This is a genomic window from Nonomuraea sp. CA-143628 (assembly GCF_050942315.1).
In the GTDB taxonomy this organism is placed as follows: Bacteria; Actinomycetota; Actinomycetes; order Streptosporangiales; family Streptosporangiaceae; genus Nonomuraea.
The window spans coordinates 11,209,801-11,267,471 of record NZ_CP192072.1; the positions used below are offsets into that span (position 1 = coordinate 11,209,801).

Sequence of the window (57,671 nt, forward strand, 5' to 3'; positions counted from 1 at the left end):
GTAAAGCCGGTCCGGGCGAAGATGATCTCAGTGCCGTTCCACTCGGTCTCCACCACCGACTCGAACGGCAGCGAGGCCAGCTCGCCGTCGATCAGCCGCCCGACCACGCCCCAGGCGTACGGCCCCTCCAGGGCCAGGACCGTGAGGTCGGCCGACCGGTCGGTGATCACCACGCCCTCGTCGTTGTGCTCCTCCAGGTGCTCCAGCAGGCGCGTGCCGGCGCCGCAGGAGCTCTCCAGCAGGATGCCGTTCTCCCGGCCGAAGGCCAGCACCTGGTCGACGACCTGCCCGGACTCGTCCAGGACCAGGCTCATCATGCAGCGCTCCGAGGTGAGGTACTCCACGTCGCGGGCGAGCAGCCGCTGCGCGAAGTCCACGGCCGCGGGCCCGGTGATCTCGATGAGGCGGTTCCCGCCCAGGTCGAGGACGGCGGCGCGCTCCCTGAGCACCCGGTACTCGTCGGCCGACTCGGAGAAGCGCAGCGGGACCGAGCTGTCACCCACCTCGCCGTAGACGGTGCCCTCCGGATGCAGGTTCGCGAGGACGGTAGCCATGCTTCACACCTTTCGTACGGAACGTTGACCCGCCGGATCGGCGATCGTGAGGTTTCCTTCGGCGGCGACCTGGCCGTCCACCCGCGCCGACACCCGGTACTCGGCGAACCCGGCGCCGCCCCCGGTCCGCTCGGCCGACAGGGTCAGCTGGTCGCCGGGGACGACGGGACGGCGGAACCGCATCGACCTGACCCCGGCCAGGTAGCTGATCTCGCTCGCGCCCGCCAGGGCGAAGACCACCCCGGCGAGCTGGGCCAGCGCTTCGATGATCACGATGCCGGGCAGCACGGCGGCGGTCGGGAAGTGGCCCTGGAACCAGAGTTCGGTCCCGGCGACGTTCTTGGTCGCGGTGCCCTTGACGCCCGGCTCCACCCTGCTGACCCGGTCGAGCAGCAGCATCGGCCAGCGGTGCGGGAGCACCTGCCTGATCTGGTCGTGGTTCAGCCCGGTCGCCGAGGCGAGCTGGGTGGCGCCGATCGTCATGGCGTCGCCCGCAGAGCGGGGTTGACCTCGTCCGCCAGCCGCGACACCGAGCCGAAGACGGCCATCTCGCTGTCGTACAGCGCCACGCCGAACTCGGCCTCGATGGCGACGTACAACTCCAGGACGTCGAGGCTGTCGAGTTCGAGGCCGCGCCCGAAGAGCGGCTGGTCGTCGGTGATCCAGTCCGGCTCGATCTCCAGGTCGAGCCGGGACACGATCATCTTCTTGATCTGGGTGCACGTCTGCCGGCGCTCGGCGGCCTTCGCGCGGAGCTGGTCGAGGGTCATCCATCCTCCATGTGCCTCGTGACAGGGGCTTGCGGTCGGGGACTGGTTCACGGTTCGTGCCGGGATCGGCTCACAGCGGGTGGGCTCAGCGTTGGGGGCTCAGCGTTGGGGGCTCAGCGAGTGGGGCCGGGTCAGCCGAGGCCGCCGCCGTGGGCGACCACCACCGCGCCGGACATGTACGACGCCTTGTCAGAGGCGAGGAAGCTCACGATCGTCGCGATCTCCTCCGGCCGGCCCATGCGGCCCAGCCGGATGCGCGTCTCGTAGTCCTTCCTGATCTTGGCGGGCACCTTCCGCGTCATATCGGTGGTCACGAAGCCGGGCGCCACCACGTTGGCCCGGATCCCGTGCGGGGCCGCCTCGTTCGACAGCGCCTGGGTGAAGGCGATGATCGCGCCCTTGGAGGCCACGTAGTTCGTCTGGCCGGGGAAGCCGCCGTCCAGCCCGCTGGTCGAGGACACGGTCACGATCGCGCCCCGCCGCTGGTGCTGCATGATGCGCAGCGCCTCCCGGCAGGTCAGGAAGGTGCCGGTGACGTTGGTGTCGATGGGCCCGCGGAACTGCTCCAGGCTCATGGCGACGAGATAGCGGTCCAGCGTGATGCCGGCGCTCGTCACCAGCACGTCCAGGCGGCCATGATCGGCTCGTACGCCCTGGAACATCCGCCGTACCTCGGCCTCGTCCGTGACGTCGGCGCGCACGGCCGTCGCGCTGCCGCCCTCTTTCCCGATCAGGGCGACGACCTCCTCGGCGTCCGCCTCCGAACGGGCGTAGTTGACCACGACGTGGGCACCCTCCCGGGCCAGGTCGAGCGCGACCGCCCGGCCGATGCCGCGCGACCCGCCCGTAACCAGGGCCACGGAGCCTTCGGCAAAGAGCATCATCGTCTCCAGGGGTTTGACAATGCGCATACCAAACAATTGGTACCTGCACCGATAAAGCTACTAAAGGCGGATATCACGCCTGTATCATCCGGTTATCCCTGCATTGACGGCGATAAGCAGATATACGACGCTAACAACATGCACGAGGTCGATGTTGAGGTTCTTATCGTCGGTGGCGGGCCGGTCGGCCTGTCGGCATCCATCGAGCTCTCCCGGCACGGAATATCCTCCCTTCTCGTGGAGAGGCACCCGGGGACCGCGATTTTCCCGAAAGCGCGCCTCATTTCCACCAGAACCATGGAAATCTTCCGGTCCTGGGGAATCGCCGAGGAGGTGGAGGGCGCGGGAATGCCCCGCGAGGACGTGCTGGCGGTCGGCGTCGGCACCTCGCTGGCCTCCGATGACTTCGTCCGGGCCGCGGCGGCGATCGACCGGGACGCGCCGCAGAGCCCTACGTACACCTACCTCTGCTCGCAGGACATCCTCGAAGTGATCCTCCGCAGGGTCGCCGAGTCCCACCCGCGGTCCGACGTCCGCTTCGCGACCGCCATGACGGACCTCCGCGTCACCGCCGACGGCGTGGAGGCGACCATCGAGCCCACGGCCGCGTCGGACAGCGGCCCTGTGCTCGTGCGGGCGCGTTATCTCGTGGCGGCCGACGGGAGCCGCAGCGGGATCCGGGAGCGGCTCGGGATCGAGGTCGTGGGGCCGCCGCCGCTGGGGCACATGGTCAGCGTCATGTTCGACGCCGACCTCGGCGAACTGCCCGCCGACCGCCGGGTGGCGCTGTCGTTCCTGCGCAGCGACCCGCCGTGCGCGGTGGAGGCGGTCGACAACAAGCGGCGCTGGATGATCCAGACCGGCTACGACCCGAGCACCGGCGGCAGCGCGGCCGACTTCACCGAGGAGGCGTGCGTCGCGGCGGTACGCTCGGCCGTCGGCCTGCCCGACCTGCCCGTCACCGTCGTCGGGGTCATGCCGTGGCTGCAGCAGGCGGTGGTGGCGACCGGGTTCGGCGGCGGGCCGGTCTTCCTGGCCGGCGACGCCGCGCACGCGACCACGCCGCAGGGTGGGTTCGGGATGAACTGCGGCATCCAGGACGCGCACAATCTCGCCTGGAAGCTGGCCGCCGTCCTCAACGGGTCGGCCGGTGCGGAGTTGCTGGCCACGTACGACGCCGAGCGCCGCCCCATAGCCGTCAGGACGGTGGACGAGAGCCTGACCAATGCCCTGATCACGCTGCGCATGATGCGGGGACAGCTGTCGATGGGCCAGGCGATCGAGCAGCAGGCCGAGCGCCGCAGCTCCGAGGGCCTGATCCTGGGCTTCTCCTATGAGTCGGCCGCGGTGGTGCCCGACGGCACGCCGGACCCGGCACCGGCGGATCCCTACCGGACCTACGTCCCGACGGCGCGTCCCGGCCACCGCGCCCCCCACGTCTGGCTGACCTCCCGGGAGGGCAGGGTGTCGACGCTCGACCTGCTGGGCCCGGCCTTCACCCTCATGACCCCGGCCGGCAGCGGGTGGGTCCAGCCCGCCAAGGAGGCGGCGCACCGGCTCGGCGTCACGCTGTCCGTCGTCGAGATCTCCCGCGTGAGCGAGCCCGACGCGCCGCTCACCTCCCCGACCTGGGCGGAGGAGTACGGCGTCGGCGACACCGGGGCCGTGCTGGTCCGCCCTGACGGTCATGTCGGCTGGCGTTCGCCCGGCGGGGCGGCGTCGCAGGACGCGCTGGCCGGCGCGTTGGGCGCCATCCTGGCCAGGTCGTGATGGTGACGGGCCCGCGTACGCATCTGCGCGGCCCCGAGGCGTACGGACAGGGGGTTGCCTGACGACGTGGCGACCAGGTCGGTGACGGCCTGGGCCACGGTCGGCGTGTAGGGCGCGCCGACGAGCATGTCGGCGAGCTCCCGCGCCGCCTCGGCCGGGAGCGGGCGGACGAACTCGCGGTGCGCGCCCTGCCTGGCCACGAGGTCATCGAGCGGGTCGACGCTGGTGACGATGACCCGGCAGTTCGCGCCGCCGGGGAGCAGCGGCAGCACCTGGGCGCTGTCCTTGACGTCGTCGAGCACCACGAGCAGTCGCCTGCGCGCCGTACAGCTGCGGTAGAGCGCCAGCTTCTCGGCGGGGTCGAGGGGGATGTCCTGGGCGGGCACGCCGAGCGCCCGCAGGAACCGGTCGACCACCGCGCCGGCGGACACTCCGCGCATGTCGGCGTACAGCTGCCCGTCCGGGAACCAGTCGATCCTGGCGTGCGCCCAGCGCAGGGCCAGCGCCGACTTGCCCACCCCGCGCGGCCCGCTCAGGACCATCGTCCCCGGCACCGCCACGTCGGGCTCGGGCCGCAGCGCCGCGTCGAGCGCGGCGAGCTCGCCCGCGCGGCCGACGTACGGCAGCACCTGCGGGGGCAGTTGCGACGGTACGACCGGCCCCGCGCCGGACGGCCGGTGGGCGGCGGGCCGCATGAGCCCGGACTCGTCGCGGAGCACCTGGTCGTGCAGCCGCCGCAGCGCCGGTCCCGGTTCGAGGCCGATCTGCTCCAGCAGGTAGCGGCGCGTCTCCTGGTAGGTGCGCAGCGCCTCGGCCCGCCGGCCGGCCCGGTACTGCGCCAGCATGAGCTGGGCCCGGACCCGCTCCCGGAACGGGCATTCCGCCACGAGGGCCAGCAGCTCGGGGATCACCCGGTGGTGGTGCCCCAGGTCGATCTCCAGCTCAAGGCACGCTTCCAGGGCCTCAAGGCGGGACTCCTCCATCCGCGCCACGTCGTACCGCAGGCCGCGGATGTCCTCGAACGGGTTGCCCCGCCACAGGGCGAGCGCCTCGCGCAGCAGCAGGACGGCGTCCTCGCGGGCCCCGCCGGCCGCCTGGCCGCGCGCCCGCGCCACCAGCGCCCCGAACCGGAGCCAGTCGATGTCCTCGGCCGAGACCCGCAGCAGGTAGCCGGGGCTGGAGGTCTCGATCGCCGCGGCCCCGAGGGTCCTGCGCAGCCGCGACACGCAGATGGCGATCTGCCGCCCAGCGCTCTGCGGCGCCGAGCCGGCCCAGACGGTCTCGATCAGCCGGTCGACGCTGACGACCCGGTTGGCGTTCAGTACCAGGCTGGCCAGGATCGCCAGCTCCCTGTTCGCGCAGATCTGCAGCTCTTCGCCGTCGTCGAACACCCGGAGCGGGCCGAGAACGTGGAATTCGAGTGCCATCAGCGTTCCGTCCCGGCCGGATAAAGATATTGTCGCGCCATGTGGGAATCTCTCCCGCCGATAACTCGGGATATGCACTACTCACAAAGCTAGTAACGGCTCCCTGGCCAAGTCACCCCTAAGCGGCCCCTGACGGAAGGCCGAACCCACTCGATAGGGGTGCCGCCGAATCCGCACCCCATGGCCGTCTCCAGGGGTCACCTAGGGGTCGGAAACCCATTCCGGCGGTCCTAGGATTCAACTCAGACGGATTGACCGGCACTTTGTCCGCTCGGGAGGCGATGCACAGTTCTCCGCCGTTGCACCCCCGGAACGCGAAAGGCCATCACACCATTCGGTGTGATGGCCTTCCGTATTCCGAGAGGAGGTTCACCGGGCCTGGCCGCTGCTCTGGACGGCCGGCCGCTGGGCCAGGACGGCGATGGCCGTCACGATCAGGCCGTTGCCGGTCATCCACCGGCCGGTGAAGCCGCCCAGCCGTTGCCCCTGCCAGCGGGGGCCGAGAACCAGGAGGCGTGCGGTGAACGTACGCCGCACCGGGTCCACCGTGATGGCCGCGTCCTGGAAGTCGAGCCACCGCTTCGCCAGCGGAAACCACGCCTTGTACACCGACTCCTTGGCGCAGAACAGCAGCCGGTCCCAGCAGACGGCCGGATGCTCGGCGGCCAGGGCGCGGAGCATCTCGCGCTCCTGCGGCAGCGAGATGGCCTCCACGACGCCTGCGGCCAGCGGCTTGTCGGGCTCGGCGTCGATGCCGATCGTCCCCGCCGCCTGGGCGAGCGCGGCGGCCCGGTAGCCGGCGCAGTGGGTGATGCTCCCGATGACGCCCAGCGGCCACAGCGGCTCACCGCGCAGCCCCGACAGCACGGGCACCGGCGCCACGCCGAGCCGCTCCATCGCCTTGCGCGCGCACAGCCGCGCCGTCGTGAACTCCTTGCGCCGCTTGTCCACGGCCCGCTGGATCAGCCGTTCCTCCTCCGGGAAGAGCATCGTCCCTGGCGGGTCGTCGAAGGTGTCGTACGCCTTGACCGTCGCGGGCAGGATGTGCTCGATCATCTTCACTCCGGAGCTGGAAGTACGGTCCTGAGCGGGCCGCCGGTGCGCCCGCGCGGGACCCACTCGCGCGGATAGCCCAGAGAGACCTCTTCGAAGCGCACCCCGTCGTGGAACGTCGTGCGAGGGATGTGCAGATGCCCATAGACGACCGCGACCGCGTCATAGTGCAGGGGCCAGGTGGCGGTCCGCTCGGTCCCGCACCACAGGGCGAACTCCGGGTGCCGCAGGATCCGGGTCGGCTCGCGGACGAGCGGATAGTGGTTGACCAGGACGGTGGGCATGCGCGGATCCCGCTCGCCGAGACGGCGCCGGGTCTCCGCGAGCCGCGCCCGGCACCAGGCGTCGCGGGTCGGATAGGGGTCCGGATGCAGCAGATACTCGTCGGTGCAGACGACGCCCGCCTCGTGCGCGCGTTCCAGTGCCAGGCGCTTGCCCGCGCCGTTCGCGCCGAAGGTGTAGTCGTAGAGCAGGAACAGCGGGGCGACGGTCACCGGACCGCCGAGTCCCGTCCAGACCGGATAGGGATCCTCCGGCGTCAGCACGCCGAGGCCCCGGCACATCTCCACCAGGGCGAGGTAGCGGTGCTCGCCCCGTAACTGGATCGGATCGTCGCGCGGCGTCCACAACTCGTGGTTTCCGGGCGTCCAGACGACCGTGGAGAAACGGCTCTTGAGAAGGGTCAGCGCCCATTCGATGTCGGCGAACCGCTCGGCGACATCTCCGGCGATCAGCAGCCAGTCGTCGTCCGAATACGGAAAGACGTTCTCGACGACGGTCCTGTTCTCCGAGAAGGCCACATGGAGGTCGCTGACCGCCAGCAACCTCCCGCCACCCGACCCTCCAACGACCACCTGCACAGCTTATACAGCAGCATATCCCTGCGAAAGCACACTTAACTACTTTATGGGGCGCCATCCTCGGAAGTAGGGGGGACCTCTAGGGGTTGTCGCAGGTCAGAGCCGTCCATGAAGGAGTTCCCAGGTCAGCGGGTACGGGCAGAAGTCGTGTCATCCAGGGGGCCCCGCAATACGTATATATAAGAGGATAAATACCTGGCTTCCACCGCAGCGCAAAGCCGATCCGTAACGCTGGATCCGACTTTGACCGGTCTTTGACCGCGCTTTGAGTGATGCTAGGTATCAATAGAAATGCAGCAGTCTGCGATTGGCACACTAAGGCGGTCCAATTGCGTTACACGAGGCTGGGACGAGATGGGCCGGACATCTCGAAAATCGGACTCGGCTCGCTGGCCCTCAGCGGCGCCTATGGCCCCATCGACCGCGATGAGGCGCTCGGGCTGATTCGCCGGGCCTTGGACGGCGGCGTGACGCTCCTGGACACCGCCGACTTCTACGCCGCCGGAGAGGTGGAACGTCTCGTGGGCCGCGCCATCGCCGGGCGGCGCGACGAGGTGGTGGTCTCGACGCGCGGCGGCGTGCGCCGCGGCGGCCCCGGCGAGCCGATCGAGTTCGACGCGAGCCCCGACCATCTGACGCGGGCCTGCGAGGCGTCGCTGCGACGCCTCGGCGTCGACCGCGTCGACCTGTACTACCTGCACTGCCGCGACCGCACCCCGGTGGAGGAGGCCGTGTCCCGGCTGTCGGAGCTCGCGCGGGCGGGCAAGATCCGCCATCTCGGGCTGACCAACGCCACGGTCGACCAGGTACGACGGGCGCATGCCGTACACCCCGTCACCGCGCTCGCCCTGGAGTACTCGCTCTGGGGCCCGCACGCCCCGCCGGAGCTCCTCGACGAGGCGCGGCGGCTCGGCCTCGGCGTGGTCGCCGCCCGCCCGCTCGGCCGCGGCTTCCTCACCGGCCGGATCAGGTCGCCGCTCCAGCTCGGCGCCGGCGACTGGCGGCACGAGGACCCCCGCTTCCAGCAGGAGCACCTGCGGTTGAGCACGCGTCCGCTGCGGCAGATCGAGGCCGCGGCGGCACAGCTCGACCTGGGCGCCGGCCGGCTGGCGCTGGCCTGGCTGATCTCCCACGGCGACCACGTCGTGCCCGTGCCGAGCACCCGCGACCCGGTTCACCTGGAGATGAACCTGGCCGCCTCCGGTGTACGCCTGACGCCGGAAACCCGCGACCGGCTGACCGGCATCCTCCCGGCCGGCGGCGCGAACCAGTCGGGCTCACTCCTGCTCTGACCCCGCACCCAGCCGAGCCCAGGGCCCGACTGGGCTCAGGACATGGGGAGTCAAGGCGGCTCAGTCGGGATCAGTCCGGCTTTGGGGCGAGATCAGGGACGCGGCGAGCGCCTTGTTGACGGCGTCGATCCTGGAGACGGCGTTGAGCTTGACGAAGATGTTGCGCATGTGCCGCTTCACGGTCGCCTCGGCGAGCCCGAGCCGGCGGGCGATCTGCCCGTTGCTGAGCGCCTGCGCGGCCAGCTGGAGCACCTCCTGCTCCTTCTGCGACAGCACGCCGGGCGCCGGCCCCTCCACGTGCGCGAGGCTGTGGCGCGACACCGCGAGCACCACCCGCGCCGGGTCCTCGTACACGCTCCTGATCGCCGCGATCAGCTCGTGCCGGTGGACGCTCTTGAGCAGGTAGCCGCGGATGCCCGCGGCCAGCAGCCTGGTGAGGAGCTGCGGCCCGTCGTACATGCTCAGGATGATGATCTGCGTCTCCGGGGACAGGCACCGGATCCGGGTGACCGTCTCGGTCACCTCGTCACCGGGGATCTCCACATCGAGCAGGACCACGTCGGGCCGGGTCTCGATGACGACGGCCAGCGCGGTCGCGGAGTCGCCGGCCTCGCCGACGATGCTCATGTCGCCGGAAGCCTCGAGGATCTCGCGCAGGCCCTCCCGGAAGAGCGCATGGTCGTCCACGATGGCGACGCTGATCTTGGTGTTACGGTCGGTCCGGTTCATGGGGCTGTCTCTTGAGAGGGATGAAGAGCTCGACGAGACAGCCGTTGCCCGGGGCACTGGAGATGGCCACATTGCCACCGAGTAACTCGGCGCGCTCCCGCATGGACGTCAGGCCCACGCCGCCGCGCTCGCGGGCGCACGACGGGTCGAAGCCCTGCCCGTTGTCCTGGACGGTCGCGCTGAGCTCGTGCGGCGCGATGTCCACCCGCATGAGGATCACCGAGGGCCCGGCGTGGCTGAGCGCGTTGCGGGCGGCCTCCCGGATGATGAGGAACGCCTCGTCGAGGACCCTCGGCTCCGCCCATGACTCGTCACCGTTCACATCGAGGCCGACGGACACGACATCGTCCTCGACCGCCTCCAGGAAACCGAGCAGCGCCTTCTCCAGACTCCTCACGGGGACCTGGGGATGCAGCTCGGAGGTTATCTGCCGCAGGTTCTCCATCGTCTCCTGGATGGCCTGCTGGGCGACCCCGACCTTGACCTCCGCCCTGGCCGGGTCGCTGGCCCGGTGCACCTCCGACAGCGCGAGCTGCTGGTGCGCGACGCTGATCCCATGGCCGATGCGATCGTGCAGCTCACGGGCGATGCGGCGGCGCTCCTCCCCCTGGGCCTCCTGCACCTGGTTGAGCAGGAAGCGGTGATAGCTCTCGGCGGACTCGCGGATTCGCCGGGAGAGGCTCTCCTCCATTCCGGTGGCCACGAGCGTGAATGCTTCGGCCGGCGAGTCGGCCTCGGCGGCTATTCGCCGCGCGAGGTGACTCAGAGCTACCCGGAAAAAAAGTGAGCCCGCCTCAAGTGAGGCTTTTGGATGAACTCCGGTCGAGGCGCGAGTAGTGCCGACTTCCCATGCGTGGAACTTATAGAGCTCGTTGACCTGCACTTTTCCGGCACGGAGCGTGGCCGCCACATCGTCGAGGACGAACTCGGCGGTCATTACGGCTTGGTGTGTGGCGCGCGGATCTGTGGAGAGCGCGTTGCCGGTGGCCTGGAGCTGCGACTCGAATTCCCTGAGGATTTCTTCTCGACAAGCATCAACGAATCTCGCAGGGTCGTTCTCAGCATCGTATGCCGCATCCAAGGAGCCCCCTTGGCCATGGGACGCGCGTGCCCCCAACTATCTCGCAGGTGCCTCACCAAAGCAACATATAAGGTCAGATATTAGAGATCAGCGCGGTAATGTGAACTAGATGCTGCGTCGCCATGAACGCCCTGTAAGGCCGGCGTTGTTGATCATTTCCGCCCTTGGCGGCTGACTGGCCCGCGGCGATCACCGCGATCGTGCCCGCCGCCATGGCGAGGCAGACACCGGCGAGCGGCACGCGGAAGAACACGACGGCCACGCCGAGCGCGGCGGCCAGCGTGAGCGCGGCGACGTACATGCAATGACGTGACTTCCGCTCTCCGCAGGTCACCGCGATGGTCCGCCGGCCCGCCGCGGCGTCTCCCTCGATGTCGGACAGATCCTTGGCGGGTACGCCCACGAAGGCCATCCAGCAGGTCGCGGCGACCGCGAACACGATCAGGCCCTTCGGCGTGGACAGGCTCTCGCCGCCGGTGACGGCGGTCAGCCCGCCCCAGTACGACAGCAGCCCCGACGTGCACAGCACCACGACCGTGCCGGTCGAGCCGCTCTTGAGGTGGAACGGCGGCGCCGAGTAGAGGTAGCCGAGCACCAGGTTGAGCCCGACGATCCAGGTCAGTGCCGGGGGCATCCCGGCGGTCGCGGCGATCGAGAGAACGGCCGCGACGGCGGCGACCACGGCCGCGGTTCGCGGAGCGAGGTCACCGCGGGCGATCGGCCGGCCGGATCCGTTGACCCGGTCCTCCGTGACGTCGGTGACGCCGTTGAGCAGGTAGATGGCGAAGATCGACAGAACCCAGGCCGCGGCCCCCTGCAGCACTTTCGCCGGTTCCGGCACCGGCGAGACCGGGAGGGCGAGCACGGCTCCGGTCATGAATCGAAGGGTGGACACGGCGAGTACGGCAGGACGGGCCTCGACGAAGCACAGCCGGAGCACCCGCGCACTGGATCGCAGGGCGGTGACACCTGGCGCTTGATTCGACATCGATAAGCTGACCATGACCGGATTGTGGCCCTTGGTAAGGGATCCGGTAAGGGCGGTATCCGAAAGTTGTAGTCGGCATTGGTACTTTAGATACCCCCCGTACAACTCTCGGCGCGCCACCCCGAACTCCTGGGGATCCGCCTTGTCCGGTCACCGCCACCCCTATAGCTTGAGGTCGTCGGCGGAGGCGCGGAATCCAATTCCCGCCTCACCGGACTGAGAATCCTCACGTTAGGGAATCTGATGCCGGATTTCAAGTTACTGGGACCGATGGAGTTGGTCGACGATCGCGGCCAGTCCCATATCCCGGTCGGGCCGAAGGTCCGGCAGGTTCTCGCGTTACTCGCGCTCAACGCGGAAAAGGTCGTCGACGTCGATCTCCTTATCCATGAATTGTGGAGCGAGAACGAGCCGAAAGACGCCGTCAAGACCCTTCAGACGCACATTTATCACCTCCGCCGAATTCTGCTGAGAATGGGCCCGGCCGTGGCCCAGCTGGTCGTCACCCGAGCGCCCGGCTACCTGCTGCGCGCCGACCCGGGACGGGTGGACGCGCTCGTCTTCCCCCGGCTGGTCGAGCGGGCCGCCGGGCACCACCGCGCGGGCGACCACGAGGCCGCCGACCTGGCCCTTCGGAAAGCGCTGTCCATGTGGTCCGGCCCCCCGCTGGCCGACGTGCCGAGGGGCGCGGTGCTCGGCCCGCGCGCCACCGCGCTCGACGAGCAGCGGTTGCGGGCGGTGGAGATGCACCTGGAGACCAGGATCCGGCTGGGCCTGCACGGCGAACTCATCGACGAACTCCGCGTGCTCGTGGCCGCCTATCCCTTGAACGAGAACTTCCATACCCAGCTCATCACCGCACTCGGCCGCGCGGGCCGGCGCGCCGACGCCTGGCGCGCCTATGAAGGGCTGCGCGCGCTGCTGGAAGCCGAGCTGGGTGTGGAGCCCGCCTTCGACATCCAAAACCTCCATTTGACCGCTCCAGCAGGAAGTCATTCAGGAAAGGACGTCTGACGATGAAAGGCTTTGAGCGTTACGCCGGATTCACGCCCGTAGACCTGACCGACCGCACTTGGCCGAGCAATCGGATAGTGGCGGCGCCCCGCTGGTTATCGACCGATCTACGTGACGGCAACCAGTCGCTGGCCAACCCGATGACGCCTGAGCGGAAGCTCAAGATGTTCGACCTCCTGGTGGAAATCGGCTACAAGGAGATCGAGGTCGGCTTTCCCGTCGCCAGCCAGAACGACTACGACTTCGTCCGCCTGTTGATCGAGCGGGACCGGATCCCCGACGACGTGCGGATCACCGTGCTCACGCAGGCCCGCGACGAGCTGATCGAGCGGACCGTGGAGTGCCTCGAAGGGGCGCCCCGCGCCATGATCCACGTGTACAACGCCACGTCGCCGCTCTTCAGGCGGGTGGTCTTCGACATGAGCCGCGCCGAGTGCAAGGACCTGGCCGTCCAGGGCACGCGCCTGATGATGAAGTACGCCGAGCGGACGCTGCGCGACTGCGACCTTGGCTACCAGTACTCCCCCGAGCTCTTCAACGAGACCGAGCTCGACTTCTCTCTTGAGGTGTGCGAGGCCGTCATGGACGTCTGGCAGCCGGAGCAGGGGCGCGGCATCATCCTCAACTTCCCGACGACGGTCGAGCGGTCGCTGCCCAACGTGTTCGCCGACCAGATCGAATGGCTCGACCGCAACCTGTCGCGCCGCGAGCACGTCTGCCTGTCCATCCACCCGCACAACGACCGCGGCACCGGGGTGGCCGCCGCCGAGCTGGCCCTGCTGGCCGGCGCCGAGCGGATCGAGGGCTGCCTGTTCGGCAACGGCGAGCGCGCCGGCAACGTCTGCCTGGTGACGCTGGGCATGAACATGTACGCCCACGGGATCGACCCGGGCATCGACTTCTCCGACATCAACGCGATCCGGCGCACGGTCGAGCTCTGCAACGAGCTGCCGGTGCACCCCCGGCATCCCTACGGCGGCGACCTCGTCTACACCGCCTTCTCCGGCTCGCACCAGGACGCCATCAAGAAGGGCTTCGACGACCTGGAGCGGACGGCCGACGAGAGCGGCGCCGACGTCGCCGACCTGCCGTGGCGCATGCCGTACCTGCCCGTCGACCCCAAGGACGTGGGCCGTACGTACGAGGCGGTCGTGCGGGTCAACAGCCAGTCCGGCAAGGGCGGCGTCGCCTACGTGATGAGCGCCTGGCACGGGCTCAACCTGCCGCGCGGGATGCAGGCCGACCTGTCGGCCAAGGTCCAGGCGCAGGCCGACGCGGTGGGCGGCGAGCTGTCGCCGAGCCGGATCGGGGCCATCTTCCGCGCCGAGTACCTCTTCCACGGCGACCCGTCGGAGCCCCTGCCCCTGGGGCGGGAGCCGGTGACGGCGGCGCTGTACATCGACGGGCGATTCGACGTCGGCGGCGACCGGGCGGACGCCTGCCGCGCGCTCGGCTCGGTGCTGGCGCCCTGGGGCATCCAGGTCCGCGTCGTGCACCGTACCGGCCGCCCGCTCGACCACGAGCCGCCGAGCGGGGCCGGCGACCGCTCGGGCGACGAGACGGTGATCTACGCCGAGTGCCGGATGGGCGGCGCCGTCACCTGGGGCGCCGGCATCGACGCCGACATCGCCACAGCCGCCTACTCGGCCGTCCGCGCCGCCCGCGCCCGGCTCACCCCCGACGCACGACCCACCGAGGAGAAGGAGACCCGTGATGCTGAAGAGAATCCACCGGCAGCGCCCGCGCGGCCCCCGTACCCGAGGCCGTCTGGATCTGCGCACCCCGTCCGGCCGCAGGCTGCCCTTCTGACACCCAGCCGACTCTGACATCCGACGAACGAAAAAGGGGAGGCCGATCATGGCCATCGACGAACGACGGGAGGGCCTGACCTCCCTGGAGGAGCTGCTGCGCGAGACGGTGGCCGGCAAGGGCCGGATCGCCATGGTGACCGGCGCCATCGCGACCGGTAAGAGCGAGCTGCTGTACGCGTTCGCGGAACAGGCCTTCGAGCACGGCGCGTTACCGCTCACCGCCACGGGTTCCCTGGCGGAGAGCGGCCTGCCGCTCGGCGTGCTGGCCCAGCTGCTGCACAACGCGCCCCTGACGGAGGAGCAGCGGGCCGCGAGCATGGACCTGCTGCACGAGGGCATGAGCTCGCAGCTGTCGAGCGACCCGCAGGCCGAGGCCATCGACCACGTGGACGTGCAGATCGTCGACGCGCTCTGCGCGGCCCTGCTCGAACTGTCCGAGCGCTGCCCGCTGGTGATCGCCGTGGACGACGTCCACCAGGCCGACCGGGCCTCGCAGCTCTGCCTGGCCTATCTGGCGCGGCGGGTCAAGTTCGCCCAGGTCATGCTGGTCTTCAGCGCGCCGGACCACAGCGCGCACGTCCAGACGCTCTTCCACACCGAGGTGCTGCGGCAGCCGCACTGCCGGCCCATCCGGCTCACCCACCTGTCCGCCGAGGAGGTGGCGCGCTGGGTGACCGTCCGGGCGGGCGCCGAGGCCGCCGACGGGTTCGCGGCCGACTGCTACGCGCTGAGCGGCGGCAACCGGCTGCTGGTCACCGCCCTCGTGGAGGACTTCCAGGCCACCGGCGCCCCCGGCGCGAGGTACGGCGAGGGCACGGTGGCCTGCCTGCGCCGCGCCGACCGCCGGATGACGGTCGTCGCCAGGGCGCTGGCCGTACTGGGCGAACCCGCCTCGATCGGCCCGCTGCTCGGCGGCGGCGAGAGCGCCGTCATCAAGCTGCTGAGCAGCGGCGACCTGCCGGGCGGCCGACAGACGGGCGGCGAGACGGCGACCGGCCGGCTGCTGGACGAGGGCGAGGCGGCGGTCGCCAAGGCGATCCAGGCGCTGACCGGCGCGGGCGTGCTGGAGCACGGCCACTTCCGCCACCCGGCGGCCAGGGCGGCGGTGCTCGCCGACCTCGACGCCGCCGAGCGCATCGACCTGCACCGCCGAGCCGCGGAGCTGACGTACGAGAGCGGCGCCCCGGCGGCCGTCGTCGCCGAGCATCTGCTGCAGGCCAGCCACGCCGGCGACCCCTGGGCCATCTCGGTCCTGGAGGAGGCGGCGCGGCAGGCGCTGCGCGACGACGGCGTGGAGTCGGCCATCGAGTACCTCAAGCTCGCCTGGCGGGCCTGCGTGGACGAGCGGCGGCGGGCCAGGATCACCACCACGCTCGTACGCGCGGAGTGGCGGATCAACCCGAGCGCCCCCGCCACGCACCTGGCCGAGCTGACCGACGCCCTGCACAAGGGCTACCTGGGCGGCGGCGACACGGTGGTGCTGGCCAAGGCCCTGCTGTGGCACGGGCACGTGGAGGACGCCAAGGACGTCCTGGCCCACCTCAACGAGCTGGCCGAGCTGGACCAGGAGACCGTGGCCGAGCTGGCCGCGGCCCGGCCCTGGTTCCGCAGCCTGTATCCCTCGTTCCTGCAGCATCTGCCGGAGATCAGCGGTGAGCAGGCGAGCAGCGCCGCCTCGTCCGTCGTCGTCGGCCGCCGGATGGAGTCGGCCGGCGTGCTGGCCGACGTCCTGACCCAGGGTCCCCGTGAGGAGACCGTGGCGACGGCCGAGCGCATCCTGCGCGGCTCGCGGCTGGACGAGATGACGATGGACACGGTGGAGACCGCGCTGCTGGCCCTGACGTACACGGACCGGCCGGGCAAGGCGGCGCCCTGGTGCGACGCGTTCATCGACGAGGCGGCCTCGCGGCGCGCCCCGAGCAGGCAGGCCCGGCTGTCCGCCATCCGGGCGGAGATCGGCCTGCGCAGGGGCGATCTGGCGGCGGCGGCCTACGACGCGCAGCGGGCCCTGGAGATCATCCCGGCCACCAGCTGGGGTGTGGCCGTCGGCGGGCCGCTGGGCAGCCTGCTGCAGGCGGGCGCGGCGATGGGCCGGCTGGACGAGCATGTGCGGCAGTTCAACCAGCCGGTGCCCGAGGCGATGCTGGAGACCCGGTTCGGTCTGCAGTATCTGCACGGCAAGGGCCGCTTCAACCTCATGGCGGGCCAGCCGCACCAGGCGCTGCGCGACTTCCAGCTGTGCGGCGAGCTCATGCGCAGGTGGGAGCTGGACGTGCCGGGGTTCATCGCCTGGCGTACGGACGCGGCCGAGGCGCTGATCCGCCTGGGCGACCACGAGGAGGCGCGCCGCCTGATCGACGAGCAGCTCGCCCGGTGCGGGCAGCAGTCCAGGCGCGTCCAGGGCATCGCGATGCGCCTGCTGGCGGCGGTGAGCGAGACGCGGCACCGCCCGATGCTGCTGCGCAAGTCGGCGGACCTGCTCCAGTCGGGCGGCGACCGGTACGAGCTGGCCAGGGCGCTGTTCGACCTGACGGCGGCCTACCACGCCAACGGCGAGTACCGGCGGGCGGGCATGTTCGGCAGGCGCGCCCGGCTGCTCGCGGCGGAATGCCAGGCCGAGCCGCTGACCCTGGCGCTCAACCGGGGCGGCAAGGGCGACCGGGCCGCCGCGAACTCCGCCGGTGTGACGGGGATCCTCAGCGACGCCGAGCGGCGGGTGGCGGCCCTGGCGGCCGAGGGCTACACCAACAGGGAGATCTCCGCCAAGTTGTTCATCACGGTGAGCACGGTGGAGCAGCACCTGACGCGGATCTACCGCAAGCTCAACGTCACCCGGCGCACCGAGCTGCCGACCAGCCTCACGGGCGAGGAGTCCATGCGGGCGCAGGCGTTCAGCTGATGCGAAAGCCCCCGCAAGGCGCCTCGCGCGCCTTGCGGGGACCTCAAAGGGGCTTTTACAGGGGGATGTTGGAATGCCGTCCTCTCGTGTGCGGTGCGCGGGCAAGGGCTTCGGCGAGCCGGAAGCGCGTGGTCGCGGGCGCGATGACCTCGTCGACCACGCCGAGCGACATCGCCCGTTCGACCCCGCCGGAGATCCGCTGGTGCTCCTCGACCAGCCGGGCCAGCAGCTCGGGCCGCTCGGCCTCGGAGGCCACGGCGAGTGCCTTCCTGTGCAGGACGCCGACCGCCGCCTCGGCGCCCATCACCGCCACCTCGGCGTCGGGCCAGGCGAAGACCGTCGTGGCGCCGAGGGAGCGGGAGTTCATGGCGATGTACGCGCCGCCGTACGACTTGCGGGTGATCAGCGTGACCCTGGGCACGACCGACTCGGCGAAGGCGTGCAGGAGCTTGGCACCGCGCCGGACGACCCCGCCCCATTCCTGCCCGACTCCCGGCAGGTAGCCGGGCACGTCCACCAACACGACGAGCGGGACGCCCAGCGCGTCGCACATGCGGACGAAGCGCGAGCTCTTCTCGGCCGACAGCGAGTCGAGGCAACCGCCCTTGCGCAGGGGATTGTTCGCGAGCAGGCCGACGGTACGCCCGCCGAGACGGCCGAGGCCGACCAGCATGTTCGGCGCCCAGCGGGGCTGCAGCTCCTCGAACACCGGCCCGCGCTCGTCACGGTCCATGACGCCGCGCACCAGGGGCCGCACGTCGTAGGCGCGGCGCGGCGATTCGGGCAGCAGGGCGCCCAGGTCCTCCCAGTCGTCCTGCAGCAGGTCGAGGTCGAAGCCGCCGGGACGGGCGAAGAATCCGGCGAGGCGGCGGGCCCGCTCATATGCCTCGTCCTCGTTTCCGACGACGATGTGGGCGACCCCGGATTTACCGCCGTGCGCTTCAGGACCGCCGAGTCCGGCCATGTCGATTTTCTCGCCGGTGACGCTCCGCACGATATCGGGACCGGTCACGAAGACGCGCCCCGCGTCGGCCATGATGACGATATCGGTGAGCGCCGGGCCATAAGCCGCGGCGCCCGCGGCGGGCCCGAGAATAACGGAGATCTGCGGAACGACACCGGACGCCTTCGTCATGGCGGCGAACATCCGGCCCACGCCGTCCATGGATTCAACGCCGTCCGCGAGCCGGGCCCCGCCCGAATGCCACAACCCGATCACCGGGCAGTCGAGCCGCACGGCGGTTTCGATGGCGGCCACGATGTGGCGGGCGCCCGGCGCGCCCAGGGCACCGCCCATCCGCGTGGCGTCGGTGCAGTAGGCGACGATGGGCGAGCCGCCGACCAGGCCGGACACGGCCTGGACACCGCTGTCGTCGGCGGCGTGGAGCGGCCTGAGAGAGCCGGGATCCGCCAGCCGCGCCAGGCGGACGGACGGCGATCGGATGTCTGCGGATTGCTCGACCAGAACAGTGGACATAGGCCATTTCCCTGCTGCCGTGAATCGATCAGAAGTCGTGAATCGACCAGGAGTAACGCCGAATTTGTCAAGGGCGCCGTTATCAGCCAACCCCTAGCAACTCCGCCGGCGGCCGTCGGGCCGGTGGCAACTTGTGGCCGGAACTTCTGCGCGTTGACGCGCGCGGGCGATTCACGCTGCCATGAAATGATCTCAACCCTGGAGGACGACCTTGTCTCTGTGGTCTTTACCGATGGTCGCCGCCCTTGTGGCCGCGACGGCGATCCCGGCAGGCGCGGTCACCGCCGCTCCGGGGACCGCCCCAGAACCGTATCCGGTCGCGTTGGTCAACACTTTCCTCGGCACTCAGGAGGCGGGTCCCGACTTCGGTCACGGCGGTGGCGCCGGGATGAACTTCCCCGGCGCCGTCCTGCCGTTCGGGATGATGCAGTGGAGCCCCGACACGGTGGCGAACGCCGGAGGTGGCTACAAGTGGGAGGACAACCGCTTACGCGGCTTCTCCATGACCCACATCAACGGCCCTGGCTGCACCGGGGCGCAGGACTTCCCTGTCATGCCGATCTCCGGAAAGATCGATAAGTCGCCTGCCACGCATGGCATGGACTACGTCCAGACGTACAAGCATGACAACGAGAAGTCCACGCCGGGCTCCTACACCACCACCCTCGACACCGGGGTGAAGGCGGAACTGGCCGCGACCCAGCGGGCCGGCGTCGGGCGGTTCACCTTCCCCGCCGGCAAGCCGGGCACGCTGCTGCTCAACACCAGCGGCTCGATCAACGGCGTGGACGACGGCGAGACCAAGATCAGTGGCAACACCGTCCAGGGCTGGGTGCAGACCGGCGGCTTCTGCGGCACGCCGATGCGCTACAAGGTCTACTTCCACGCCACCTTCGACCAGCCGATCACGTCGTACGGCACTTGGAAGGACGACCTCGTCCAGCCGAGCGCCCTGACCGTCAAGAACGCCTCGGCCGCCAAGGTCGCCGAGGCCGAGGCCGTGACGGCGGGCGACGTCGTCGTGAACGGACCCGGCTCGGGCGCCTACCTGGAGTTCGACGGCACCAAGCCGGTGCAGATGCGGGTCGGCCTGTCGTACGTGAGCGTGGACGGCGCGAAGAAGAACCTCGACACGGAGGTCGGCACCACCGGCTACGACTCGGTCGCCCTGAACGGGGCTTCCATCTGGAACGACCGGCTCAGCCAGGTGCTGGTCTCCGGCGGCACCACCGACCAGCGGCGCACCTTCTACAGCAACCTCTACCACGCGCTGCTGCAGCCGCACGTCGCCGAGGACGCCGACGGCACCTACACCGGCTCCGACGGCAAGCTCCACACGGTCGCCGCCGGTCGCCACCACTACGCGACGTTCTCCGGCTGGGACGTCTACCGCAGCGAGGTGCAGCTCCTGGCCCTGCTCGACCCGGCCGTGGGCAGCGACATCGCCCAGACCATGTACGAGAACGCGCACCTGCTCGGCGACGTCTGGGACCGCTGGTCGCTGCAGAACGAGATCACCGGCGTCATGGTCGGCGACCCGTACCACTCGATCGTCTCCAGCCTGTACGCCTTCGGCGCCCGGAACTTCCCGGCCGCAGACGCGATGAAGTCGATGGTCACGGCCGCTCAGCGGGTCGGCGGGATGGACATCGGCCACCCGCAGATCAAGTACGACGAGCGGCCGGGCAACGCCGCCTTCATGAACAAGGGCTACGTCGTCTCGGACCCGTCCATGACGCTGGAGTACGGCATCGCCGACTTCGGCATCGCCCAGCTGGCCTCGCGGCTCGGCTACCGCGATGTGTCCGCCACCTTCATGAAGCGCTCGCAGTCCTGGCAGAACACCTACAACCCGGCCAACTCCTGGATCCAGCCCAAGATGGCGGACGGGTCGTTCACCTCGCCCTTCGACCCCGCGAGCCCCGACAACTACATCGAGGGCAACGGCGCCCAGTACCACTGGATGGTCCAGCACAACCCGCGCGGGCTGTTCGACGCGATGGGCGGCAACGCCAAGGCCATCCCCCGGCTGGACACCTACTTCAAGGCGCTCAACGCCGGGCCGAACGAGCCCTACGCCTACCTCGGCAACGAGCCCGCGCTGCCGTCGCCGTGGCTGTACGCGTGGGCCGGGCAGCCGTACAAGACCCAGGACCTGGTGCGGCGGGTGCAGCAGGAGCTGTTCAAGCCGGGGCCTGACGGGCTGGTCGGCAACGACGACCTCGGCGCGATGGCGTCCTGGTACGTCTGGTCGGCGATGGGCCTGTTCCCGGCGATCCCCGGCCGGGCCGAGCTGCTGGTCAACACCCCGCTGTTCGACAAGATCAGCATCAAGCGGCCCCAGGGCAACATCGACATCTACTCCCCCGGCTCCACCAACCGCTACATCCAGTCGCTCAAGGTCAACGGGACGGCGTCCGGCAAGGCGTGGCTGCCCGAGTCGTTCGCCCTCCAGGGCGGCCGGCTCGACTTCACGCTCGGCGCCTCGCCGAACACCACGTTCGGCACCGGCACGACGAACGCGCCGCCGAGCTTCAACGAGGGCGCCAAGACGTACCTCACCGGGTTGAACCCCGGCAGCGGACCCGTCGAGCCGGGCGGGACCTTCGCGAGCACGCTCGCGGTGCAGTCCGCAGGCGCCGCGGGCACCGTCAAGTGGCAGGCCAACCCACCGGCCGGAATCACCGTGACCCCGGCGAGCGGCACACTGACGGTCCCGGCGCTGGGCAAGGCCACCCAGGCGGTCCAGGTCTCGGTGGCCTCGGGCGCCGCGCTCGGCTTCATCACCGTGCCGATCTCCGTTACCGTGCCGGCCTACTCCAGCGGTGCCACAACCGCCGGCGACCTCACGGCCAGCGTGCGGCTGAACGTGGCCACCCGTGGCACGCCCGAGTGGTCGCACAACCTCGCGGGCATCGGGGACGACGCCGAGTCGGGCCTGGCCAACCTCGACGCGGCGGCCTTCAGCTACTCGGGACAGGCCCTGGCCGCGGCCGGGCTCAAGCCGGGCGGCACGGTCGCCTGGAACGGCTTCCAGTTCACCTGGCCGAACCGCAAGCCCGGCGAATGGGACAACGTCAAGGTGGGGACCCAGCCGATCGAGGTGGCCGCGCCCGCCGGGGCCACGAAGATCGCCTTCCTGGGCTCGACCACCAACGGCTGGTCGGAGGTGACCGCGACGATCACCTACACCGACGGCTCCACCGGCACCGGCAAGCTCGGGCTCAGTGACTGGATGCTGGACTTCGGCGGCGGCCAGCCCCGATACGGCAATCAGGTCGTGGCCTCGACTCCGTATCAGCTCTACAACGGTTCGTGGATGCTGCGGCCGCTCGGCTCGTACGTCTTCGCCGCGCAGCCGATCGCGCTCGACCCGGCCAAGAGGGTGAAGAGCATCACCTTCTCGCCGGCCCAGGAAGGCGCGATGCACGTCTTCACCTGGGCTTTTGCCTGATTTTCAACCGCGGCTCCCCCTGCCTGGCACGGGGGAGCCGCTCTTTTGTGCGACACCGCGCTTGCATTATGTAGGCTCCACCTGCCCTAATTTAGGTAAGCCTTTCCTACAGCGTGCGGGAGTGTCCGGTGTTCGCCAGCTACCTCATAGGACTGCGTGAAGGACTGGAGGCGACCCTCGTCGTCTCGGTCCTGGTCGCCTTCCTGGTCAAAAGTGATCGCAAGGACAAGCTTCCTCAAGTCTGGACCGGCGTCGTGGCCGCCCTCGCGCTGGCCGTCGGCTTCGGCGCGCTGCTGACCTTCACGGCGGCCAACCTCGGCCACACGGGGCAGGAGCTCTTCGACGCGATCACCTCGCTGCTGGCCGTGGTGTTCGTCACCTGGATGATCTTCTGGATGCGCCGCATGGCCCGCGCGCTGTCCAAGGAGCTGCGCGGCAAGCTCACGGAGGCGCTCGAGATGGGCTCGCTCGCCGTGGTCGTGATGGCCTTCCTGGCCGTGGCCCGTGAAGGGCTGGAGACGGCGCTGCTGTTCTTCGCCTCCGTCCAGAGCTTTACCGCCTCCGCCGGGGGCGTCAGCAACCCCGCGGATCCGCTCATCGGCATCAGCCTGGGCCTGCTCACCTCGGTGGCGATCGGCTGGGGCATCTACCGCAGCGCCCTGAAGATCAACCTCACCAAGTTCTTCACCTGGACGGGCCTGCTGCTGATCCTGGTGGCCGCCGGCATCTTCAAGTACGGCGTGCACGACCTGCAGGAGGCCAACATCCTGCCGGGCCTGACCACCTACGCCTTCGACATCAGTGCGATTTTGCCCGCCGACTCCTGGTACGGCGCCCTGCTCTCCGGGATGCTCAACATCACGCCCCAACCGAGCGTGCTGGAGGCCCTGGCCTGGGTCCTCTATCTCGTCCCGACCCTCATCCTCTTCCTGCGCCGCCCCCAGTCGACCTCAGCCCCGGCGAAGTCCACCGCCGCGCCCGAACAGGAGCGTCATGCTTAACTCCACCGCCCGCGGCCTCGTCCTGATGTTCGGGGCGTTCACCCTGGCCGCCTGCGGCTCCGGGACGCCGGCCACGCCCGGCTCCGCCGCGCCCGCCAAGCCGGGGAAGATCAGCGTCGCCGCCTCCGACACCGAGTGCAAGGTCGCCACCGCCGAGGTGCCCGCGGGCACCAGCACGTTCACGATCACCAACGGCGGCACCAAGGTCACCGAGTTCTACGTGTACGCGCCGGGCGACCGCGTCATGGCCGAGGTGGAGAACATCGTGCCGGGCCTGACCCGCGACGTCATCGCCGAGCTGCCCGCCGGGTCGTACGAGACGGCCTGCAAGCCCGGCATGGTGGGCAAGGGCCTGCGCAACGCGCTCAAGGTGACCGGTGAGCACAAGCCGCTCACCGACAACGCCAAGCTGGCCGAGGCCACCGCCAGCTACAAGCGCTACATCAAGACGCAGAGCGACACGCTGCTGGTCAAGACGCAGGAGTTCGTCGACGCGGTCAAGGCGGGCGACATCGCCAAGGGCAAGGAGCTGTTCCCGGTCGCGCGTACGTACTGGGAGCGGATCGAGCCGGTCGCGGAGATCTTCGGCGACCTGGACCCGGCGATCGACGCTCGCGAGGCCGACCTGGCGGCCGGCGAGAAGTGGACCGGCTTCCACAAGATCGAGAAGGATCTCTGGATCACCAAGGACATCAGCAAGGACGGCCCGGTGGCCGACAAGCTGATCGCCGACGTCAAGACCATCGTGGCCAAGTCCAACTCCGCCGAGCTGACCCCGCTCAACCTGGCCAACGGCGCCAAGGAGCTGCTCGACGAGGTCGCCACCGGCAAGATCACCGGCGAGGAGGACACCTGGTCGCACACCGACCTGTGGGACTTCGACGCCAACGTGCAGGGCTCCAAGGCCGCCGTGCAGGCGCTCCGCCCCGTACTGGACGAGCGCGCGCCCGACCTGGTCAAGACGCTGGACGAGAAGTTCGCGGCGGCCGAGGCCGCCTTGGGCAAGCACCAGAAGGGCGATGGCTGGCAGCTGCACAACGAGCTGTCCAAGGCCGAGCTGAAGGCGCTGTCGGACGCGATCAACGCGCTGGCCGAGCCGATCAGCAAGATCGCCCCGATCGTGACGAAGTAGGAGAGGCAGGACCATGAGCGAGCGCATGAGCCGCAGGAAGCTGTTCGGCATGGGCGCGGCGGGAGCGGCGGCCGTCGGCGTCGGTGCCGTGGCCACGCGCTCGCTGCTCGAAGAGCCGCCGGTCGCGCACGCGGCCTCGATCTCCGACCCCGTCTCCTTCTACGGCGAGCACCAGGCGGGCATCGTCACGCCCGCCCAGGACCGGCTGCACTTCGTCTCTTTCGACGTCACCACCGACAAGGCGGCCGACCTGGTCGAGCTGCTGCAGGAGTGGACCGCCGCGGCCGCCAGAATGGTGCAGGGCAAGGAGGCGGGCACGTTCGGCACGCTCGGCGGGGTCCCCGAGGCGGCGCCCGACGACACGGGCGAGGCGCTCGGCCTGCCCGCCTCCGGGTTGACGCTGACGATCGGCTTCGGGCCGTCGCTCTTCGACAAGCGGTTCGGCCTGGCGGGCAAGCGCCCCGCCGCCCTCGCCGATCTCCCGAAATTTCCTGGTGAGGCGCTCATTCCGGAAATATCCGGTGGCGACATCTGCGTGCAGGCGTGCGCGCACGACCCCCAGGTCGCCGTGCACGCCATCCGCAACCTGGCCAGGATCGGCTTCGGCAAGGTGTCGGTCCGCTGGTCCCAGCTCGGCTTCGGCCGTACCTCCTCCACCTCCCGCGCCCAGGCGACGCCGCGCAACCTGATGGGCTTCAAGGACGGCACGAACAACCTCAAACTGGAGGACGCCGAGCTGCTGCGCCGGCAGCTGTGGGTGGACGCCCAGGACGGCCCCACCTGGATGACCGGCGGCAGCTACATGGTCACCCGGAAGATCCGCATGATGGTCGAGACCTGGGACCGTACCTCGCTTGGCGAGCAGGAGGCCATCTTCGGCCGCGACAAGGGCGCCGGCGCCCCGCTGGGCAAGAAGGCGGAGTTCGACCCGCTGGACTTCGCGGCCAAGGGCGCCGACGGCGCGGCGCTCATCAAGGACGACGCCCACGTCCGGCTGGCCCATCCCAGCACCAACGGCGATGCCCACCTGCTGCGCAGGGGCTACAACTTCGTGGACGGCTCCGACGGGCTCGGCCGCCTCGACGCCGGGCTGTTCTTCATCGCCTACCAGCGGGATCCGCGCAAGCAGTTCGTGCCGGTGCAGCTGCGGCTGGCCAAGAGCGACGCACTCAACGAGTACATCAAGCACATCTCCAGCGGGCTGTGGGCCTGCCCGCCGGGGATGCGGGACGCGGGCGACTACTGGGGACGCGCGCTCTTCGCGTGACAGGAGGTACGCACTCTTTGCCTGACCGGGGCACGCGCGCCTGGTGTACAGCGGCTTGCAAGGCTGACCTGTTCACATGGAGCATGCGCAGTGACACGTCAGGGAGGCCGTTGTGATCATTGCTGTTGGCGCCTTCGCCTTACTCCTTCTGCTGATCGCCGTCCTCATCGTCGTGATCTACAACGGGCTGGTCCGCAAGCGCAACGCCGTCGAGAACGCCTGGGCTCAGGTCGACGTGCAGCTCAAACGCCGCCACGATCTGGTCCCCAACCTGGTGGAGGTCGTACGCGGCTACGCGAGCCACGAGCGGCAGACGCTCACCGCCGTCACGGCCGCCCGCGCGCAGGCCCTCGGCGCGCACAGCCTCGCCGAGCAGGCCGACGCCGAGAACGCGCTGACCAGCGCGCTGAAGACCCTCTTCGCGGTCGCCGAGTCCTACCCCGACCTCAAGGCCAGCCAGAACTTCGCCGAACTCCAGGAGGAGCTGGCCACCACCGAGAACCGCATCGCCTACTCCCGCCAGTACTACAACGACGCCGTCCTCACCTACAGCAACGCGATCCAGACCGTCCCGGCCAACATCGTCGCGGGCATGGGCGGGTTCACCGCCCGCGAATACTTCCAGGCGCCCGGCGAGGAGCGCGGGCCCGTACAGGTGCGATTCTGATGACCGTCTGGCTCGCCGCGGCGGCCGTCGCCACCGCCTTGTGGGCGCTGCTCCTGCTGGCCCTGGCGATGGCGACCCGCACCCCGGACATCACCCCCGGCCCGCCCAGCGGGGCGCTCGCGGACGAATCACCCGCCGTGGTCGATCTCATCACCGGTGGCTGGCGCCTGTGCGACGAGGCCGCCTCTGCCACCCTGCTCGACCTCGCCGCGCGGGGCGCCGTCCAGATCGAGGAGGTCGGACCAGAGCTTTCCCTGGTACGGCTGCGCAAGGCCGAGGAGCTGAACCCGTACGAGCAACTCGTCTACGAGCACGTACGCTCACTCGCGCGCGATGGCGTCGTGGCGACCGGCGCGCTGGCCGAGGGCTCGCGCAACCTGGGCCGCTGGTGGAAGAGCTTCCGCAAGAAGGTCATCGCCGACGCCCGGCGGCGGGGACTGTCGCAGGCGCGCTGGAGCCGGGCGCACGCGACGCTGCTGTTCGCGGCGGCGCTGGTGCCCGCCGCGCTGGTGGCCGTCGCGGTCACCGTGGCCGACACCGGCTCCGACCGCGACGGCGGCATCGGCGCGGGCGTCCTCGCCTACGCCGCGCTGGTCTACCTGGCCGGTCGGCTGAACGGCGAACGCGGCACCGACCTGGGCGTTCAGGCGGCAGGGCACTGGCTGGCCGTACGCGAGAGCCTGTCGAACTCCCGCTTCGCCGACAAGCCCGCGGCGAGTGTGACCATCTGGGGCCGCCCCCTGGCGTACGCGGCCGCCCTCGGGCTCGCGCCGCGCGCGGTGCGCAGCCTGCCGGTGAGCGTGCCCGCCGACGACCGCCGCGCCTGGTCCGACTACGGCGGCATGTGGCACGCGGTGGACGTACGCTACCCGTCGCGGCTCATCTGGGGCAGGCCGCCGCTGCACGCCATCGGCCGCGGTCTGGCGGCGGGGTTCTTCGCGGGCTTCTGGACGTGGATCGTGCTGATCGCCCTGTCCGCGTTCGAGCTGTGGCCGCAGGCCCTGGCCCAGCCTGGCGGCTTCGCCGTCGGCCTCGCGATCGCCGCCGTGCCCGCCGGCCGCGCCCTCCTGGACCTCACCGGCCAGACCTGGCTCGAAGGCCAGATCGTCCGCCTGCGCAGACGCCGTTCGGGAGGCAACGAGAACCGGCCGAAGTACGTCTACTGGTGCGCCGTCGACGAGGGCCGGGGCCGCGAGCTCAAGGCGTACGGCGTGGCCGAGGACCAGTGGAGCCGCCTGTCGGAGGGCGACGTGGTCCGCGCCAGGGCCGGGCGGCGGGTCGGCTGGATCAGCGAGATCGAGGTGCTCCGGAACACCGCACACCGGGGCCACTACGCCGACACCCAGGACCACCTGATCGACGCCCCACGCAACCTCGGCGAGGTCCGCCCCGGCTGGGGAGGGCAGGACGGCGGCATGCGTTCCTGACTGTGCCCTCCCAACACGCCGCCGGGGAAGGCCGGTCAGGTGTGGTGGCGGGCGCGGGAGGCGGCGGCGTGGGCGCGGTTGGCGCACCGGGTCGAGCAGAACTGCCGCCGCCCCGGCCGGCTCCGGTCGATGAAGGCGTCCTGGCACGGCGAGGCCGCGCACAGCCGCAGCCGTGCCCAATCCCCTGCGGCAGCCACGTCGAGCAGTTCGCGCACCGCGCGCACCGCCAGCCGGTCCGCCGTCCCCGCGCCGTCGGGCGCCGCGAGCCGCAGCACCGGCACCCCGTCCACGTCCTCCACGGCCACGCGTGTCGGCAGCTCGGCCGCGAACCGGGCCAGCGCCCGCGTCCGCTCCGGCGGCTCGCAGGCCAGCACCGCCCGCAACCGCCCGCGCATCTCCCGCACAGCGGCCAGCTCAGACTCCGCACCAGGCAGCTCAGACTCCGCGCCAGGCAGCTCAGACTCCGTACCAGGCAGCTCGGCCTCCGCACCAGGCGATTCGAGCTCCTCACCAGGCGATTCGCCGAACTCCGCGCAGAACTGTCGCAGTGCCGCCGGGTCCGGCAGCCGCTCGGGCTCGTCCAGATACTCGTCCCACGTGTTGGCCAGATCCAACGCCATCAACCCCGTGTCGACGTATTGGCGCATCCCGTTTCCTCCTGCTAGCGTCACGACTATGAGCACTATAACCCCTGACACAAGATTCGCCATTCTCGACGCTCCCTCGAACCTCGGCCTGCGCCCACCCGCCCCGGACGTGGTCCCCGGCTGCTACAAGGCCCCGTGGGCGCTGCGTGACGCCGGGCTGCGGGAGCGGATCGGCGCGGACGACGCGGGCGCGGTGGTTCCGCCGCGCTACGTGGCCACCTGGCAGCCGGGCGACGGGGTGCGCAACGGCCCGGCCATCGCCGCGTACGCCAGGAAGCTGGCCGACCGCGTCGCCGCCGTACGCGAGTCGGGGGCCTTCCCGATCGTCCTCGGCGGCGACTGCTCGATCCTGCTGGGCCCGGCCCTCGCGCTGCGCGAGAGGGGACGCTACGGCCTGGCGTACCTGGACGCCCATGCCGACTTCCGCAACCTGGGCAATTCCCCGTACGTGGGCTCGGCGGGTGGAGAGAGCCTCGCCCTGGTGACCGGCCGTGGCGACGACTACCTGACGGACATCGGCGGTCTGCGCCCGTACGTGGCCGACGAGGACGTGATCGTGCTCGGCGTCCGCGACGAGGAGGATCTGCGGGACGTCAAGGAGTCCGGTCTCGCGTACGTGCCCGCCGCCGACCTCGGCCCCGGCACCCTCGACGTCGCCAGGAAGGTGCTGGTCCGCGACGACCTCGACGGCTTCTGGATCCACGTCGACGCCGACGTGCTCGACTCCGCGCTACTGCCCGCGGTCGACTCCCCCACGCCCGGCGGACCCGACGCGAACGGCCTGGCCGTGCTGCTCCGCGGCCTGCTCAGCCTCCCGGGAGCCGCCGGCCTGGAGCTCACCATCTTCGACCCCGACCTCGACCAGGACGGCAGCCAGGCCGCCCTCCTCGTGGACATCCTCGCGTCGGCACTCGCCACCGACCGGTGAGACTCACCCGTCAGGCGAGGGTGTCCCGACTGGTGGGATGACGGGCTGTACTCCCTTGACGTTGCCTGATCCACCCCAGAGGATTATGTACAGATTGTGGACTAAAGGCACCAGGGGAGCTGAGGATGACCAAGCCGCTCAGTGTGCAGCTCTACTCCGTAAGAGACCAATTGGCCGCCGACCGTAACGACGTGCTGCGCCGGATAGCCGGAATCGGTTACGGGGCCGTCGAGCCCTTCGACCCGACCGGCGATCCCAAGGGCTTCCGGCAGGTGGCCGACGACCTCGGACTGACCGTTTCGAGCACGCACGCCTACGCGCTGCTCAGCAAGGAGCCGGCCGAGGTCTTCGACGCCATCGCCACCGTGGGCACCGACCTGGTGATCATCCCGGGTGGCATCGCGCACGAGGAGTTCACCACGCGCGACGGTCTGTCCAGGACCGCCGACCTGCTGAACGGCCTGGCCGAGCAGGCGGCCGCGTACGACATGCGGATCGGCTACCACAACCACTGGTGGGAGATCGAACCGCGGATCGACGGCCGCCACGCCCTGGAGGCTCTCGCCGATCTGCTGGCTCCTGAGGTGTTCCTGGAGATCGACACCTACTGGGCCGCAGTGGGCGGCGCCGACGTGCCCGCCCTGCTGCGCGGTCTTTCCTCCCGGATCCTGGCACTGCACGTCAAGGACGGGCCGGGCGTCAAGGAGGAGCCGCACGTGGCCGTGGGACAGGGCGTCATGCCGGTGCCGGAGATCCTCGCGGCCAGCCCGGACACCTGGCGGATCGTGGAGCTCGACAGCTGCGCGGGCGACATCTTCGAGGCGCTCGCGGGCAGCCACGACTACCTGACCGAGCTGAGCGCTTCATGAGCTCCGGACCCGTAGGCGTCGCCATCGTCGGCGCCGGTGTGATCAGCGACAACTATCTTCGTCACCTGTCTTCCTTCCCTGACGTACGCGTGCTCGGCGTCGCCGACCTCGACACGGCCAGGGCCGAGACCGCCGCGCGCGAGCACGGGGTGCCGGTCGCCGGCACCGTCGAGACCGTACTGGCGATACCCGAGGTGGAGATCGTCGTCAATCTGACGATCCCGGCCGCGCACGCCGCCGTGGCGCTCGCGGCGCTGCGCGCGGGCAAGCACGTGTACAGCGAGAAGCCGCTGGCCCTGGACATGGACGAGGCGGCCAAGGTCACGGCGGAGGCGGCGAACCTCAACCTGCTCGTCGGCAACGCCCCCGACACCTTCCTCGGCGCGGGGCTCCAGTCGGCGGCCAGGGCGCTCGCTTCCGGTGTCATCGGCACCCCGGTGAGCGCCGCGGCCGCCTTCCAGAGTCTTGGTCCCGAGTCGTGGCACCCCAATCCCGAGTTCCTTTACCAGCGTGGCGCCGGTCCCCTGTTCGACCTGGGCCCCTACTACCTGACCGCTCTCGTCGCCCTGCTCGGCCCGGCGGCCCGCGTCACGGCCAGCACCCGGCGGGCCCGCGACCACCGGGTGATCGGCTCGGGGCCGAAGGCGGGCACGGCGTTCGCGGTGGAGGTTCCCACGCATGTCAACGCGCTGATCGACTTCGCGGGCAGCGCCAGTGCGACCACGACGTTCAGCTTCGACTCGGCCATCCGCCGGCAGACGATCGAGATCATCGGTACCGAGGGGGCGCTGTCGCTGCCCGACCCCAACAATTTCGACGGGCAGCTGCTGGCCCGCGGTCCGCATGACACCGATTGGCGGGAACTGCCCGTCACGGGCACCACGGCCGGGCGCGGCATTGGCGTCCTGGACATGGCCAGGTCTCTGCGCACCGGGACGCCGCACCGGGCGTCGGGCGCGCTCGCGCAGCACGTACTGGAGATCATGACCGCCATCGGCGAGGCCGGAGAGGACGGCGAGGCCCGCCGCCTGCACACCACGTCACCCACCCCACCGCCGCTCCCCGACGGCTGGGACCCACACGCCGCCACCCTGACGTAGACGTAAACGTAAGCGTTGCAGGTCGGTCTGCTCTCGCTTGGCTCGCTCTTGCTTGGGCGGCCGACCGTGAGCAGGCCGACCGTGAGCAGGCCGACCGAGCGCGGGCTGGCCGACCCCACGCGTGAGCCTCACGCGTGAAAGCGGCCTTGGGTGTGAGCAAGCCGGCCTCACGCGGAGATCGGTTGCGTGACTCTCGTGGCGGAGTGTCGAATGGGAGCGGCACGTGGGCGCGACGTCGACGAACCCCCGGGAGTGGCTATGAGGCCGTTGGCCATCGCATTGATCGCGATCCTGCTGGCCACGGGCTGTTCGACGCCGAGGCGGGACAAGATCACGGTCGCGTGCGGCGCGAGCGAGCGATGGTGCGCGATGATGGTCAAGAGGTTCTCCGACTCCACCGGCGTGGAGGCCGAGTTCGTCCGGCTGTCGAGTGGGGAGGCGCTGGAGCGGATCAAGGCGGCCAAGGAGCGGCAAGAGTTCGACGTCTGGCATGGCGGTCCGGCCGACTCCTACGTGGCCGCCAAGAGTCAGGGACTGCTGGCGCCGTACAAATCCGAAAAGGCCAGTGAAATCCGGCACGGATGGGCCGATCCGGAGTATGCGTGGAGCGGGATCTACGCAGGTGTGCTGGCCTTCTGCAACAACACCAAGGAGCTGGCCAAGCGCGGCCTGCAGCCGATCCACTCCTGGCGGGAACTGCTGGACGAGCGACTGCGCGGCAGCGTCTCCATCGCCCACCCGGCCACCTCCGGAACCGCCTACACCGCCCTGTGGACACAGATGGAGCTCAACGGCCGCGACCAGGACAAGGCCCTGGGCTACATGCGCAGCCTTCACCCGAACGTACTGAGGTACAACTCCTCCGGCAGCGCGGCCGCCTTGCAGGCCGCCAAGGAGGAGGCGGCGGTCGGCGTCGTCTTCTCCCACGACTGTGTCGCCGCCCAGGAGCAGGGCTATCCGAACCTCCAGGTGACCTTCCCGCAGGAGGGCACGGGTTACGAGCTCGGTGGCCTGGCCGTACTGGCCGGGGCCCACAATCCCGACAGCGCGCGCAAGTACGTCGACTGGGCGCTGAGCGGAGAGTCTCAGCGGCTGGGGCCACTGGTGAACTCCTACGCCCTGCCCACCAACACCACGGTGCCGGCGCACTCCAAGGCGGCCGACCCGACGACGGTCAAGCTGGTCTCGTACGACGTGGAGGTCGCCGGCCGCGCCAAACAGTCACTCGTCGACAGGTTCAGCGCGGAGATAGCCCGACCGCCCGTCTAGGAGCACCCCTCGAACTGCGGGACCGAGACCACCGACAGGTCGATGCCCGACTTGCCGAACCATTTGTCCAGCAGCATGTTCGCCGTGCCGTCCTGGTACATCTCGGTGATGGCCCGGTTGAGCTCCTCGCAGCCGTCCACATCGCCCTTGCGAATGCCGATCGACGTGCGTTGCTCGTTGAACGTCGCGCCGACCAGGTGCAGGTCGACGCCCGGCTTGGTGAGCAGCCCCGCCAGGATCTGGCTGTTGGTGGAGATGGCGTCGATCCTGCCGTCCTTGATCATCTGCAGGCAGACGTTGTAGTCGGGCGCGGGGACGGCGATCGCCTTCACCCGGCGCTCGTCGATGATCCGCTGGGCGATGTTCGTGCCCCGCACCCAGCAGATCTTGCGGCCCGCCAGGTCGCGGACGTCGCGGATGACGTCCTTGTCGGCCGGCCGCACCGCGATGTCCTGGAAGTCGACGTGGTACGGCCCGGCGAAGTCGATCACCTTCTTCCGTTCCGGGGTGACCGACATGTGGGCGAAGACCAGGTCCGCCCGCCCGTCCGTGAGCACGTTGAGCTGGTCGCCGGCGGTGATCTCCAGCCAGCGGATCTGCTTGCCCAGCCGGGAGACGAGATATTTGGCGACGTCGATGTTGAAGCCGTGATACACGCCGTCCTGCTTGAAACTGATCAGCGGGACGTCGGAACGGATGGCGACGACCAGTTCGTCCTTGTCCACGATGGATTCCGGCCGCGCCGCGCCACAGGCGGTGAGCAGCAGCGTCAGGCAGATCAGCAGCTTTCTCACCGGTACTCCCTGAGTCGTGGCCAGATCCCGACCAGGATGAGCAGGGCGCCGGCGGCCAGCCCGGCGGGGATCAACCGCCACAGCGTCTCCAGGGCTCCGTCGCCGTTGTCGATGGCGCGCTCGAAGTCGGACTCGTGCCGCCGGACCAGCTCCTCCAGCACCTTGTCGTAGCTTTCGTAGGTCTGGGTGAGCTCGCCGTCCCAGTATTTGATCGCCGCTTCCGCCGTCATGGTCCGCATCAGCGCGTCCGCCTGCTGGAACTTCTGGTAGACGGCGAAGAGGCGTTTTCGGTCCTGGCCCGCCAGGCTGCCGAGCAGACCCTGGAAATCGGCCCGCAGCTTGCTCTGGTAGTCGGGCAGGCTGGTGGACTCGACGGCCGCGATCGTCTGGGACTTGTCCAGGAAGCTGTGTTCGTAGGTGTCCTTGCGGAAGCGGTCGAGCAGGTAGCGGTTCTGGTCTCCGTGCATGCTGTTGCTGATCGCCCGCGCCCTGGTCAAGGTGAGCACCGCGTCGAAACCGCCGCGCTTGGCCTCGTCCAGCGCCTGGCCCTGCTGGTTGAGCAGGACCGTGCCCGTCACCAGACCGGCCGCGGTGAGCACGGTGGCGACCACCAGGGCCGGCGCGAAGACCCGGCGGAACCTGCGGGTCAGGTAGGTCTGCAGGCCCAGCAGGCAGGCCAGCGCGAGCAGCCCGGTGACGATGACGGCGAAGCGGGCCAACGAGGTGGTCGAGCGCTCGGCGACGTGCGCGCGCCGGACGATCGTCCCGGTTTCCAAGGTCAGGTTGTAGGCCTGGGGAAGCAGTTCGCGGTGCATGAGGTCGGTGGCCTTCTGATAGGCCTGGACCACATTGTCGGGCGGCTGTCCCGCGGTGTGCTTGGACTGCACGTCCAGCAGCCGAGCCTGGGTCGCCAGCCGTTCGTAGCGGCCCAGGCCCTCGATCAGCGACTCGACCGTGCGCTGCTCGGCGGGATTGTCCAGGGCCAGCCGGTACGCCTTGAGCAGGCTCTCGGAGATCTCCAGCCGGCGCTGGTCATAGTTGGTCAGGTCGGCCTGCTGCTGGGGGCCGTACTCGCTGCCCAGCAGCAGGGTCTCGGCCACCAGCGCGTCCATATCCGACATCTGCCGATACAGGCCCGTGGTGGCGAGCACCTGTGGCCCGGCGTCATGTCCGATGGTGCGTAAGCCGGAGCCCGTACTCGCCGCGCCGGCCAGGATCGCGGCCAGCAGGAGCGCCAGCGTCAGCAGGGACAGCCCGGCCAGCGTACGCACCCGCCCGGAGACCGACTTCTCGCGCCTGATCGAGGGTGTCGCCGTCACCGTCATGGGCCGCTCCGGAGGGAGACGCCGGGATCGTTGGTGTGCACCGCGCCCCCCGAGATCGACTCGTGCTCAGAAATTCGAGCATGGCCGCGGAAGCGACGGATCCGCAAGAGGATTCGGTTACCTTCGCTCGGCCAGCAGGCCCGTACCGGGATCGCGGCGAGCGCCCGTCGGCAGCGCGAAGATGGCGATCAGGAAGGACAGCAGGCAGAACCCGGTCATGTACCAGCCGAAGGTCACATCGCTCTTGGTGATGTCGTGCAGCCAGACGGCGACCAGGCCGGCGGTGGAGCCGATGAGCGAGGTCGCGATGTTGAAGTTCAGGGCCGCCGCGCTGGAGCGGACCTCGGAGGGGAAGCTGAGTATCGCCGCCGCCATCATCGGCGCCGAGATGATGTTGTTGATGATCGTGAAGACCACGACCGCCAGCACGGCGATGAGGATGGACTTGCTGCCGATACCGATGAACGTGGGCACCGTCAGCAGGATGAAGAGCCCGTAACCGATCAGCAGCGGCACCCGGGCCCCGTACTTGTCGGCGAGGTAGCCGCCGTAGATGCTCGGCACGGGACCCACGACGTAGGTGATCATCGAGGCCAGCAAGGCGAGCGAGGTGGGGAAGCCGGCGCCGATCAGCGCGGTGACGAAGTAGGCCTGGATGACGAACGACCCGATCCGCTGGCCCGCGCTCAGGCCGATCGAGCGCAGCATGTCGGGCCAGTAGTAACGGACGGCCGTGCGCATCGGCGTCTGAGGCGTCTTCTGCTGCTCGGCGAGGCGCTGCACCGCCTCGAACTCGGGGCTCTCGCTCAGCCGGTTACGGATGTAGACCGCCACCGCGGACATGGGGATCGCCAGCAGGAACGGGATCCGCCAGCCCCAGTCGGAGAAGGCGTCCGACGACATCGTCTGGGTGAGCAGGAACGCCACCCCGGCCGCCAGGAACGAGCCGACCGACGCGGTCGAGTTCAGGGCGCCCAGTATGTAGTTGCGGCGTCGCTTCTCCTCGTGCTCCAGCAGGAAGTTCGCCGCTGTGGTGATCTCCACGCTGGCGCCGAGGCCCTGCACGATCCGGGCGGTCAGCAGCAGGATCGGCGCCACGACACCGGCCGCCGCGTACGTCGGCAGCAACCCGATGCCCGCGGTGCCGACCGTCATCAGCACGATCGTGAGAACGAGGACGGGCCGCCTGCCCTTCAGGTCCGCGAGCGGGCCGAGGATCAGCGCGCCGATCGGGCGGATGAAATAGGACAGGGCCACTCCGACGTACGCCGCGAGCAGGGCGACGGTCGTCTCCCCCTTGGGGAAGAAATGCGAGGCGATGACCGCGGCGAGCGTCCCGTACAGCGTGAAGTCGTAGTACTCGACGGTATTGCCGATCATGGTGGAGGCGAACAGGCGCCGGCGGGCCTGAGGTGTGCGGATGACGTCCTGATCGTTGGTTGGGGGAGTGCTCATCAGGGCTCCTCGTGCAGGGTGGGTGCGACGGTGCGGCGGCGGCGAACCGGACCATTTCCCTTGGAGAACGTTCTCCCAAAAGCTAGGATCGGGGTGACGATGTGTCAAGCATTCGTCACCTAAAATCCAACAGCAGGCCGTTACGATGATCGGCGAGGCCATGGCCGTGGCCGAGCCGCCACCAGAGGCTGTGGCCGAGCGGCCACCATGGGACGGGGGCAACCAGAGGTGTCCGCTGGGCGACCGACGATCATCGACGTCGCGCGGGACGCGGGAGTGTCGCCCGCCACCGCCGGCCGGGTGCTGGGCGGCTACGGGACCCCCGCGCCGGAGCTGGTGCGGCGGGTGCGCGACTCGGCGAGACGGCTGGGCTACCGCGCCAACGACGTGGCGCGCAGCATCGTGACCGGCCTGACCCGCGTCATCGGCGTGGTGGTCAGCGACATCGAGAACCCCTTCTTCGCCCGCGCGGTCAGCGGGATCTCCGACCGCGCGCGAGCCGCGGGATACGAGATGTTGCTGGTCAGCACCGGGCTGGACCTCGCGCGGGAGCGCTCCGCGGTTGAGGCGCTGATGGCCAAGCGGGTGGACGGCATGATCGTCGCCTCGGCCAGCGTCTCGGAGGGCGCCCATCTCCGCCGGGTCCGCGAGGCGGGCGTGCCGCTGGTCCTGCTCGACCGCCGTAACGACGGCGCGGGCGCCGTCGACGCGGTGCTGCTCGACAACCGGGCCGCGGCGCACCGGGCCGTGAACCACCTGCTGGACAAGGGGCATCGGGCGGTCGCGGTCGTGACCTCGGCCGTGGCCGACGAGCGCCCCACCGGCCGGCGGCGCAAGGCCCTGGCGCAGTTTCCCAGCTCGCTGCGGTTCGCCGGTTATCTCGACGCGCTGGAGGAAGCGGGCATCGCCGGCGCCCCCGAATGGGTCCTGCGCTGCGACGACGCCGACGCGGCCGCCGAGCGGGTCCGCGACCTGCTCACCGCGCGCCCCGACGTCACGGCGATCTTCGCGACCACCAACGTCATGGCCGGCGCCGCCTTCCGCGCCATCATGGACAGTGACCGGCGCTGCCCCGAGGACGTCAGCCTGCTGGGCTTCGACGACCACGAGTGGAGCACACTGGTGCGTCCCCAGCTGTCGGTCGTCGCGCAACCGGCCTATGACCTCGGCGCCGCCGCCGGCACCGTGCTCCTCGGACGGTTGTCCGGCCGGGAGTCGGCGAGCGCGCCCAGTGAGACGATCCTGCAGTCATCCTTGATCGTCCGGGGTTCGGTCGCGCCGCCACCCGCTTAGACCGCGCGGGGAGCTTGTTCTTGACGGTCCCGCATTTCGGTCGCTACGTTCAGAGAACGTTCTCCCGAGAACGCGAACTTCGCCGCCACGGACGTGGCGGCGGGGAGGACACGGACGGCCGCGGCGGCCGAGCCTGCCCGCACTCCCCCCGCGAACTGCCGAAATCCGGCGAGAGGAACGAAGGCGATGGCCCTTCGCATCGGTGTCGACACAGGCGGCACCTTCACCGACATCTGTCTCTACGACACGGCACGCAACGAACTGCGCGTCTTCAAGGTCTCCAGCACACCGAAGGACCCCGGCAAAGCGATCATCGAAGGTGTCGCGGAGCTGCTGCGGACCTCTGACAGCGGAGAGTTCTCCGACGTCTCCTACTTCGCGCACGGCACGACCGTCGGCACCAACGCGCTGCTGACGGAGACCGGCGCGCGGACGGGGCTGCTGACCACCCGCGGCTTCCGCGATCTGCTGGAGCTGGCCCGTGGCCGCCGGCCCAGACTGTACGACCTCCAGGCCGACAAACCCGCCCCTCTCGTACCACGTGACCTGCGTCTTGAGGTCACCGAGCGGGTGCGGCACGACGGCACCGTGTGGACGCCGCTCGACGAGGACGAGGTGCGCCGGGCGATCCGCCGGCTGCGTGACGAGGGCGTCGAGGCCGTGGCGGTGTGCCTGCTGTACAGCTACGCCTTCCCCGACCACGAGCGGCGCGTCGCGCGCTGGATCGAGGAGGAGTTCCCCGGCGCCTACGTGTCCCTGTCCTCCGAGGTGCTGCCGGAGTTCCGCGAGTACGAGCGGCTCTCGACCGTCGTCGGCAACGCCTATCTCGGCCCCAAGGTCTCCGGCTACCTGGCCCGGCTGCGCGCGGAACTCGCCGGGCGAGGGCTGGCGGTCCGGCCGTACGTCACCCAGAGCAACGGCGGCGTGGTGTCTTTCGCCGAAGCGGAGAAGTACCCCATTCGCATGGTCCTGTCGGGCCCCAGCACGGGAGTCGTGGGCGCGGCGCGCATCGCCGCCGGCGCCGGGCATCCGGACATCATCACCTTCGACATGGGCGGCACGTCCACGGACGTCTCCCTCGTGCAGAACGGCGAGCCCAAGACCGGCTCCGGCCTGGAGCTGGACGGGCGCGCGATCCGCGCGGCCATGCTCGACATCCACACCGTCGGCGCCGGCGGCGGCTCGGTGGCCCGCCTGGACAGCGGCGGGCTGCTCAAGGTCGGCCCGGAGAGCGCCGGGGCCTTTCCCGGTCCCGCCTGCTACGGCAACGGCGAGCTGCCCACGGTCACCGACGCCAACGTCGTCCTGCAGGTACTGAACCCGGAGTACTTCCTCGGCGGGCGGCTCAAGATCGACCAGGAGGCGTCGCGCCGTGCGGTGGGCGCCCTGGCCGACAAGCTCGGTATGAGCGTCGAGGACACGGCGCAGGGCATCATCCGGGTGGTCACCGCGAACATGGCGCGGGCCATCCGCGTCATCTCCGTCCAGCGTGGGTACGACCCCCGCGACTACGTCATGGTGCCCTTCGGCGGCGCCGGTCCGCTGCACGCCTCCCGGCTGGCGGCGGAGCTCGGCATGAAGACCATCCTCGTGCCCGAGTCACCCGGGGCGCTGTCGGCCCTCGGCCTGCTGCTCACCGACGTCAAGAGCGACTTCTCCCGTACCTCGGTCATGACCGTGGCGCCCGGCGCGGAGGACGACGTCGGGGCGGTGTTCGCCGACCTGGACGCGCAGGCGGAGCAGTGGTTCGAGGCGAGCGGCATCGAGGAGCGGGCCCGCGGCCGGCGCCGTCAGGTGGATCTCCGCTACGCGGGCCAGAACCACGAGCTGACCGTCGAGTTCCCGGCGGGAGGCGACATCGCCACGCTGCTGGCCGACTTCGCCGCCGCCCACGAGCGGGCCTACGGGTACGCCAACCCCGGCAATCCCGTGCAGGCCGTGACGTTCCGCGTACGTGCCTGGGGCGAGATCGACGCGCGGCCGGCGTCGAGCCCGGTCGTCACCGGCGCCCCGCACGACGAGCAGCCGGGCAAACGGGCCGTCTACCTCCCGGAGCTGGGCGGATTCCACGAATGCCCGGTGCACGACCGGGCGGCGCTCACGCCGGGGACGGTCATCGAGGGCCCCGCGATCATCGAGCAGATGGACACCACGACCCTCGTCGTGCCCGGCTCCACCGCCACGGTCGACGCCCACCGCAACCTCGTCATCCACCTGGGAGAACCTGAGTGAACACGACCGGCACGACTCCCCTGGACCCGATCTCCGTCGAGGTCATCGGAGCGGCCCTCTCGTCCATCGTGGAGGAGATGGTCGAGACGATGGTGCGGGCGGCGTACAGCACGAACATCAAGGAGCGCCGCGACTGCACCGCCGGATTCTTCGACGCCGGCGGGCAGCTGATCGCGCAGGGCGAGCACAATCCGAGCCACCTCGGCGTCCTCATGGGCGTGGTCGCGAAGATCGTGGAGCGCTACGACGTCGGCGAGATCGGCGACGGGGACACCTTCATCGCCAACGATCCCCACAGCGGCGGCGGCACCCACATTCCCGACATCGTGCTCGCCTGCCCGATCTTCGTCGACGGTCGGCTGGTCGCCTGGGCGGCGAACCTGGCCCACCACGCCGACTTCGGCGACCGCGGGCACGCGCACATCTTCCAGGAGGGGCTGCGCATCCCGCCGGTACGCCTGCTGCGGGGCGGGGAGCTGCAGACCGACCTGTTCGACCTGATCCTGCTGAACTGCCAGGTACCCGACGAGCGCCGGCCCGACTTCCAGGCCCAGCTGGCCGCCAACCGCGCGGCGGTCATCCGCTTCCGGGAGTTGTGCGCGCGTCATTCGATACCGACGATGGCCGCCGCCGCGCGGGCGCTGCTGGACCACACCGACCGCCAGACCCGCGCCGCCATCCGCGAGGTCCCGGACGGCGTCTACACCTTCGAGGACAGGTTCGACTGCCCGGAGCTGGACGAGGAGCTCACCCTCCGCGTGGCCGTCACCGTGCGCGGCGACGAGCTGTTCTTCGACTTCTCCGGCAATCCGCCGCAGGTACGCGCCAGCGTCAACATGGTCTACGGCGCGCTGGAGAGCACGGTGTACTACGCCGTGAAGACGCTCATCGATCCCGACATCGTGCCCAACGCCGGAGTCATCCGGTCGATCCACATCGAGGCGCCGCGCGGCAGCGTGCTGAACGCCGTCGCGCCCGCCGCGGTCAACGCCCGCACCGAGACCTCGCAACGGGTGGTGGACCTCATCCACGGCGCCCTCGCCCCCGCACTGCCGGAGCGGGTCACGGCCGCGCACAACGGATCGAACACCGGCTTCCACTTCGACGGACTCGACCCGCGTACCGGCCGGTACTTCGTCTACCTGGAGACGATCGGCGGCGGCTCCGGCGCCCGTGCCACCAAGGACGGCCTCGACGGGGTGCAGGTGCACGTCACAAACACCAGCAACCTGCCCGTGGAGAGCCTCGAACAGGAGTATCCGCTGATGGTCGAGGCGTACGAGCTGGTCGACGGATCCGGCGGCACCGGGGAGTTCCGGGGCGGCCTGGCCATCAGGCGTGTTGTCCGGGTCGAAGCCGATGGCATCGGGTTCTGGCTGGACGGCACCCGCTACAGGTCCCAGCCGTGGGGGGCGTTCGGCGGCGGGCCCGGCGCGAGCGGCGGCTGGGCGGTCAGCGACGGGGCCCGGCCCATCGATCACGGTCACACCGTGCTCGACAAGGGTGATGTCGTCACGATCACCACACCCGGCGCCGGCGGGTACGGTCCCCCTTCGCGCCGGGCGCGTGAGCTGGTCGAGAAGGACCTACGTGAGGGCGTCATCTCGGCCGAGACCGCGCATGACGTCTACGGCCTTTCCGTGTCACGCGCGGATGGTGGCGCCGACCGCTCCGCGTCGCGCGCGGATGGTCGCGCCGACCGCTCCGCGTCGCCTGCCGATCGTCGCGCCGACCGCTCCACGTCGCCTGCCGATCGTCGCGCCGACCGGCCGGCCGGGGAGTGAGCCGATATGTCCCTGCGGAACACCTCCCCCATTCGCGTCGCCGTGCTCGGCTTCGGCACGGCCGGACGCTTCTTTCACGCGCCGTTCCTGGCCGCCGACCCGGCGTACGACCTGCGCGTCATCGTCACGAGCGACCCGGACCGCGCGGCGGCGGCGCGCGCCGCCCACCCGGGCGTCATGGTGCTGGCCGATCCCCTGGCCGTCACCGCCCACGCCTCCGACCTGGACCTCGTCGTCGTGGGAACGCCCCCGTCGACGCACGCCGAGCTGGCCGCGGCCGCTCTGCGGGCGGGGCTGGACGTCGTCGTCGACAAGCCGTTCACCCCGACCGCCGCCGGAGGACGCGAGCTGATCGCGCTGGCGGCCGAGCTGGGGCGCTGCCTCACCGTGTTCCAGAACCGCCGATGGGACGCCGACTTCCGCGCCCTGCGCCGGCTGCTCGCCGAGGGACGGCTGGGCACGGTCCACGCCTTCGAGTCCCGGTTCGAGTGGTGGCGCCCGGACGGGCTCGCCGGATGGAAGGGCGACACCGGTGTCGCGGACGGCGGCGGCATCCTCTTCGACCTGGGCACGCACCTGATCGACCAGGCACTGCGGTTGTTCGGGCCCGTGACGGAGGTCCTGGCCGACGTCAACCGCCGCGACCCCCGAGGCGGCTGCGACGCGGACGACGACACGGTCGTGATCCTGCGGCACGCGTCCGGTACGAGTTCGCGCCTGACGATGAGCAGCGTCGCGGCCATGCCCGGACCCCGGTTCCGGGTTCTGGGCTCGCGAGCCGGCTACGTCAAGTACGGACTGGACGGCCAGGAGGCCGCCTTGAAGGCCGGCATGAGCCCCGCCGACCCGGCGTTCGGGCGTGAACCGGAGGAGTCCTGGGGCCGGTTGGGCGATCATCATGAGACGACGCCCATCGAACCCGAGCGCGGCGACTACGCCGCCTTCTATCGCCTGCTCGCCGACGCGCTGCGCGACGGCACCGCACCGCCCGTCGACCCGTACGACGCCGTCGAGGTCCTGGACATCATCGAACGTGCCCACACCCGCTCCACGAAGTAAGGAGTCACATGACAGACCACACCGCGGCCCGGCGCGTCGTCGTACTCGGGGGTGGCATCCTCGGCGTGTCCACCGCCGTGCACCTCGTACGCGGCGGCGCCGAGGTCGTCCTGGTCACCGAATCGGCGCTCGCCAGCGGCGCGTCGGGACGTTCGTTGTCCTGGCTCAACTCGGCGGGCATGCGGTCCGGCTCGTACCATCTGCTGCGCATCCTCGGCATCGACCGCTACCGCACCCTGTTCGCCGCCGACCCGGGCCGGGATTGGCTGCGCTTCGACGGCGGCCTGTGGTGGACGACTCCCGACGGGGCGGAGGCGACCCGCGCGCGGCACGCGCACGAGGTCGCGAACGGGTATGAGTCGCACCTCGTCGACGGGCACGGCTCCGAGTCGCCTCCCATCAGCGGCGCGGACGCCGACGGCGGGGTCCCGGGGGGCGGGGACGCGGGCCGACGGGTCAGCGGGGTCCAGGCGAACGCGGACGCGGACGCGGGCCGGCAAGTCAGCGGGGTCCAGGCGGACACAGGAGGCCGGCGGGTCAGCGGGGTCCGGGTGGGTGCGGGTGAGCGGCTCGCGATCCACAATCCGGGTGACGGCTGGGTCTCACTCCCCCACCTGATCCGCGAGCTCGCGGACGAGCTGGTCCGTCGCGGAGGCCGGATCGTCACCGGCGCGGGACGCTGCTCGGTGATCGTGGAGGACGGCCGGGCACGGGGAGTGCGCGGCGCCGACGGCACGTCATGGCGTGGCGACGCCGTCGTGGCCGCCTGCGGCGCGCAGACCCCGGCGGTGCTCGCGGACCTCGGCGTGGACCTGCCGGACGCGTCCCCGCTGTCCATGCTCGTCATCACCGAGCCGGTCGAGACCGAGGTCGTGACCGTGCTGAACACGCCGCGTGCGGCGATGCGCCCCAACCCCGGGTCGACGTTCGCGATCGACCACAGCTGGTACGAGGAGCAGATCACCGAGCACGACGACGGCTCCTGCTCGATCGACGAGAAGTACGTCAAGGAGCTCGTCGCCGAGGCGTCCGCCCTGCTCCAGGGTGATGTCACCCTCCGGGCGGCGTCGTGGCGACTCGGCCGCAAACCCATACCGGGGGACGGGGAGCCGGTCTTCGGCGAGCTGGAGTCGGTGCCGGGATGCCATGTGGCGTTCACCCACTCGGGCGCGACGCTGGGGCTCATCGCCGGCGAGCTCACCGCGTACGAGGTGCTCACCGGCACCGGGCATCCGCTCCTGGACGACTTCCGCCCGGGGCGCTTCTCCCGAACGGGGTGACGCCGGGCACCCGCGAAACTGGACGGTCTTGGTGCTGCAACTCGCTACTAATCGCGTATCAAGCGACTGGCGTTCAAATTGCCGTGACATTTGCACTCGGATCGCGAGCGGAAGAAGTGATGTCAGCAAACAAGCAACGTCCTGACGACCAGCCGGAGTTATCCGACGGCGGCAACAGCGGCAGACAATTCCCAGCAGACGTCGTCGTGCCAGAGCTCTCTCGCAGAACCTTTCTGGGGAGCAGCCTCGGAGCCATGGCGGTGGCCTCGCTGCCCTGGGCCGGCGCCGCCATCCCGACGCCATGGCAGTGGGCTCTTCGCGGCAGGCCCGGCCCTGGGGTGACGTACGGGATCGGTGCGGTGGCGGTCCAGGACACGAAAGTCTCGATGGCCTCTCGTCCTTTCGTATTCGTGCGAGGGGATGACAGTCATCTGTGGATTCTCTGGGAAAACCCCGCTGGCATATGGGAATGGGTCGACCAAGGGGGAAAGGTCGACCGACCCGTTGGTGTCATCGCCCTCGACGACGATCCGAATGGGAATCGACCCTACGCGTTCGTCGTGCGAGATAGACATCTCTGGATGCGCTGGTGGAACGGCATAACTTGGATCTGGTCCGATCAGGGGCAGCCGGCGAGCGTCGACGTTCTCAATGGCCTCGGCGCGGTGACGGCCCAGCTGAAGCCGACGCTGGATCCCGCCCCCTTCGCCGTCGTAACCGGCAGCGACGGCAACGTGTGGGTGAACTGGCAGAACGTGTCGTCCTGGAACTGGTACAACATGGGTTCGCCCGGCGTCGCGATCGGCTCCTCGATGGGAGTTCTCGCCGTCCCGGACGAGAGAACCGGCGAGCAGCGCCTGCAGGTCTATGTGTGGGACGGCGGCAGGCAACTGTGGCTCGGTGTCACGGACATGGTGTCCACGCGATGGACCGCCCTTGGTGGGCCTCGCTCGGCGATCAGTGGATCGGCCGGTGCGACGATCATCATAGGCGCCTCGGAGTGGCCCCCGCAGCCCTGCTGCTTCGTTCTGAGCGCATCAACCGGCGACCTCTGGGCCTGTCAGGACGGCATCTGGCTCAACATGGGCGCCCCGCCGAGCGACCACAACGCCAAAATCGGTTTGGGTGCGAAACGCGTGCTGGACATGAACAACGGCTCCCTGAACGCACTGGTCTTCGTGACCGACGGCAACAACTCCGTCTGGGCCTGTCGGTGGGACGGCACCACCACTCCGGTCTGGGAGGATCACGGGAATCCGACTGGCCAGACCATCGACGCGGGCATCGGCATCGCCATCACACAGACCTCGCCTGCGGCAGCTTGGCTGCCCCATGCCTTCATGCGAACCACAGACGGGCTCGTATGCGAGAACTGGCAGCAATAGGGCCCATCTGAGCGACGTCGCCGGATATCGCTCAGGTCTTCAAAGCAAGGCGGCCCGCCTCAGGAGCTGGGGCGCGTCCGCTACGAGGGAATGACGTACGCGTTGGTGCTGGACCGGCCGGTGCCGTTCACGGCGGTGATGTAGAGGAACGGGCGGCGGGGATCGATGTCGGTGGGCGTGGTGAAGGGGACCCAGGCGGCACTCGCCTCGTCCGGACCTTGGGCGACGGTCACCGTCTTCATCCCAGCCCCCGCCCGAGCGTACTGGACCTTGATCGTCCCGCCCGCGAGGTTGCGGCCGGTGATCGCGATGCCGGCCGCGTTCCTGGTCGCGCCGACGATGAGCGGCGCGTTCCATGAGGCGTGGAGGTCGTCGCTCAACGACGGGGTCATCCAGTTGAGGCGGCAGGTCAGGAACGGGTCCCAGCCGTAGGAGATCACCTTGGTCACGGCCGCGCCGGCCGCCATGACCTGGGCGTCCAACCGTTTCTTGGTCGTCCGGCCGCGTAGCGGCAGTGGGTCGGCCCGGCCGCACTCACCGGGCACCGGGGCGGGCTCGAAGGCCTCCGCGTTCATCCACAGCTCCACCCCGGGCGGCCGGGACCGCGCCGCCGCCTGGAGGTAGTCGTAGGTCGAGCCGTAGTACGCCTTCCGGTTGGTCACATCCCCCACCATCGGCACCAGCCGGGGATCGACCTTGGCGTCCACCTCGTCGCGGCCGTACACGGGCACCTTGCCCGTCCCGCGCCCGTCCTGCACGGCGACGATCATGGGCGCGCCGTGCGCGGTGGCGGCGATGGCGAGCAGCCCCGGCCCCACCCGCTCAGGCGGGAAGCCCTTGTCCCTGCGCGCGTCGAAGTAGGGGCTGACCAGGATCTTCTTCCCCGGCAGCGTGGCGGTCACCACGGTGTGCTGGGCCTGGTACAGGTCGATGGTCGGATCGACGCTGGGCCGCGACTTCACCGCCAGCTCGAACGACTGGTAGACCCCGGCGAACGCCGCCGACGGCCCGTACCTGCCCCGATAGTCCGTCAGCACCCGCTCGGTGAGCGCGGTCACGGCGCCCAGATGCGTGAGGTCGGGCAGCCACGGCCGCTTGACGTCCTGCGGCGCGGCGGGCAGCCCGGGGAACACCTTCATCCCGTACGCGGCCGCCTCCGTCATAAGGTTGCCCAGTCCGTCGCCGTCGGTGGCGATCAACACGAGGTCGTACGGGCCGCGTGAGCAGGATTTGCTCAGCAGTAACCGGTAGTAGATCCGCTCGCCGCTCTCGATCCGCCGATCCAGGCCGGGGCACCGGAGCAGGCCGTCGCCGAACAGCTCGTTCGCCGCGTAGCCGTAGACCCGGCGGATGCGCGGAACCGCCTCCCGAGCGGCCCGGTAGCACGTCTTCCCGTTCTCGACGCAGCCGGTGAAGTCGGGGTCGGGCGCGCCCTCCTTCAGCAGCCGGCCCGCCCGGTCGACCCGGCTGGGCACCAGGCGCGGGCCGAACGTGATGAGCGTGTCGCCGCCGACCCCGTGGATCGCCTCCACGGTCCGCCGCGTGACGCACGGGTCCGAGCGGGGGACCAACCAGTAACCGGTGATCGCGTACGGCGCGTCGACCCGCGTGTCCCGCGCCGGACACCCCGCGTCGACCGGCGTCACAACGGGAGTGGGTGTCATGGCCTCGGCACGCGTCCCAGGAACGACGGTGGCGGCCAGCACCGTCACGGCCGCGAACCCGCGCAGGATCCACCCGGATACCACATGACCTCCTCGCGCGAGTGTCCGCTCGCGGCCAGAACGGTCGTACCCGTCAGATCACCCGATGCACCTTATCGTGGCCCGACCGGACCCCCAGGGCGGCGCGACGAACCCGCCGCCCCAGAGGCACGAGACCGCTCAGGCCACCGGGTCGTCCGCCGGATCGCGGTACGGCGTGGTGAAGGTGTGCATCCCCGACCCGACCTCCAACAGCTCCCCAGACGGCAGGTCGACCTCGGCCGTCGTCCCCGACGGCACCGAGACGGTGACCGTGAGGTTGCCGCCCGTCCGGGACCAGGCCACCGCCGCCGGACCGTACGGCGTCTCGTGCTCGGCGGAGGCGTGGGTGAGGCCGGCGCCGGGTCGCGGCGCGACGCGGATGCGGCGGTAGCCGGGCGCGGCGGGGGCCAGGCCGGCGAGCGTGCCGTGCAGGAAGTCGGCGACCGCGCCCAGCGCGTAGTGGTTGAACGAGGTCATCTCACCGGGGTTGACCGAGCCGTCGGGCAGCATGCTGTCCCAGCGCTCCCAGATCGTGGTCGCGCCCATGGTCACCGGGTACAGCCACGAGGGGCATTCGCGCTGTGTCAGCAGCCGGTAGGCCGTGTCGTGCTCCCCCGCCGCGGCCAGGGCGGCGCAGACCAGCGGCGTGCCGACGAAGCCGGTGCCGATGCGGTAGTCGTCCTGGTCCACCAGCTCGGCCAGCCGCTTGCCGGCCCGCGCCCGCTGCTCCGGCGTCTCCGCCAGGCCGAGGTGCAGCGACAGCGCGTACGCGGTCTGGGTGTCGCTGACCAGGCGGCCCGACGGCGAGAGGTATTCGCGGCGGAAGGCCGCCCGGACCTCGGCCGCCAGCTCTCCGTACTTCTGCGCGTCCACGCCCCGGCCCAGCAGCTCGGCGGTGTCGGCCACGAGCTGCGCGGTCCACGCGTGGTAGGCGGTGGCGATGAGGTAGGGGTCGGTTCTGGCCTTGCCGGGCTTGTCCGGCGGCGCGGCGGGGTCGAGCCAGTCGCCGAACTGGAAGCCCTCGTCCCACAGGTGGTCGTCCCCGGCGATGCCGGCGATGTGGTCGACCCAGCCCTTCATGCTGTCGTACTGCGTCTCCAGCACCCCGAGGTCCCCGAAGCGCTCGTAGAGCACCCAGGGCACGATCACCGCCGCGTCTCCCCACGCCGCGGTCGGCATGGCGGGGAAGGCGAGGTCGACCCATGGGATGTAGTAGGGCACCATGCCCGACTCGTCCTGTTCGGCGGCCAGGTCGGCGAGCCAGGAGCCAAGGGTGCCCGCGCAGTCGTACAGGAAGGCCGCGGTGGGGGCGAAGACCTGGATGTCGCCGGTCCAGCCGAGGCGCTCGTCGCGCTGCGGGCAGTCGGTCGGCAGGTCGACGAAGTTGCCGCGCATGCTCCACACCACGTTGTCGTGCAGGCGCTGGAGCTGCGGGTCCGAGCAGGTGAACCAGCCGGTACGGCGCATGTCGGTGTGGCAGACGACGGCCTGGACGCTGTCGGGGCCCAGCTCACCCGGCCAGTCGATCACCTCGGCGTAGCGGAAGCCGTGCATGGTGAAGCGCGGCTCCCACTCCTCCTCCGCACCGCCGGCCAGGGTGTACTCGTCCTGGGCGGCCGCGTTGCGCAGCGGGCGGCGGGACAGGGCGCCGTTCTCCAGGACCTCGGCGTGGAGGAGGGTGACGGTGTGGCCCGCCGGTCCCTGGACGCGGATGCGCAGGCGGCCGGAGATGTTCTGGCCGAAGTCGAGGATGGTCTCGCCGGCCGGGCCTTCGATGACCTCGACGGGGCGCAGCGTCTCGAAGCGGCGCACCGGCGGGCCGATGGGGGCGACGAGCAGGCCGCGGTCGTGGTCCACGACGTCGGCGGGCAGCCACGCGCCGTCGTCGAAGCCGGGTGCGGACCAGCCGGCGGGCAGCAGGCGGGCGTCGTACTTCTCGCCGTCGTAGAGGCTCGCCGCGAGGACCGGGCCGCGCGCGCAGCGCCAGGAGCCGTCGGTGGTCACGACGTCGGTCGAGCCGTCGGCGTAGACGACTTCGAGCTGGGCGATGAGCGCGGTGCGCGAGCCGTACGTCTCGACCCGGCCCTCCCTGAAGCCGAGGCGGCCGCGGTACCACCCGTCGGCGAGCATCGCGCCGATGGCGTTGTCACCCTCCGCCAGCAGCGCGGTCACGTCGTGCGTGCGGTAGCGCAGGCGGTGGTCGTAGCTCGACCAGCCGGGCGCGAGCACGTCATCGCCCACGACCTGGCCGTTGATCTCCACCTCGTACAGGCCGTGGCCGGTCACGTACAGGCGGGCCCGCTCGACAGGGCCGCTCACAGCGAAGCCGCGCCTGAGCATGGTCGCGGGTCCGTCCGGCGCGCCGAGCAGCTCGGCGGGCGGCGCCGCCGCCTCCGCGCGCCACTCCTCCGCCTCCAGCAGACCGGCCTCGACCGAGGTCCACTCGCTCCACTCGCTCGCCTCGCCGTCCTGACCGCGGACCCGCACGCGTACGTCCCGGCGCTCCCGCGAGCGCAGGTCGTCACCCGGCCATGGGACCAGCACGGAATCGGAGCGCCCGGTCGTGGAGACGACCTTGCCCTCCGAGTCGCGGATCTCGACGTCATAACCGTGCTGTTGCCAGCCGGGACGGTCGTCGCGGACCGTCCAGGACAGCCGTGGCCTGGGTTCGCCGATGCCGATCGGCTCTCGGTGGTGCTCGAAACGCAGGTCGATGGTCATGCGGCTCCTCTGAGCGTCAGCCCTTGATCGCGCCGGCGGTCATCCCCGCCACGATCTTGCGGTTGAAGAAGATGAAAGCGAGCAGTGGCGGGATCGTGATGAGCACGATGTCCATGAACAGCAGGTTCCACTGCGTGCTGTATTGGCTTTGGAAGTTGTACAGGGTGAGCTGGACGGTGGCGTTCTCGTCACCGGGCAGGAAGTAGAGCGGGTTGACGAAGTCGTTGAAGACGGCGACCGACGTCGTCAGGATGACAGTGATCGTCACCGGCCGGAGCAGCGGGAAGATCACCTTGAAGAACAGCCGGAACCCGGTGCACCCGTCGATCATCGCCGCCTCGTCCAGCTCGCGCGGCACCGCCGCCACAAAAGCGCGATAAAGCAGCACTGAGTACGACATGTGGAAGGCGACTTCGACGAAGATGAGCCCCGGCAGCGTCTTGAACAGGCCGAGCGTCTGGAGCACCCAGATGGTCGGCACGATCGCCGGCGGGATGATCAGCCCGGACAGCACCAGGAAGTTGACCACCGACCGCATGCGGCCCGCCCGGCGCTGCAGCACGAACCCGGCCATCGAGCAGAAGACGACCAGCAGCGTGACCGCCACGACAGTGAGGATCGTGCTGTTGAGGAAGGCGCGCAGCAGCACGTAGTCGCGCGCCTCGATCACCTGGACGAAGTTCTGGACTATGGGCCAGCTCGTCGGCCAGCCGAAGTCCAGCTCCGCCGACTGGACCTCGTCCTTGACCGCCGTGAGCACCATGAACGAGAACGGCACCACGAAGATGACGACGGCCAGGAGGACCACGACGAGTTCGGGCCCGGATCTGCGCAGCGCCCTCATGCGGCGACCTCCCTGGCGCTCAGGAATCGGGTGAGCGGCACGACCAGCGCGGTGACCACGATGAACAGGATCACGTTCCCGGCGGTCGACAGGCCGAAGAACCCCGCCTGATACTGCTTGTAGATGATCGAGGCGATGACGTCGCTGGTGAAGCCGGGTCCGCCGCGGGTCATCGTCCAGATGAGGTCGAAGGACCGCAGCCCGCCGATGAAGGACAGGATGATCACCGAGTTGGTGGCGGGCCAGCTCAGCGGCAGCGTCACGAACCTGAACCGGTGCCAGGCGCCGCCGCCGTCGACCGCGACCGCCTGGTAGTAGTCACGCGGGATCGACATCATGCCGGCGATGTAGATGACGGTGGCCAGGCCGACGCCCTTCCAGACGTCCACGAGCGCCACCGACAGCAGCGCGGTATTGGCGTCGCCGAGCCAGTCGGGGCCCGAGATGCCCACCAGGGCCAGCGCCTTGTTCACCAGCCCGGTGTCGGGCTTGAGCAGCACGCTGAACGTGATGCCGACCGCGACCGTGCTCACCAGCACCGGGAAGAACACCACCGAGCGCAGGAAGCCGCGCAGCTTGATCCGCGAGGTGAGCAGCACGCCGAGCGCCATCCCCAGCACGACCTTCAGCCCGCTGGTGGTCACCGCGTAGATCAGGGTGTTCTGGAAGCCGATCCGCAGGTTCTGCTCGGCGAAGAAGTCGGTGAAGTTCTCCAGCCCAACGAAGGTGCTGTCGAACAGCGTCCACCTGGTCATCGAGAAGTAGAAGGCCATGATCGTCGGAACCAGGAAGACGATCGTGTAGACGAGCCCCGCGGGCACATAGAACAGGTAGGGGTACGGGTTGCCGCCGCGCCCGCCCTTCCCCTTGCGCGCGCGGGCACGCCGCCCGGCCGCCGCGGTGGGCGGCTCGGGCGACGTGGCCGTGCTCGGCCTCGACGAGGTCACCACCCCGCGAGCCCCAGTTGCTTGGCCTGCTTCTCCACGTCCTTGTCGTACTGGGCCGCCCCCTCGGCCGCCGTGGTCAGGCCGGAGCCGACCGCGACGGTGATGTTCTCAAGGGACGGGCCCTTGACCGGGGAGACGAACTCCAGCGCGGGCGCGGACGCCTTGTTGTCGAGGTAGACCTGCAGGTCCTTCGCCACCTGGACCGCGTCGGCCGGCAGCTTGGCACCCTTGATCCGGAACGGTCCGGCCGGCGGCGTTCCCTTGGCGACGGCCGCCGCACCCTCAGGGGAGGCGACGAAAGCCAGGAACTTCTTGGCGGCGTCGAGGTGCTTGGTCGTCTTGGGGATGTAGGCGGCCGACGGCTCCCAGACCGTGGCGCCGTTCTTCGCGGCGTCGTCACCAGGGAGGGCGAAGTAGCCGACATCGGTGGCCACTTGCGGGAACTTCCCAATGAAACCGGGCACCACCCCGGTGAGCAGGGGATAGTGCACGCCCTGGCCCTCGGCCAGCAGCTTGATCCCCGCGTCCAGGTTGGCCGAGCCGAAGCCCTTGTTGAGGTACCCCTTGGCGTGCACCTCTTCCAGGCGCTTGAAGCCGGTCAGCGCGGCCGGGGTGGTGGCGTACTTCGCCTTGTTGGCCGTGTAGTCCTGCGCGAAGGTCGGCGACGCGGCCTGGACGTTGAAGAAGTCGGCCAGCACGAACAACTGCGAGGTCCACGTGTCCTTGAACGTGGAGATCACCGGCGTCAGCCCGGCAGCCTTGATCTTGTCGTTGTTGGCCGTGAACTCGGCCCAGCTCTTGGGCACCTGCAGCCCGAGCTTCTCGTAGACCTTCCTGTTGTAGAGGATGCCGCCTCCCGTGGCGGTGCCCCAGGGCACGCCGTACACCTTTCCGCCCTGGGTGACCACGGGCAGGTACGACTCCTCGACGTTCTTCATGACCGCGTCGCCCGTGAGGTCGGTGAGCGTCTGGCCGGGATTCAGCGCCTGGAGGAGGGAGCCGGAGTTGTACCAGAAGACGTCGCTCATCTCGCCCGTGGACAGCCGGGTCTTGATGATGTTGTCGCCTTCGGTGCCCGCCGGGCGGGTCTCCGTCTCGATCTTGATCTTCGGATTGGCCGCCTCGAAGGCTTGGACGACGGCTTTGGCCGCGTTGACCGTCTGCTCGCCGTTGTCGTAGAGGAAGGAGATCGTGACGCTGCCGTCGGCGGCCGTCGTGCTGCCGGACGAGCCGCATGCCGCCAGGGAAAAGAGGGGGAGGGCGGCGGAGAAGGCCACCCCGAGTCTGTGAAGCGTGGTCTTCATAACACCCCTTGGGGCTCGAAGCTTAAATCGTTTCAATGGCCTCGTTAGGGCGTTAACATAGGCTTTACGTTCCGGGGCCGTCAAGGCTCTCCTGCGGTAACGAAACGGAAACGTATCAGCGGCTCAAGGCGTGTCATCCGCCCAGATACCCGCAAACTTCCGCTCTGAAGCGAAACGATTCAAGCCTTCAGCACCGACCGCCCCTCCCCGTATCCTGAACCTCCGACCCCTGGCGCCTAAGGAGCTCCCATGCACGTCGTCGTCACCGGTGCCCACGGAAAGGTCGGACGTGCGGCCACCCAGGCCCTGCTCGACGCCGGTCACGAGGTGACGGCCGTCGACCTCACCCGCCCGGTCTGGGAGCGAGCGGAGCCCGGCGCCCCCCGCTACCAGCAGGCCGACCTGACCGACGCCGGAGCGGCGTACGCGGTGGTGCGCGGAGCCGACGCGGTCGTGCACGCCGCCGCCATCCCCGAGCCCAGCACCAACCCGCCGCACGTGGTCTTCCAGAACAACCTGATGTCCACCTTCAACATGCTGGAGGCGGCGATCAGGTTCGGCGTGACCCGCTTCGTGAACATCTCCAGCGAGACCGTGCCCGGCTTCTTCTTCGCCGAGCGGCCGTTCCTGCCCGACTACGCGCCCGTGGACGAAGAGCACCCGATCCGGCCGCAGGACCCCTACGCCACCGCCAAGCACTTCGGCGAGCAGCTCATGGACGCGGCCGTGCGCCGGTCAGACATCCGATGCGTCTCCCTCCGGCCGAGCTGGGTGCAGCACGAGGGCAACTACGAGCGCAATCTGGGCCCGCAGCTCCGCGACGGACAGCCCGGGGCCGGGCTGTGGAGCTACATCGACGTCTACGACCTGGCCGACGCCATCGTGCTGGCCACCGAGTCCGACCTGCCGGGACACGAGGTGTTCTACATCGCCTCGCCCGACAACGTCGGTGGCCACGACTTCGCGACGGCCCTGCGGGAGCATTACGGCGACGCCATCGCGCTGCGGCCCCTCAGCCGTCCGGACGCCTCCGGCATCTCCTGCGCCAAGGCGGTGCGCCTGCTCGGCTGGGCGCCCAAGCGCTCGTGGCGCGACTACCTGGACGAGGACGGCCGGGCGCTCAGGAAGTGATCCTGGTGATACGCACGGCGTCCGCGATGACGTACCCGGTCGTGGAGGTCCAGCGGCTCACCCCGACCACGTTGTAGGTGCCCGCGTCGAGGGTGTAGGTGCCGAGGGTCCGCCACTGCCCGCCACCCGAACGCTGGTCCACGACCACGGTCTGGTTCCCGCCCGACGCCGCCACGAGATACGGCGTGGCGCTGTTGTAGCCGGCGTTGGCGGCGTACCAGACCTCCACCCGGTAGCTCCCGGCGCTCGGGATGGTCGCCTTGAACCACGCCGGGTCGCTGGCCGCGACGGGGTCGGCGAAGCGGTAGTCGGCGCCGTAGAGCTGCGTCGAGAACGACGAGGTGCCCCAGGAGGAGCTCGCGGCGAACCCGGCGTCCGCGTTGTCGACCACGACGCTGAACGCCGCCGTGCCCGTCACCACCGCGCCCGCGCTCGGCGCGCTCTCCTGGTGCGTCCGGTTCAGCGCGGTCACGTAGTAGGTGTAGCCGCCGGTGGCCGTCGCCGTGGCGTCGGTGAAGGTGGTCTTCCTGGTCGTGCCGAGCAGGTTGCGGGCGTCGGCGTACGCGCACGGATCGGCGGTCGGCTGGGAGCCGTCGACCCGGTAGATCGCGTAAGCCGTGGCACCGCCGCCCTGCCATGAGAGCGCCACGCCGCCCGAGCCCCTGGTCGCCGCCGCGCTGGTGGGCGCCGCCGGTGCGGCGGCGGTGCCACGGGCGGGCAGCAGGGCGGGCTTGGCGTAGTGGGCGTTGACCAGCGCGGCGATGGCGCCGATCCGGTTCGCCTTGACGTCCTTGGCGCTGAAGTAGATGTCGCCGGCCACCTCGGGGTGCTTCCTGTTGTCGTAGAGGTGGTCGCTGAGCTCGGCCGGATCCTGCCAGGCCGCGTCCTGGCCGCTGGCCCCCGCGCGGTAGGCGGCCTGGCCGACGATCAACTGGACGCCGGTGCCCTTCACGACGCTCGACCACCAGGCGGTCAGCTTCGCGTAGTCGGCGGCGCTGTTTCCGATGTGCCAGTAGATCTGCGGCGCGAGATAGTCCACCCAGCCCTGCTTGACCCAGAGCCTGCTGTCGGCGTAGATCGCGTCGTAGGACTGCAGGCCCGAGGTGCTCGACCCGAGCGGGTCGGTGCTCGCGTTGCGCCAGATGCCGAACGGGCTGATGCCGAAGGCGACCCAGGACTTGGCGGCGTGGATGCGCTGGTCCAGCTCACGCACCAGCAGGTTGACGTTGTCGCGCCGCCAGTCGGCGATGCTGCTGAACCCGCCGCCGTACTGGGCGTACGTCGCGCTGTCCGGGATGCTCTGGCCACTGACCGGATAGGGGTAGAAGTAGTCGTCGAGGTGCACGCCGTCGAGGTCGTAGCGGGTGACGGCGTCCATGATGGCGTCCTCGATGAAGTCGCGGACCTCCGGGATGCCGGGGTTGTAGAGGAGCTTGCCGCCGTAGGCGAACCGCCAGCTCGGATGCTGACGTGCCGGATGGGTGGCGACCAGCTTGCTCGGGTCGTCGTCGTTGGAGATCCGGTACGGGTTGAACCAGGCGTGGAACTCCAGGTTGCGGGCGTGCGCCTCGGCGACCATGAAGGCCATCGGGTCGTAGCCCGGATCCTTGCCCTGGGTGCCGGTGAGCCACTGTGACCACGGCTCGTACGACGAGGGCCAGAACGCGTCAGCTGTTGGCCTGACCTGCACGAACACGGCGTTCATGCGCTTGGACACGGCCAGGTCCAGCCACGCCCTGAACTCCGCCTGCTGGGCCGCCACGCTCAGCCCCGCGCTGCTCGGCCAGTCGATGTTGGCGACCGAGGAGACCCACATGCCGCGTAACTGCCGCTTGGGCGTCGCCGGATCGGTCACGCACGCCGCCGCCGAGACGGCGGGGCTTGTGGCAGGCGCCACGAGAGCTGTGAGCACAAGGGTGATCGTGGCCAGGATGGTGCGCAGGGGGTGCGTGGTCACGAAAAGAAGTTTCATCTCCCCTCGAACCGAGCGCAATAGTCTTCAGTCAATCCGGGGGGCCCAACTTTCCCGCCCCAGATGTCCGGGTGCGGGCGGAAAGTTTCTTCTAACTCGTCAGTAATGTCAATTATCGACATCTGTCAGGAACCGGCTTACTGTGCAGCCGTCGACCCTTAACGAGGGAGCTCCCATGTCACTCTCCCCCAAGCGATTAACGGCTCTCGTCTCCACGGTCCTCGCCGCTCTCCTGGTCTTCGCCGGCCAGCCCGCCGTCGCGGCCAAGGACACGCCGCTTTCTGACGCCTTCGCCCGCGCCGCCGCGGCCCAGGACGTCCCGCGCGACCTGCTCGTGGCGCTCGCCTACGCCGAGACCCACCTCGACGGCCACAACGGCGAGCCCAGCGCCAGCGGCGGATACGGCGTGATGCACCTGGTCAGCAACCCCACCACGAAGGCGCTGGAGAAGGCGTCCGGGCTCACGGGGCTGCCGGTCAAGAAGCTGCGCGCCGACACCGCGGCCAACATCCTCGGCGGCGCCGCGCTGCTGCGCGCCAACGCCGACGAACTCGGCCTCGACGAGGCCGCCAGGAAGGACCCCGGCCGCTGGTACGAGGCCGTGGCGAAGTACGGCAACACCGCCTCGCCCCAGCTCGCCCGCCTCTACGCCGACGCCGTCTACGAGCTGCTCGGCCTCGGAATCCAGGCCAAGGACGTACGCGTGGCGCCGCAGGAGGTGACGGCCGATCGCGGCCAGTACGCCGAGACGCGCTCGTTCGGCGCCGCCGAGGCGGCCAGCCCCGACTACCCGGACGCCACCTGGGCCGCCGCCAGCTCCAGCAACTACACCGCCTCCAGCCGCGAGTCGAGCTACGCCATCGACCGGGTGGTCATCCACGTGACGCAGGGCTCCTACGCCGGGACGATCTCCTGGTTCCAGAACCCCAGCGCCCAGGTCTCGGCCCACTACGTGGTCAAGTCGTCCAACGGCGCGATCACCCAGATGGTCCGGGACAAGGACATCGCCTGGCACGCCGGCAACTGGACGTACAACACCAGGTCCATCGGCATCGAGCACGAGGGCTACGTCAGTGAGTCCTCGTGGTTCACCGACGCGATGTACCGGTCCTCGGCCGCGCTGACCAAGTACATCTGCGACAAGTACGGCATCCCGAAGGACCGCAGCCACATCATCGGCCACAACGAGGTGCCCGGCGCCGACCACACCGACCCGGGGTCGTACTGGAACTGGACCACGTACATGAACTACGTGACCGGTGGCGGCGGCACCCCGACGTGGACCACCACGGTCGACAACACCACCTCCGGCCAGTTCACCGCCAGCGCGAACTGGGGCACCTCCACCTACTCCACCCAGCGCTACGGCGCCGACTACCGGTTCGCCGACCCCGTGGCCGCGAGCGACCCGGCCTGGTATCAGGCGACCATCCCCAGCGCGGGCAACTACCGCGTGGAGGTCTGGTATCCGGACGATCCCGGCTACAACAGCTCCGCTCCGTACATCGTCGCCGCTTCCGGCGGCAATCAGACGGTGTACGTGGACCAACGCTCCGGCGGCGGCAGCTGGAAGAGCCTCGGCACCTTCTCCCTCAACGCGGGCACCGCCAACGTCGTGGGAGTCAGCCGGTGGACCTCCGGCACCGGCCTCGTGATCGCGGACGCCGTCCGCATCAGCAAGGTCTGACATCTGGTATGGCCCGTGCCCGATCGCACGGGCCGTACTTGTTCACCGCAGCCAAATAACCATCGATAAATATATGCCCATTCGCTAATAAGTGGGCCAATGGAAACTTCCCCCTTTGCACGTCCTGGCAAAGGATGTTAGATGGAGAGGTCTTGACCGACCACGCTTCGGGGCGGCGCGGCAGTCGATCGCACTCCGGCAAGGAGGCTCGTGCACATGGCGCTGGTTCTTGACGGCGTCCGCGTACGGCAGCGCGGGGAAACCTGGCTGCACGACATCCACCTGGAATTATCCCATGGAATGACCACGTTGGTCGGGCCGATGGCGGCGGGGAAGACGACGC

The 57,671-nt window shown here is 69.8% G+C and carries 45 protein-coding genes (2 of these 45 only partly in view); 24 read left to right on the top strand and 21 right to left on the bottom strand.

Going from position 1 to position 57,671, the window contains the following annotated elements:
- The 4 genes from ACQP2T_RS50675 to ACQP2T_RS50690 form a co-directional block, all read right to left on the bottom strand.
- A protein-coding gene (locus tag ACQP2T_RS50675) for an aminomethyltransferase family protein (protein WP_433511967.1) crosses the window boundary here: on the bottom strand, positions 1-554 show its 5' portion. It extends 511 nt beyond the left edge of the window; the window shows 554 of its 1,065 coding nt (coding positions 1-554); the start codon lies at positions 552-554; its stop codon lies beyond the left edge, outside the window.
- A gap of 3 nt (positions 555-557) precedes the next feature.
- Complete coding sequence (gene fabZ / locus ACQP2T_RS50680; protein WP_433511968.1) at positions 558-1,037, bottom strand: 3-hydroxyacyl-ACP dehydratase FabZ; 480 nt, start codon at positions 1,035-1,037, stop codon at positions 558-560.
- Positions 1,034-1,324: an acyl carrier protein gene (locus tag ACQP2T_RS50685; RefSeq protein ID WP_225290089.1), complete on the bottom strand. Its 291-nt coding sequence runs from the start codon at positions 1,322-1,324 to the stop codon at positions 1,034-1,036. Before ACQP2T_RS50685 ends, fabZ begins: the two co-directional genes overlap by 4 nt.
- 131 nt (positions 1,325-1,455) lie before the next feature.
- A complete protein-coding gene (locus ACQP2T_RS50690) occupies positions 1,456-2,235 on the bottom strand; it encodes a 3-oxoacyl-ACP reductase family protein (protein WP_357647233.1) in 780 nt (259 codons plus the stop codon).
- 111 nt (positions 2,236-2,346) lie between these two features.
- Here ACQP2T_RS50690 and ACQP2T_RS50695 point away from each other — a divergent pair, with 111 nt between their 5' ends.
- Positions 2,347-3,978: an FAD-dependent monooxygenase gene (locus tag ACQP2T_RS50695; protein WP_433511969.1), complete on the top strand. Its 1,632-nt coding sequence runs from the start codon at positions 2,347-2,349 to the stop codon at positions 3,976-3,978.
- On the opposite strand, the gene ACQP2T_RS50700 is transcribed toward ACQP2T_RS50695, so the two are convergent.
- From ACQP2T_RS50700 to ACQP2T_RS50710, 3 genes are all read right to left on the bottom strand, one after another.
- The gene (locus tag ACQP2T_RS50700; protein WP_433511970.1) at positions 3,894-5,405 is read right to left on the bottom strand and encodes a BTAD domain-containing putative transcriptional regulator; all 1,512 of its coding nucleotides are present in this window, start codon (positions 5,403-5,405) and stop codon (positions 3,894-3,896) included. The two genes, ACQP2T_RS50695 and ACQP2T_RS50700, sit on opposite strands and share 85 nt — an antisense overlap.
- 369 nt (positions 5,406-5,774) lie before the next feature.
- Positions 5,775-6,461, bottom strand: a complete 687-nt coding sequence (locus tag ACQP2T_RS50705; RefSeq protein WP_433511971.1) for a 4'-phosphopantetheinyl transferase family protein — start codon at positions 6,459-6,461, stop codon at positions 5,775-5,777.
- Positions 6,462-6,463: 2 nt separating this feature from the next.
- Positions 6,464-7,312, bottom strand: a complete 849-nt coding sequence (locus ACQP2T_RS50710) for a metallophosphoesterase family protein (RefSeq protein WP_433511972.1) — start codon at positions 7,310-7,312, stop codon at positions 6,464-6,466.
- A gap of 335 nt (positions 7,313-7,647) precedes the next feature.
- Between ACQP2T_RS50710 and ACQP2T_RS50715 the strand changes: the two genes are divergently transcribed.
- Positions 7,648-8,610: an aldo/keto reductase gene (locus ACQP2T_RS50715; RefSeq protein ID WP_433511973.1), complete on the top strand. Its 963-nt coding sequence runs from the start codon at positions 7,648-7,650 to the stop codon at positions 8,608-8,610.
- Positions 8,611-8,670: 60 nt separating this feature from the next.
- Here ACQP2T_RS50715 and ACQP2T_RS50720 read toward each other — a convergent pair whose 3' ends face one another.
- From ACQP2T_RS50720 to ACQP2T_RS50730, 3 genes are all read right to left on the bottom strand, one after another.
- On the bottom strand, positions 8,671-9,339 hold the full coding sequence (locus ACQP2T_RS50720) for a response regulator transcription factor (RefSeq protein WP_433511974.1): 669 nt from the start codon (positions 9,337-9,339) through the stop codon (positions 8,671-8,673).
- Positions 9,320-10,042, bottom strand: a complete 723-nt coding sequence (locus ACQP2T_RS50725; protein WP_433511975.1) for a sensor histidine kinase — start codon at positions 10,040-10,042, stop codon at positions 9,320-9,322. The genes ACQP2T_RS50720 and ACQP2T_RS50725 overlap by 20 nt, the downstream gene beginning before the upstream one ends.
- A 451-nt stretch (positions 10,043-10,493) precedes the next feature.
- Positions 10,494-11,423, bottom strand: a complete 930-nt coding sequence (locus ACQP2T_RS50730; protein ID WP_433511976.1) for a UbiA family prenyltransferase — start codon at positions 11,421-11,423, stop codon at positions 10,494-10,496.
- Between the two features lie 255 nt (positions 11,424-11,678).
- Between ACQP2T_RS50730 and ACQP2T_RS50735 the strand changes: the two genes are divergently transcribed.
- The 3 genes from ACQP2T_RS50735 to ACQP2T_RS50745 are packed head-to-tail and all read left to right on the top strand — an operon-like array spanning position 11,679 to position 17,132.
- A complete protein-coding gene (locus ACQP2T_RS50735; RefSeq protein ID WP_433511977.1) occupies positions 11,679-12,422 on the top strand; it encodes an AfsR/SARP family transcriptional regulator in 744 nt (247 codons plus the stop codon).
- 2 nt (positions 12,423-12,424) lie between these two features.
- Positions 12,425-14,248: a 2-isopropylmalate synthase gene (locus ACQP2T_RS50740; RefSeq protein WP_433511978.1), complete on the top strand. Its 1,824-nt coding sequence runs from the start codon at positions 12,425-12,427 to the stop codon at positions 14,246-14,248.
- Positions 14,249-14,279: 31 nt separating this feature from the next.
- A complete protein-coding gene (locus tag ACQP2T_RS50745; RefSeq protein WP_433511979.1) occupies positions 14,280-17,132 on the top strand; it encodes an AAA family ATPase in 2,853 nt (950 codons plus the stop codon).
- 55 nt (positions 17,133-17,187) lie between these two features.
- Here the strand turns inward: ACQP2T_RS50745 and ACQP2T_RS50750 are convergent, their stop codons facing one another.
- Complete coding sequence (locus ACQP2T_RS50750) at positions 17,188-18,609, bottom strand: acyl-CoA carboxylase subunit beta (protein ID WP_433511980.1); 1,422 nt, start codon at positions 18,607-18,609, stop codon at positions 17,188-17,190.
- 232 nt (positions 18,610-18,841) lie between these two features.
- On the opposite strand from ACQP2T_RS50750, the gene ACQP2T_RS50755 reads away from it, so the two are divergent.
- The 6 genes from ACQP2T_RS50755 to ACQP2T_RS50780 all read left to right on the top strand — a co-directional run bounded on the left by ACQP2T_RS50755 (position 18,842) and on the right by ACQP2T_RS50780 (position 27,557).
- A complete protein-coding gene (locus tag ACQP2T_RS50755) occupies positions 18,842-22,063 on the top strand; it encodes a GH92 family glycosyl hydrolase (RefSeq protein ID WP_433511981.1) in 3,222 nt (1,073 codons plus the stop codon).
- Between the two features lie 128 nt (positions 22,064-22,191).
- A complete protein-coding gene (gene efeU, locus ACQP2T_RS50760; protein ID WP_433511982.1) occupies positions 22,192-23,064 on the top strand; it encodes an iron uptake transporter permease EfeU in 873 nt (290 codons plus the stop codon).
- Positions 23,057-24,196, top strand: a complete 1,140-nt coding sequence (gene efeO, locus ACQP2T_RS50765) for an iron uptake system protein EfeO (RefSeq protein WP_433511983.1) — start codon at positions 23,057-23,059, stop codon at positions 24,194-24,196. Before efeU ends, efeO begins: the two co-directional genes overlap by 8 nt.
- A gap of 13 nt (positions 24,197-24,209) precedes the next feature.
- The gene (gene efeB, locus ACQP2T_RS50770; RefSeq protein WP_433511984.1) at positions 24,210-25,463 is read left to right on the top strand and encodes an iron uptake transporter deferrochelatase/peroxidase subunit; all 1,254 of its coding nucleotides are present in this window, start codon (positions 24,210-24,212) and stop codon (positions 25,461-25,463) included.
- A gap of 112 nt (positions 25,464-25,575) precedes the next feature.
- Positions 25,576-26,130 carry a LemA family protein gene (locus ACQP2T_RS50775; protein ID WP_433511985.1) on the top strand — a complete coding sequence of 185 codons (555 nt, stop codon included), beginning with the start codon at positions 25,576-25,578 and terminating at the stop codon, positions 26,128-26,130.
- On the top strand, positions 26,130-27,557 hold the full coding sequence (locus ACQP2T_RS50780) for a DUF2207 family protein (protein ID WP_433511986.1): 1,428 nt from the start codon (positions 26,130-26,132) through the stop codon (positions 27,555-27,557). The genes ACQP2T_RS50775 and ACQP2T_RS50780 overlap by 1 nt, the downstream gene beginning before the upstream one ends.
- Before the next feature lie 35 nt (positions 27,558-27,592).
- Here ACQP2T_RS50780 and ACQP2T_RS50785 read toward each other — a convergent pair whose 3' ends face one another.
- Complete coding sequence (locus ACQP2T_RS50785) at positions 27,593-28,204, bottom strand: CGNR zinc finger domain-containing protein (protein ID WP_433511987.1); 612 nt, start codon at positions 28,202-28,204, stop codon at positions 27,593-27,595.
- Between the two features lie 28 nt (positions 28,205-28,232).
- Here ACQP2T_RS50785 and ACQP2T_RS50790 point away from each other — a divergent pair, with 28 nt between their 5' ends.
- The 4 genes from ACQP2T_RS50790 (at position 28,233) to ACQP2T_RS50805 (ending at position 32,370) form a co-directional block, all read left to right on the top strand.
- Entirely contained in the window at positions 28,233-29,132 is a 900-nt protein-coding gene (locus ACQP2T_RS50790; protein WP_433511988.1) for an arginase family protein, read from the top strand.
- Positions 29,133-29,257: 125 nt separating this feature from the next.
- Positions 29,258-30,001 (top strand): sugar phosphate isomerase/epimerase family protein, encoded by a 744-nt coding sequence (locus tag ACQP2T_RS50795; protein WP_358536419.1) that lies wholly within the window; start codon positions 29,258-29,260, stop codon positions 29,999-30,001.
- Positions 29,998-31,101 (top strand): Gfo/Idh/MocA family protein, encoded by a 1,104-nt coding sequence (locus ACQP2T_RS50800; protein ID WP_433511989.1) that lies wholly within the window; start codon positions 29,998-30,000, stop codon positions 31,099-31,101. The genes ACQP2T_RS50795 and ACQP2T_RS50800 overlap by 4 nt, the downstream gene beginning before the upstream one ends.
- Before the next feature lie 258 nt (positions 31,102-31,359).
- Positions 31,360-32,370, top strand: coding sequence for an ABC transporter substrate-binding protein (locus ACQP2T_RS50805; RefSeq protein WP_433511990.1), 1,011 nt, complete (start codon positions 31,360-31,362; stop codon positions 32,368-32,370).
- Here the strand turns inward: ACQP2T_RS50805 and ACQP2T_RS50810 are convergent.
- From ACQP2T_RS50810 to ACQP2T_RS50820, 3 genes are all read right to left on the bottom strand, one after another.
- Positions 32,367-33,164 carry a transporter substrate-binding domain-containing protein gene (locus tag ACQP2T_RS50810; RefSeq protein ID WP_433511991.1) on the bottom strand — a complete coding sequence of 266 codons (798 nt, stop codon included), beginning with the start codon at positions 33,162-33,164 and terminating at the stop codon, positions 32,367-32,369. The two genes, ACQP2T_RS50805 and ACQP2T_RS50810, sit on opposite strands and share 4 nt — an antisense overlap.
- Positions 33,161-34,489, bottom strand: a complete 1,329-nt coding sequence (locus ACQP2T_RS50815) for a hypothetical protein (RefSeq protein ID WP_433511992.1) — start codon at positions 34,487-34,489, stop codon at positions 33,161-33,163. Before ACQP2T_RS50815 ends, ACQP2T_RS50810 begins: the two co-directional genes overlap by 4 nt.
- 117 nt (positions 34,490-34,606) lie before the next feature.
- Positions 34,607-35,944, bottom strand: a complete 1,338-nt coding sequence (locus ACQP2T_RS50820; RefSeq protein ID WP_433511993.1) for an MFS transporter — start codon at positions 35,942-35,944, stop codon at positions 34,607-34,609.
- A 228-nt stretch (positions 35,945-36,172) separates the two neighbouring features.
- On the opposite strand from ACQP2T_RS50820, the gene ACQP2T_RS50825 reads away from it, so the two are divergent.
- The 6 genes from ACQP2T_RS50825 (at position 36,173) to ACQP2T_RS50850 (ending at position 44,977) form a co-directional block, all read left to right on the top strand.
- The gene (locus ACQP2T_RS50825; protein WP_433511994.1) at positions 36,173-37,237 is read left to right on the top strand and encodes a LacI family DNA-binding transcriptional regulator; all 1,065 of its coding nucleotides are present in this window, start codon (positions 36,173-36,175) and stop codon (positions 37,235-37,237) included.
- A gap of 186 nt (positions 37,238-37,423) precedes the next feature.
- A complete protein-coding gene (locus ACQP2T_RS50830) occupies positions 37,424-39,469 on the top strand; it encodes a hydantoinase/oxoprolinase family protein (RefSeq protein ID WP_433511995.1) in 2,046 nt (681 codons plus the stop codon).
- Positions 39,466-41,253: a hydantoinase B/oxoprolinase family protein gene (locus ACQP2T_RS50835; RefSeq protein WP_433511996.1), complete on the top strand. Its 1,788-nt coding sequence runs from the start codon at positions 39,466-39,468 to the stop codon at positions 41,251-41,253. Before ACQP2T_RS50830 ends, ACQP2T_RS50835 begins: the two co-directional genes overlap by 4 nt.
- Positions 41,254-41,259: 6 nt before the next feature.
- Positions 41,260-42,312, top strand: coding sequence for a Gfo/Idh/MocA family protein (locus ACQP2T_RS50840; protein ID WP_433511997.1), 1,053 nt, complete (start codon positions 41,260-41,262; stop codon positions 42,310-42,312).
- 8 nt (positions 42,313-42,320) lie between these two features.
- Entirely contained in the window at positions 42,321-43,592 is a 1,272-nt protein-coding gene (locus ACQP2T_RS50845) for an NAD(P)/FAD-dependent oxidoreductase (RefSeq protein WP_433511998.1), read from the top strand.
- Between the two features lie 119 nt (positions 43,593-43,711).
- Entirely contained in the window at positions 43,712-44,977 is a 1,266-nt protein-coding gene (locus ACQP2T_RS50850; RefSeq protein ID WP_433511999.1) for a hypothetical protein, read from the top strand.
- Between the two features lie 80 nt (positions 44,978-45,057).
- Here the strand turns inward: ACQP2T_RS50850 and ACQP2T_RS50855 are convergent, their stop codons facing one another.
- From ACQP2T_RS50855 to ACQP2T_RS50875, 5 genes are all read right to left on the bottom strand, one after another.
- A complete protein-coding gene (locus tag ACQP2T_RS50855) occupies positions 45,058-46,725 on the bottom strand; it encodes a DUF4434 domain-containing protein (protein WP_433512000.1) in 1,668 nt (555 codons plus the stop codon).
- A gap of 135 nt (positions 46,726-46,860) precedes the next feature.
- Positions 46,861-49,443 carry a family 78 glycoside hydrolase catalytic domain gene (locus tag ACQP2T_RS50860; RefSeq protein WP_433512001.1) on the bottom strand — a complete coding sequence of 861 codons (2,583 nt, stop codon included), beginning with the start codon at positions 49,441-49,443 and terminating at the stop codon, positions 46,861-46,863.
- A 16-nt stretch (positions 49,444-49,459) separates the two neighbouring features.
- Complete coding sequence (locus ACQP2T_RS50865; protein ID WP_433512002.1) at positions 49,460-50,287, bottom strand: carbohydrate ABC transporter permease; 828 nt, start codon at positions 50,285-50,287, stop codon at positions 49,460-49,462.
- On the bottom strand, positions 50,284-51,234 hold the full coding sequence (locus ACQP2T_RS50870) for a carbohydrate ABC transporter permease (protein WP_358536375.1): 951 nt from the start codon (positions 51,232-51,234) through the stop codon (positions 50,284-50,286). The genes ACQP2T_RS50865 and ACQP2T_RS50870 overlap by 4 nt, the downstream gene beginning before the upstream one ends.
- Entirely contained in the window at positions 51,231-52,538 is a 1,308-nt protein-coding gene (locus ACQP2T_RS50875; protein ID WP_433512003.1) for an ABC transporter substrate-binding protein, read from the bottom strand. Before ACQP2T_RS50875 ends, ACQP2T_RS50870 begins: the two co-directional genes overlap by 4 nt.
- 249 nt (positions 52,539-52,787) lie before the next feature.
- On the opposite strand from ACQP2T_RS50875, the gene ACQP2T_RS50880 reads away from it, so the two are divergent.
- Positions 52,788-53,669: an NAD-dependent epimerase/dehydratase family protein gene (locus ACQP2T_RS50880; protein WP_433512004.1), complete on the top strand. Its 882-nt coding sequence runs from the start codon at positions 52,788-52,790 to the stop codon at positions 53,667-53,669.
- Here the strand turns inward: ACQP2T_RS50880 and ACQP2T_RS50885 are convergent.
- Positions 53,659-55,626, bottom strand: a complete 1,968-nt coding sequence (locus tag ACQP2T_RS50885; protein ID WP_433512005.1) for a family 10 glycosylhydrolase — start codon at positions 55,624-55,626, stop codon at positions 53,659-53,661. The genes ACQP2T_RS50880 and ACQP2T_RS50885 overlap by 11 nt on opposite strands.
- 190 nt (positions 55,627-55,816) lie before the next feature.
- On the opposite strand from ACQP2T_RS50885, the gene ACQP2T_RS50890 reads away from it, so the two are divergent.
- Positions 55,817-57,328 (top strand): N-acetylmuramoyl-L-alanine amidase, encoded by a 1,512-nt coding sequence (locus tag ACQP2T_RS50890; RefSeq protein WP_433512006.1) that lies wholly within the window; start codon positions 55,817-55,819, stop codon positions 57,326-57,328.
- Positions 57,329-57,544: 216 nt separating this feature from the next.
- Positions 57,545-57,671: the 5' end (the start) of an ABC transporter ATP-binding protein gene (locus ACQP2T_RS50895; RefSeq protein ID WP_433512007.1), read on the top strand. The gene runs 965 nt beyond the window's last position; only the first 127 of its 1,092 coding nucleotides appear in the window; it begins with the start codon at positions 57,545-57,547; the stop codon falls past the right edge of the window.

Coding starts and splice junctions, on each gene's coding strand:
- fabZ (WP_433511968.1), bottom strand. CDS start 1,037: ATGACGATCGGCGCCACCCAGCTCGCCTCGGCGACCGGGCTGAACCAC.
- ACQP2T_RS50685 (WP_225290089.1), bottom strand. CDS start 1,324: ATGACCCTCGACCAGCTCCGCGCGAAGGCCGCCGAGCGCCGGCAGACG.
- ACQP2T_RS50690 (WP_357647233.1), bottom strand. CDS start 2,235: ATGCGCATTGTCAAACCCCTGGAGACGATGATGCTCTTTGCCGAAGGC.
- ACQP2T_RS50695 (WP_433511969.1), top strand. CDS start 2,347: ATGCACGAGGTCGATGTTGAGGTTCTTATCGTCGGTGGCGGGCCGGTC.
- ACQP2T_RS50700 (WP_433511970.1), bottom strand. CDS start 5,405: ATGGCACTCGAATTCCACGTTCTCGGCCCGCTCCGGGTGTTCGACGAC.
- ACQP2T_RS50705 (WP_433511971.1), bottom strand. CDS start 6,461: ATGATCGAGCACATCCTGCCCGCGACGGTCAAGGCGTACGACACCTTC.
- ACQP2T_RS50720 (WP_433511974.1), bottom strand. CDS start 9,339: ATGAACCGGACCGACCGTAACACCAAGATCAGCGTCGCCATCGTGGAC.
- ACQP2T_RS50730 (WP_433511976.1), bottom strand. CDS start 11,423: ATGGTCAGCTTATCGATGTCGAATCAAGCGCCAGGTGTCACCGCCCTG.
- ACQP2T_RS50735 (WP_433511977.1), top strand. CDS start 11,679: ATGGAGTTGGTCGACGATCGCGGCCAGTCCCATATCCCGGTCGGGCCG.
- ACQP2T_RS50740 (WP_433511978.1), top strand. CDS start 12,425: ATGAAAGGCTTTGAGCGTTACGCCGGATTCACGCCCGTAGACCTGACC.
- ACQP2T_RS50745 (WP_433511979.1), top strand. CDS start 14,280: ATGGCCATCGACGAACGACGGGAGGGCCTGACCTCCCTGGAGGAGCTG.
- ACQP2T_RS50750 (WP_433511980.1), bottom strand. CDS start 18,609: ATGTCCACTGTTCTGGTCGAGCAATCCGCAGACATCCGATCGCCGTCC.
- ACQP2T_RS50755 (WP_433511981.1), top strand. CDS start 18,842: ATGGTCGCCGCCCTTGTGGCCGCGACGGCGATCCCGGCAGGCGCGGTC.
- efeO (WP_433511983.1), top strand. CDS start 23,057: ATGCTTAACTCCACCGCCCGCGGCCTCGTCCTGATGTTCGGGGCGTTC.
- efeB (WP_433511984.1), top strand. CDS start 24,210: ATGAGCGAGCGCATGAGCCGCAGGAAGCTGTTCGGCATGGGCGCGGCG.
- ACQP2T_RS50780 (WP_433511986.1), top strand. CDS start 26,130: ATGACCGTCTGGCTCGCCGCGGCGGCCGTCGCCACCGCCTTGTGGGCG.
- ACQP2T_RS50785 (WP_433511987.1), bottom strand. CDS start 28,204: ATGCGCCAATACGTCGACACGGGGTTGATGGCGTTGGATCTGGCCAAC.
- ACQP2T_RS50790 (WP_433511988.1), top strand. CDS start 28,233: ATGAGCACTATAACCCCTGACACAAGATTCGCCATTCTCGACGCTCCC.
- ACQP2T_RS50795 (WP_358536419.1), top strand. CDS start 29,258: ATGACCAAGCCGCTCAGTGTGCAGCTCTACTCCGTAAGAGACCAATTG.
- ACQP2T_RS50800 (WP_433511989.1), top strand. CDS start 29,998: ATGAGCTCCGGACCCGTAGGCGTCGCCATCGTCGGCGCCGGTGTGATC.
- ACQP2T_RS50805 (WP_433511990.1), top strand. CDS start 31,360: ATGAGGCCGTTGGCCATCGCATTGATCGCGATCCTGCTGGCCACGGGC.
- ACQP2T_RS50815 (WP_433511992.1), bottom strand. CDS start 34,489: ATGACGGTGACGGCGACACCCTCGATCAGGCGCGAGAAGTCGGTCTCC.
- ACQP2T_RS50820 (WP_433511993.1), bottom strand. CDS start 35,944: ATGAGCACTCCCCCAACCAACGATCAGGACGTCATCCGCACACCTCAG.
- ACQP2T_RS50830 (WP_433511995.1), top strand. CDS start 37,424: ATGGCCCTTCGCATCGGTGTCGACACAGGCGGCACCTTCACCGACATC.
- ACQP2T_RS50840 (WP_433511997.1), top strand. CDS start 41,260: ATGTCCCTGCGGAACACCTCCCCCATTCGCGTCGCCGTGCTCGGCTTC.
- ACQP2T_RS50845 (WP_433511998.1), top strand. CDS start 42,321: ATGACAGACCACACCGCGGCCCGGCGCGTCGTCGTACTCGGGGGTGGC.
- ACQP2T_RS50850 (WP_433511999.1), top strand. CDS start 43,712: ATGTCAGCAAACAAGCAACGTCCTGACGACCAGCCGGAGTTATCCGAC.
- ACQP2T_RS50860 (WP_433512001.1), bottom strand. CDS start 49,443: ATGACCATCGACCTGCGTTTCGAGCACCACCGAGAGCCGATCGGCATC.
- ACQP2T_RS50865 (WP_433512002.1), bottom strand. CDS start 50,287: ATGAGGGCGCTGCGCAGATCCGGGCCCGAACTCGTCGTGGTCCTCCTG.
- ACQP2T_RS50875 (WP_433512003.1), bottom strand. CDS start 52,538: ATGAAGACCACGCTTCACAGACTCGGGGTGGCCTTCTCCGCCGCCCTC.
- ACQP2T_RS50880 (WP_433512004.1), top strand. CDS start 52,788: ATGCACGTCGTCGTCACCGGTGCCCACGGAAAGGTCGGACGTGCGGCC.
- ACQP2T_RS50890 (WP_433512006.1), top strand. CDS start 55,817: ATGTCACTCTCCCCCAAGCGATTAACGGCTCTCGTCTCCACGGTCCTC.